54 protein-coding genes and 1 riboswitch are annotated in these 55,898 nt (G+C 64.9%); of the genes, 8 read left to right on the top strand and 46 right to left on the bottom strand.

Annotated features, from left to right (window positions below; genetic code table 11):
- Nucleotides 1-20 precede the first annotated feature (20 nt).
- The 24 genes from BG61_RS25810 to BG61_RS25695 form a co-directional block, all read right to left on the bottom strand.
- Nucleotides 21-389, bottom strand: coding sequence for a phosphoribosyl-ATP diphosphatase (locus BG61_RS25810; RefSeq protein WP_035930915.1), 369 nt, complete (start codon nt 387-389; stop codon nt 21-23).
- Nucleotides 386-790, bottom strand: a complete 405-nt coding sequence (gene hisI, locus BG61_RS25805) for a phosphoribosyl-AMP cyclohydrolase (RefSeq protein WP_035930916.1) — start codon at nt 788-790, stop codon at nt 386-388. The genes BG61_RS25810 and hisI overlap by 4 nt, the downstream gene beginning before the upstream one ends.
- A 3-nt stretch (nt 791-793) precedes the next feature.
- Entirely contained in the window at nt 794-1,567 is a 774-nt protein-coding gene (gene hisF / locus BG61_RS25800; protein WP_035930917.1) for an imidazole glycerol phosphate synthase subunit HisF, read from the bottom strand.
- Nucleotides 1,568-1,679: 112 nt separating this feature from the next.
- Nucleotides 1,680-2,432, bottom strand: a complete 753-nt coding sequence (gene hisA, locus BG61_RS25795) for a 1-(5-phosphoribosyl)-5-[(5-phosphoribosylamino)methylideneamino]imidazole-4-carboxamide isomerase (protein ID WP_035930918.1) — start codon at nt 2,430-2,432, stop codon at nt 1,680-1,682.
- Between the two features lie 158 nt (nt 2,433-2,590).
- Nucleotides 2,591-3,232, bottom strand: a complete 642-nt coding sequence (gene hisH / locus BG61_RS25790; protein WP_035930919.1) for an imidazole glycerol phosphate synthase subunit HisH — start codon at nt 3,230-3,232, stop codon at nt 2,591-2,593.
- Nucleotides 3,229-3,849: a YchE family NAAT transporter gene (locus BG61_RS25785; protein WP_035930920.1), complete on the bottom strand. Its 621-nt coding sequence runs from the start codon at nt 3,847-3,849 to the stop codon at nt 3,229-3,231. The genes hisH and BG61_RS25785 overlap by 4 nt, the downstream gene beginning before the upstream one ends.
- Nucleotides 3,850-3,926: 77 nt before the next feature.
- On the bottom strand, nt 3,927-4,514 hold the full coding sequence (hisB, locus tag BG61_RS25780) for an imidazoleglycerol-phosphate dehydratase HisB (protein WP_035930921.1): 588 nt from the start codon (nt 4,512-4,514) through the stop codon (nt 3,927-3,929).
- Between the two features lie 36 nt (nt 4,515-4,550).
- Nucleotides 4,551-5,621 carry a histidinol-phosphate transaminase gene (hisC, locus tag BG61_RS25775; RefSeq protein WP_035930922.1) on the bottom strand — a complete coding sequence of 357 codons (1,071 nt, stop codon included), beginning with the start codon at nt 5,619-5,621 and terminating at the stop codon, nt 4,551-4,553.
- Nucleotides 5,622-5,696: 75 nt separating this feature from the next.
- On the bottom strand, nt 5,697-7,022 hold the full coding sequence (hisD, locus tag BG61_RS25770; protein WP_035930923.1) for a histidinol dehydrogenase: 1,326 nt from the start codon (nt 7,020-7,022) through the stop codon (nt 5,697-5,699).
- A gap of 48 nt (nt 7,023-7,070) precedes the next feature.
- Nucleotides 7,071-7,763: an ATP phosphoribosyltransferase gene (gene hisG / locus BG61_RS25765; RefSeq protein ID WP_035930924.1), complete on the bottom strand. Its 693-nt coding sequence runs from the start codon at nt 7,761-7,763 to the stop codon at nt 7,071-7,073.
- Nucleotides 7,760-9,031 (bottom strand): UDP-N-acetylglucosamine 1-carboxyvinyltransferase, encoded by a 1,272-nt coding sequence (murA, locus tag BG61_RS25760; protein WP_035930963.1) that lies wholly within the window; start codon nt 9,029-9,031, stop codon nt 7,760-7,762. Before murA ends, hisG begins: the two co-directional genes overlap by 4 nt.
- A gap of 107 nt (nt 9,032-9,138) precedes the next feature.
- The gene (locus BG61_RS25755; RefSeq protein WP_035930925.1) at nt 9,139-9,378 is read right to left on the bottom strand and encodes a BolA family protein; all 240 of its coding nucleotides are present in this window, start codon (nt 9,376-9,378) and stop codon (nt 9,139-9,141) included.
- Nucleotides 9,379-9,396: 18 nt separating this feature from the next.
- Entirely contained in the window at nt 9,397-10,152 is a 756-nt protein-coding gene (locus BG61_RS25750) for an ABC transporter permease (protein ID WP_035930926.1), read from the bottom strand.
- Nucleotides 10,149-11,075 carry an ABC transporter ATP-binding protein gene (locus BG61_RS25745; RefSeq protein WP_035930927.1) on the bottom strand — a complete coding sequence of 309 codons (927 nt, stop codon included), beginning with the start codon at nt 11,073-11,075 and terminating at the stop codon, nt 10,149-10,151. The genes BG61_RS25750 and BG61_RS25745 overlap by 4 nt, the downstream gene beginning before the upstream one ends.
- A 278-nt stretch (nt 11,076-11,353) precedes the next feature.
- Complete coding sequence (locus tag BG61_RS25740; RefSeq protein WP_035930928.1) at nt 11,354-11,641, bottom strand: STAS domain-containing protein; 288 nt, start codon at nt 11,639-11,641, stop codon at nt 11,354-11,356.
- Nucleotides 11,638-12,270, bottom strand: coding sequence for an MlaC/ttg2D family ABC transporter substrate-binding protein (locus BG61_RS25735; RefSeq protein WP_035930929.1), 633 nt, complete (start codon nt 12,268-12,270; stop codon nt 11,638-11,640). Before BG61_RS25735 ends, BG61_RS25740 begins: the two co-directional genes overlap by 4 nt.
- A 123-nt stretch (nt 12,271-12,393) precedes the next feature.
- Nucleotides 12,394-13,368: an MlaA family lipoprotein gene (locus BG61_RS25730; protein WP_035930930.1), complete on the bottom strand. Its 975-nt coding sequence runs from the start codon at nt 13,366-13,368 to the stop codon at nt 12,394-12,396.
- Between the two features lie 20 nt (nt 13,369-13,388).
- A complete protein-coding gene (gene mlaD / locus BG61_RS25725; RefSeq protein WP_035930931.1) occupies nt 13,389-13,940 on the bottom strand; it encodes an outer membrane lipid asymmetry maintenance protein MlaD in 552 nt (183 codons plus the stop codon).
- Between the two features lie 95 nt (nt 13,941-14,035).
- A complete protein-coding gene (mlaE, locus tag BG61_RS25720; RefSeq protein ID WP_035930932.1) occupies nt 14,036-14,803 on the bottom strand; it encodes a lipid asymmetry maintenance ABC transporter permease subunit MlaE in 768 nt (255 codons plus the stop codon).
- Nucleotides 14,800-15,615, bottom strand: coding sequence for an ABC transporter ATP-binding protein (locus tag BG61_RS25715; RefSeq protein ID WP_035930933.1), 816 nt, complete (start codon nt 15,613-15,615; stop codon nt 14,800-14,802). Before BG61_RS25715 ends, mlaE begins: the two co-directional genes overlap by 4 nt.
- 103 nt (nt 15,616-15,718) lie before the next feature.
- Nucleotides 15,719-16,798 (bottom strand): thiamine phosphate synthase, encoded by a 1,080-nt coding sequence (gene thiE, locus BG61_RS40350; protein WP_075584225.1) that lies wholly within the window; start codon nt 16,796-16,798, stop codon nt 15,719-15,721.
- Complete coding sequence (locus tag BG61_RS25705) at nt 16,795-17,604, bottom strand: thiazole synthase (protein WP_035930934.1); 810 nt, start codon at nt 17,602-17,604, stop codon at nt 16,795-16,797. The genes thiE and BG61_RS25705 overlap by 4 nt, the downstream gene beginning before the upstream one ends.
- 20 nt (nt 17,605-17,624) lie before the next feature.
- Entirely contained in the window at nt 17,625-17,822 is a 198-nt protein-coding gene (gene thiS / locus BG61_RS25700; RefSeq protein WP_035930935.1) for a sulfur carrier protein ThiS, read from the bottom strand.
- A 10-nt stretch (nt 17,823-17,832) separates the two neighbouring features.
- Nucleotides 17,833-18,993 carry an FAD-dependent oxidoreductase gene (locus tag BG61_RS25695; RefSeq protein ID WP_370818066.1) on the bottom strand — a complete coding sequence of 387 codons (1,161 nt, stop codon included), beginning with the start codon at nt 18,991-18,993 and terminating at the stop codon, nt 17,833-17,835.
- A gap of 192 nt (nt 18,994-19,185) precedes the next feature.
- A riboswitch (TPP riboswitch) is annotated at nt 19,186-19,305 on the bottom strand.
- Between the two features lie 261 nt (nt 19,306-19,566).
- On the opposite strand from BG61_RS25695, the gene BG61_RS25690 reads away from it, so the two are divergent.
- Nucleotides 19,567-21,309 (top strand): ABC transporter ATP-binding protein/permease, encoded by a 1,743-nt coding sequence (locus BG61_RS25690; RefSeq protein ID WP_035930936.1) that lies wholly within the window; start codon nt 19,567-19,569, stop codon nt 21,307-21,309.
- 87 nt (nt 21,310-21,396) lie between these two features.
- Here the strand turns inward: BG61_RS25690 and BG61_RS25685 are convergent, their stop codons facing one another.
- The 3 genes from BG61_RS25685 to BG61_RS25675 form a co-directional block, all read right to left on the bottom strand.
- A complete protein-coding gene (locus BG61_RS25685; protein WP_035930937.1) occupies nt 21,397-22,863 on the bottom strand; it encodes a glutamate synthase subunit beta in 1,467 nt (488 codons plus the stop codon).
- Between the two features lie 94 nt (nt 22,864-22,957).
- On the bottom strand, nt 22,958-27,661 hold the full coding sequence (locus BG61_RS25680) for a glutamate synthase-related protein (protein WP_035930938.1): 4,704 nt from the start codon (nt 27,659-27,661) through the stop codon (nt 22,958-22,960).
- Nucleotides 27,662-27,981: 320 nt separating this feature from the next.
- Nucleotides 27,982-28,689, bottom strand: coding sequence for a transposase (locus BG61_RS25675; RefSeq protein ID WP_035930939.1), 708 nt, complete (start codon nt 28,687-28,689; stop codon nt 27,982-27,984).
- Between the two features lie 200 nt (nt 28,690-28,889).
- Here BG61_RS25675 and BG61_RS25670 point away from each other — a divergent pair, with 200 nt between their 5' ends.
- Both BG61_RS25670 and BG61_RS25665 read left to right on the top strand, forming a co-directional pair.
- Nucleotides 28,890-29,615 carry an OmpW/AlkL family protein gene (locus tag BG61_RS25670; protein ID WP_035930966.1) on the top strand — a complete coding sequence of 242 codons (726 nt, stop codon included), beginning with the start codon at nt 28,890-28,892 and terminating at the stop codon, nt 29,613-29,615.
- Between the two features lie 329 nt (nt 29,616-29,944).
- On the top strand, nt 29,945-30,325 hold the full coding sequence (locus BG61_RS25665; protein WP_035930940.1) for an ElaB/YgaM/YqjD family protein: 381 nt from the start codon (nt 29,945-29,947) through the stop codon (nt 30,323-30,325).
- A 77-nt stretch (nt 30,326-30,402) separates the two neighbouring features.
- Here the strand turns inward: BG61_RS25665 and ugpQ are convergent, their stop codons facing one another.
- The 13 genes from ugpQ to pilM all read right to left on the bottom strand — a co-directional run bounded on the left by ugpQ (nt 30,403) and on the right by pilM (nt 42,795).
- A complete protein-coding gene (gene ugpQ, locus BG61_RS25660) occupies nt 30,403-31,146 on the bottom strand; it encodes a glycerophosphodiester phosphodiesterase (RefSeq protein WP_035930941.1) in 744 nt (247 codons plus the stop codon).
- A 13-nt stretch (nt 31,147-31,159) separates the two neighbouring features.
- Nucleotides 31,160-32,245: a sn-glycerol-3-phosphate import ATP-binding protein UgpC gene (locus tag BG61_RS25655; RefSeq protein ID WP_035930942.1), complete on the bottom strand. Its 1,086-nt coding sequence runs from the start codon at nt 32,243-32,245 to the stop codon at nt 31,160-31,162.
- 3 nt (nt 32,246-32,248) lie between these two features.
- A complete protein-coding gene (locus tag BG61_RS25650; protein WP_035930943.1) occupies nt 32,249-32,560 on the bottom strand; it encodes an antibiotic biosynthesis monooxygenase family protein in 312 nt (103 codons plus the stop codon).
- Between the two features lie 18 nt (nt 32,561-32,578).
- Nucleotides 32,579-33,424 carry a sn-glycerol-3-phosphate ABC transporter permease UgpE gene (gene ugpE, locus BG61_RS25645; protein WP_035930944.1) on the bottom strand — a complete coding sequence of 282 codons (846 nt, stop codon included), beginning with the start codon at nt 33,422-33,424 and terminating at the stop codon, nt 32,579-32,581.
- Nucleotides 33,421-34,305, bottom strand: a complete 885-nt coding sequence (gene ugpA / locus BG61_RS25640) for a sn-glycerol-3-phosphate ABC transporter permease UgpA (protein WP_035930945.1) — start codon at nt 34,303-34,305, stop codon at nt 33,421-33,423. The genes ugpE and ugpA overlap by 4 nt, the downstream gene beginning before the upstream one ends.
- Before the next feature lie 77 nt (nt 34,306-34,382).
- Nucleotides 34,383-35,708 (bottom strand): sn-glycerol-3-phosphate ABC transporter substrate-binding protein UgpB, encoded by a 1,326-nt coding sequence (gene ugpB / locus BG61_RS25635; RefSeq protein ID WP_035930946.1) that lies wholly within the window; start codon nt 35,706-35,708, stop codon nt 34,383-34,385.
- A gap of 48 nt (nt 35,709-35,756) precedes the next feature.
- A complete protein-coding gene (locus BG61_RS25630) occupies nt 35,757-36,977 on the bottom strand; it encodes a deoxyguanosinetriphosphate triphosphohydrolase (RefSeq protein WP_035930947.1) in 1,221 nt (406 codons plus the stop codon).
- 43 nt (nt 36,978-37,020) lie between these two features.
- Nucleotides 37,021-38,106, bottom strand: coding sequence for a 3-dehydroquinate synthase (gene aroB, locus BG61_RS25625; protein WP_035930948.1), 1,086 nt, complete (start codon nt 38,104-38,106; stop codon nt 37,021-37,023).
- On the bottom strand, nt 38,106-38,657 hold the full coding sequence (locus BG61_RS25620; RefSeq protein ID WP_035930949.1) for a shikimate kinase: 552 nt from the start codon (nt 38,655-38,657) through the stop codon (nt 38,106-38,108). The genes aroB and BG61_RS25620 overlap by 1 nt, the downstream gene beginning before the upstream one ends.
- A 97-nt stretch (nt 38,658-38,754) precedes the next feature.
- Nucleotides 38,755-40,230, bottom strand: a complete 1,476-nt coding sequence (locus tag BG61_RS25615) for a type IV pilus secretin PilQ (RefSeq protein ID WP_232256137.1) — start codon at nt 40,228-40,230, stop codon at nt 38,755-38,757.
- Between the two features lie 74 nt (nt 40,231-40,304).
- Nucleotides 40,305-41,150 (bottom strand): type 4a pilus biogenesis protein PilO, encoded by an 846-nt coding sequence (gene pilO / locus BG61_RS25610; RefSeq protein WP_035930950.1) that lies wholly within the window; start codon nt 41,148-41,150, stop codon nt 40,305-40,307.
- Nucleotides 41,147-41,803 carry a PilN domain-containing protein gene (locus tag BG61_RS25605; protein ID WP_035930951.1) on the bottom strand — a complete coding sequence of 219 codons (657 nt, stop codon included), beginning with the start codon at nt 41,801-41,803 and terminating at the stop codon, nt 41,147-41,149. The genes pilO and BG61_RS25605 overlap by 4 nt, the downstream gene beginning before the upstream one ends.
- Nucleotides 41,800-42,795, bottom strand: coding sequence for a type IV pilus biogenesis protein PilM (gene pilM / locus BG61_RS25600; RefSeq protein WP_051672784.1), 996 nt, complete (start codon nt 42,793-42,795; stop codon nt 41,800-41,802). Before pilM ends, BG61_RS25605 begins: the two co-directional genes overlap by 4 nt.
- Before the next feature lie 205 nt (nt 42,796-43,000).
- On the opposite strand from pilM, the gene BG61_RS25595 reads away from it, so the two are divergent.
- Entirely contained in the window at nt 43,001-45,403 is a 2,403-nt protein-coding gene (locus BG61_RS25595; protein ID WP_035930952.1) for a penicillin-binding protein 1A, read from the top strand.
- Nucleotides 45,404-45,442: 39 nt separating this feature from the next.
- Here the strand turns inward: BG61_RS25595 and cyaY are convergent, their stop codons facing one another.
- Complete coding sequence (gene cyaY, locus BG61_RS25590) at nt 45,443-45,760, bottom strand: iron donor protein CyaY (RefSeq protein WP_035930953.1); 318 nt, start codon at nt 45,758-45,760, stop codon at nt 45,443-45,445.
- Between the two features lie 35 nt (nt 45,761-45,795).
- Between cyaY and lptM the strand changes: the two genes are divergently transcribed.
- The gene (gene lptM / locus BG61_RS25585) at nt 45,796-46,125 is read left to right on the top strand and encodes an LPS translocon maturation chaperone LptM (RefSeq protein WP_035930954.1); all 330 of its coding nucleotides are present in this window, start codon (nt 45,796-45,798) and stop codon (nt 46,123-46,125) included.
- Nucleotides 46,126-46,158: 33 nt separating this feature from the next.
- Entirely contained in the window at nt 46,159-47,421 is a 1,263-nt protein-coding gene (lysA, locus tag BG61_RS25580) for a diaminopimelate decarboxylase (RefSeq protein ID WP_035930955.1), read from the top strand.
- A 54-nt stretch (nt 47,422-47,475) separates the two neighbouring features.
- On the opposite strand, the gene msrQ is transcribed toward lysA, so the two are convergent.
- The 5 genes from msrQ to BG61_RS25555 all read right to left on the bottom strand — a co-directional run bounded on the left by msrQ (nt 47,476) and on the right by BG61_RS25555 (nt 53,566).
- Nucleotides 47,476-48,138, bottom strand: coding sequence for a protein-methionine-sulfoxide reductase heme-binding subunit MsrQ (gene msrQ, locus BG61_RS25575; RefSeq protein ID WP_035930956.1), 663 nt, complete (start codon nt 48,136-48,138; stop codon nt 47,476-47,478).
- 9 nt (nt 48,139-48,147) lie between these two features.
- Nucleotides 48,148-49,137, bottom strand: a complete 990-nt coding sequence (gene msrP / locus BG61_RS25570) for a protein-methionine-sulfoxide reductase catalytic subunit MsrP (RefSeq protein WP_035930957.1) — start codon at nt 49,135-49,137, stop codon at nt 48,148-48,150.
- 169 nt (nt 49,138-49,306) lie between these two features.
- Nucleotides 49,307-50,509: a c-type cytochrome biogenesis protein CcsB gene (ccsB, locus tag BG61_RS25565; protein ID WP_035930958.1), complete on the bottom strand. Its 1,203-nt coding sequence runs from the start codon at nt 50,507-50,509 to the stop codon at nt 49,307-49,309.
- Nucleotides 50,510-50,513: 4 nt separating this feature from the next.
- On the bottom strand, nt 50,514-52,730 hold the full coding sequence (locus BG61_RS25560) for a cytochrome c biogenesis protein ResB (RefSeq protein WP_035930959.1): 2,217 nt from the start codon (nt 52,728-52,730) through the stop codon (nt 50,514-50,516).
- Nucleotides 52,731-52,909: 179 nt separating this feature from the next.
- On the bottom strand, nt 52,910-53,566 hold the full coding sequence (locus tag BG61_RS25555) for a c-type cytochrome (protein WP_035930960.1): 657 nt from the start codon (nt 53,564-53,566) through the stop codon (nt 52,910-52,912).
- Nucleotides 53,567-53,883: 317 nt separating this feature from the next.
- Between BG61_RS25555 and yihA the strand changes: the two genes are divergently transcribed.
- Together yihA and hemB are read left to right on the top strand one after the other, a co-directional pair.
- Entirely contained in the window at nt 53,884-54,546 is a 663-nt protein-coding gene (yihA, locus tag BG61_RS25550) for a ribosome biogenesis GTP-binding protein YihA/YsxC (protein WP_035930961.1), read from the top strand.
- Between the two features lie 275 nt (nt 54,547-54,821).
- Nucleotides 54,822-55,820: a porphobilinogen synthase gene (gene hemB / locus BG61_RS25545; protein WP_035930962.1), complete on the top strand. Its 999-nt coding sequence runs from the start codon at nt 54,822-54,824 to the stop codon at nt 55,818-55,820.
- The last annotated feature ends 78 nt before the right edge of the window (nt 55,821-55,898 follow it).

The raw sequence follows: 55,898 nt of genomic DNA, 5'->3' as shown, positions 1-55,898 counted from the left end.
CTGTACGACGCAGGCGCTCGTCAGCCGCCGTTCTCTTCGCGCTCGCGCGACTTGCGCAATGCCTTCTCTTCGATGCCCGAGAGGCCTTCGCGCCGTTCGAGCTCGGCGATCACGTCGGCCGGGTTGAGGTCGAAGTGCGACAGCATGACGAGACAGTGAAACCACAAATCCGCGACTTCGCCGACGAGCGCCTTCGGCGCGCCGCCGTGACGCGCGTCTTTCGCCGCCAGGACGACTTCCGTCGCCTCTTCGCCGATTTTCTTCAGGACGGCGTCGTCGCCTTTATGAAAGAGTCGGGAAACGTAGGATTGTTCCGGGTCGCCGCCCTTGCGGCTGTCGATTACGGCGGCCAGGCGCAGCAGCGTGTCCTGCGTGTTGATTTGCGTCATTTGTAGATACTTTCGGGATCTTTCAGGACCGGTTCGACTGCGACCCAGTCGCCGCTCTCAACCGATCCCTCGAATTTCTGGAAAAAGCACGAATGCCGCCCGGTGTGGCACGCGATACCCGACACCTGCTCGACCTTCAGCAGCACGACGTCTTCGTCGCAGTCGAGCCGCACTTCGTGCACGTGCTGTACGTGCCCCGATTCCTCGCCCTTGAACCACAAGCGCTTGCGCGAGCGCGAGTAATAGACGGCGCGTTTCAGTTCGATGGTTTTCGCCAGCGCCTCGCGGTCCATCCACGCGAACATCAGGACATCGCCCGTCGATGCTTCCTGCGCGATCACCGGCACGAGGCCGTTCGCGTCCCACTTCACCTTGCCGATCCAGTCGTTTTGCGTGCTCACAGCCTACATCCTCACCGAAATGCCCTGGTCCGCCATGAAGCGTTTCGCTTCGCCGACGGTGTGTTCGCCGTAGTGAAAGATGCTCGCCGCCAGCACCGCGTCCGCGCGGCCTTCGACGATGCCGTCCGCCAGATGCTGCAGCGAACCGACGCCCCCCGAAGCGATCACCGGCACCGGCACCGCGTCCGAGACGGCACGGGTCAACGCGAGATCGAAGCCCGCCTTCGTGCCGTCGCGGTCCATGCTGGTCAGCAGGATTTCACCGGCGCCGAAATCGGCCATCTTGCGCGCCCATTCGATCACGTCGAGCCCGGTGCCCTTGCGCCCGCCGTGGGTGAACACTTCCCAGCGCGGCGCCTCGCCCTCGGCCGATACCCGCTTTGCATCGATCGCAACCACGATGCATTGCGATCCGTGCTTGTCCGACGCGTCGCGCACGAGCTGCGGATTCGCGACCGCCGACGAATTCATGCTGATCTTGTCCGCGCCGGCATTGAGAAGCCGCCGCACATCCTCGACCGCGCGCACGCCGCCACCGACCGTCAGCGGAATGAAGACCTGCGACGCCACCGACTCGATGATCGGAAGAATCAGGTCGCGCTGGTCGGAAGTGGCCGTGATGTCGAGAAAGGTGAGTTCGTCGGCGCCCTGGTCGTCGTAGCGGCGCGCGATTTCCACCGGATCGCCCGCATCGCGCAATTCCAGGAAGTTGACGCCTTTGACGACGCGGCCGGCGGTCACGTCGAGGCAGGGGATGATGCGTTTAGCGAGAGCCATGTTCTTGCAGATACCGTTTCGTGCGAGTGGAAGCGCCGTCGTGCCGACGAGCGGCCAGCGCCCTCACCGGGCGCCGGAAGTGCGTCACGCGATGAGCTGAAAGCCGCGGCGATCAGGCGTCGTCGGCTTCGCGCAGCATGTCGGCGCGCGTTTGCGCGGCGGCGAAGTCGAGATCGCCCGAATAGATCGCGCGGCCGCAGATCACGCCTTCGATGCCCTCGTCCTCGACTTCGCAGAGCGATTCGATGTCGGACAGGTTCGACAATCCGCCGCTCGCGATCACCGGAATCTTCACCGCCTGCGCGAGCCGCACCGTGGCTTCGATATTGATGCCCTGGAGCATGCCGTCGCGGCCGATGTCGGTGTAGATGATCGCCTCGCAGCCGTAGTCCTCGAACTTGCGGCCGAGATCCACGACCTCATGGCCCGTGAGCTTGCTCCAGCCGTCCGTTGCCACTTTGCCGTCCTTCGCATCCAGGCCGACGATGATGTGGCCCGCGAACGCCGTGCAGGCGTCCTTCAGGAAGCCCGGGTTCTTCACCGCGGCCGTGCCGATGATCACGTATTCGAGGCCGTCGTCGAGATAACGCTCGATGGTGTTCAGGTCGCGGATGCCGCCGCCCAGTTGCACCGGAATGTCGCTGCCGACTTCCTGGATGATCGCGCGAATCGCATCTTCGTTCTTCGGCCTGCCGGCGAAGGCGCCGTTCAGGTCGACGAGATGCAGCCGCCGCGCGCCCCGATCGACCCAGTGCCGGGCCATCGCCGCCGGATCTTCGGAAAAAATGGTCGCCTGGTCCATATCGCCTTGCTTGAGGCGTACGCACTGACCGTCTTTAAGATCGATGGCCGGAATGAGCAACATAGAAATCGCGTGTTATCTGGTGAAGGTTGGTCAAACGGGTTCGCCCGAGGCTGCAAGCCGGCGCGCGACCGTTTCGCTAGTGTAGTACAAGTATCGCGACGCCCGCGGATGCATTCGGCATAGGCAAAAACGTCGAAAACACGGAGTTTCCGCCCGAATCACGGATTCCAGTGCACGAAGTTCCGATACAGGCGCAGGCCCGCGTCGGCACTCTTCTCCGGGTGAAATTGGGTCGCGAAGATATTGTCGCGCGCCACCGCCGATGTGAACGGTGCGCCATATATCGTTTCGCCCGATGTATGCGCCGGATTCGCCGGCACGACGTAATAACTGTGCACGAAGTAGAAGAACGCGCTGTCGGCGATGCCGTCCCAGAGTGCATGGCGTTGCGCCTGACGCACGCGGTTCCAGCCCATCTGCGGCACCTTGAAGCGCGAGCCGTCGTCCTGCAGCTGGCCTTCCAGCTGAAAGCGCACCACCTTGCCCGGCAAAAGACCGAGGCCCTTCGTGTCGCCTTCCTCGGACCAGTCGAAGAGCATTTGCTCTCCGACGCACACGCCGAGCATCGGCTTCTCGCGCGCGGCCTCCATCACCGCCTCCTGCAGACCGGACGCGCCGAGGTGGCCCATGCAGTCGCGCATCGCGCCCTGTCCGGGCAGCACCACGCGATCGGCCGCGCGAATCGCCTCGGGCTGCTCGACGATCGCCACGTCCGCTTCCGGAGCCGCCTTTCTCAGCGCCTGGTACACCGAGCGCAGGTTGCCCATTCCGTAATCAACAATCGCTATCGAAGTTTTCATTTCAAGTTAGGCAGCAACGCCTTCAATCCATCGACGATGAATTCGACCGCCAGTGCGGCCAGCATCAAACCCATCAGTCGCGTACCGATATTGATGCCGGTGCGCCCGACCCAGCGCGCAATCGGCTCGGCGAGATTCAGCGCGCCGAAACACAGGGCGGCGATCACGGCGCCGATCACGATCAGCCCGAGCCGGTCGTACCAGTGATGCGAGTTTGCAGAATAGACGATCACCGTGCTGATCGACCCCGGCCCGGTCAGGAGCGGAATGGCGAGCGGCACGACCGCGACGTTGTTCTTTTCCTCGGCTTCCATGCGCTCTTCGGGCGTGGAGCGCGCGTTGCCGACCTGCGCGTTCAGCATGTTGAGCGCCATCAGCAGCATGATGATTCCGCCGCCCACTTCGAACGACGCCACCGAAATGCCGAAGAATTCGATGATCTGCTGCCCGAGCAGCGCCGTCACGGCGATCACGCAGAACACCGAAATCGACGCGACGCGGATCGTGTTGCGCTTTTCGATGCTCGACTGCTGCTGCGTCAGGCTCAGGAAAAACGGAATCGCGCCGACCGGGTTGATCAGCGCAAGCAGTGAAATGAATGATTTGAATAGATCCATCGCCAGCCGTCACGACACTTTTCGACACAGGCAGCCGAGAAAGCGCAGCCCGGCTCTTTCCGCTCATCCGACGCGGATCAAAGGCTGCCCTTGGTGGACGGAATCTGGCCCGCCGCGCGATCGTCGAATTCGACCGCCATGCGCAGCGCGCGCCCGAACGCCTTGAACACCGTCTCGACCTGGTGATGCGCGTTGATGCCGCGAAGATTATCGACATGCAGCGTCACGCCCGCATGGTTCACGAAGCCGCGAAAAAACTCGATGGTCAGGTCGACGTCGAACGTGCCGATGCGCGCGCGCGTGAACGGCACGTGGAATTCGAGGCCAGGACGGCCCGAAAAGTCGATCACCACGCGCGACAGCGCCTCGTCGAGCGGCACGTACGAATGGCCGTAGCGGCGGATGCCCTTGCGATCGCCGATCGCCTTCGCCACCGCCTGCCCGAGCGTGATGCCGGTGTCTTCCACGGTGTGGTGATCGTCGATATGGAGATCGCCATGCGCTTCGACTTCGAGGTCGAAAAGGCCGTGGCGCGCGATCTGGTCGAGCATATGGTCGAGGAACGGCACGCCGGTGGCGAGCTTCTGCTTGCCGGTGCCGTCCAGATCGAGCTTCACACGGATCTGCGTTTCGCTGGTGTTGCGAACGACTTCCGCAATACGCATGGTGTTTCCTTGAGACTTTTTTAAGAGAAAGTGGTTTTAGTGCAGCGCGAGCTTCAGAGCGGCGACCAGTTGCGCGTTCTCTTCGGCCGATCCGACCGTCAAACGCACGCAATTTGCGAGCAATGGATGCATTTTACTCACGTTTTTGATCAAAACCCGCGACGTCAGCAGGGTTTCGAACGTCACGGCCGCATCTGGCACGCGCACCAGCAGGAAGTTGCCGGCGCTTGGAAAAACCGTCGCGCCGGGCAGCGCGGCGACCGCGCGCGCGAGGCGCTCGCGTTCCGCGCGAAGCTCGGCGGCCTGCGCGTCGAGGATATCGAGGTGATCGAGCAGAAAATCCGCGGTCGCCTGCGTCAGCACGTTGATGTTGTAGGGCGGGCGCACCTTGTCGAATTCGGTGATCCAGCGCGCCGTGCCCGCCATGTAGCCGAGCCGGATGCCCGCGAGGCCGAGCTTCGACACCGTGCGCATCACGACGACGTTGTCGAATTCACCCGCGCGCGGCAGCCAGCTCTTTTCGGCAAAGGGCTGGTACGCCTCGTCGATCACGACGAGGCTCTTTTGCGCCGCCGCGATCACGCGCTCGATGTCGGCGTCGTCGAACAGCGTGCCGGTCGGATTGTTCGGGTACGCGAGGTACACGAGCGCGGGCGCGTGCTCTTCGATGGCCGCGACGAGCGCGTCGGCATCGAGCGTGAAATCCGCGTTCAGCGGCACGCCGATAAATTCGAGATGCGCGAAGATCGCCGACATCTGGTACATGACGAAGCCCGGCACCGGCGCGACGGCCTTTGCGCCCGGTTTCGAGCACGCCATCGACATCATGCTGATCAGTTCGTCCGAGCCGTTGCCGAGCAGCACTTCGCAGGCGGGCGGCACGCCCATCGCGCGCTTGATCTTCGCGAGCAGATCCGACGGGCGCGGCGCCGGATAGCGGTTCAGCGCGACGCCCGCGAGGTGCTCGCCCAGTTGCGCCGCGAGGCCGGCGGGGAGGCTGTACGGATTTTCCATCGCGTCGAGCTTGATCAGGCCCGTAGCGTCGGGCACCGGATAGCTCGTCATCGCGAGGACGTCGGGACGGATGATGTCTTGTGGTGTGGTCATGATCGTGCTGGCCGCTCTCGTCGGCCGCGGGCGGCTCTCGGGCCGCCTTGTTCGTTCGTCGGAGCGCCTGATGTCTTATTGCGCGGTGTTCTTCATCCGGTATTCGGCGCTGCGCGCGTGCGCCTGCAGGCCTTCGCCGTAGGCGAGTTCGGCGGCGATCTCGCCGAGCGTCTGCGCGCCTTCCGCGCTCACTTCGATCACGCTCGAGCGCTTCATGAAATCGTAGACGCCGAGCGGCGACGAAAAGCGCGCCGTGCGCGAAGTCGGCAGCACGTGGTTAGGGCCGGCGCAGTAGTCGCCGAGGCTCTCGCTCGTGTAGCGGCCGAGGAAGATCGCGCCGGCGTGGCGGATCTGCGCCGCCCAGTGGTGCGGGTCGAGCGCGGAAATTTCGAGATGCTCGGGCGCGATGTCGTTGGCGATCGCGCAGGCTTCGGCCATGTCCTTCACCTTGACGAGCGCCCCGCGGTCTTCGAGCGAGCGCTGGATGACCTCGCGGCGCGGCATCGCGGGAAGCAGTTCGATGATCGCCTCTTCCACCCGCGCGATGAACTCCGCGTCGGGGCACAGCAGGATGGATTGCGCGAGCTCGTCGTGCTCGGCCTGCGAGAACAGGTCCATCGCGACCCAGCGCGGATCGGTGGTGGCGTCGCAGATCACCAGAATCTCCGACGGCCCCGCGATCATGTCGATGCCGACGGTGCCGAACACGCGGCGCTTCGCCGACGCGACGTACGCATTGCCCGGGCCGCAGATCTTGTCGACGGCGGGCACGGTTTGCGTGCCGTACGCGAGCGCGCCCACCGCCTGCGCGCCGCCGATCGTGAACACGCGGTCCACGCCGCCGAGGAGCGCCGCCGCCAGCACGAGCGGGTTCTTCACGCCGTCCGGGGTCGGCACGACCATCACGATTTCCTTGACGCCCGCGACGCGCGCCGGAATCGCGTTCATCAGCACCGACGACGGATACGCCGCCTTGCCGCCCGGCACGTAGATGCCCGCGCGATCGAGCGGCGTGACTTTCTGGCCGAGCACGGTGCCGTCCGATTCGGTGTATTGCCAGCTATGGCTGCCGCATTCGATCCGCTGCTTCTCGTGATAGCCGCGCACGCGCGCCGCCGCGGCTTCGAGCGCGGCGCGGCGCTTGGGCTCGAGCCCTTCGAGCGCCGCTTCCAGTTCGGCCGCCGGCAGCTCCAGCGCCGCGACGCTCTCCGCCTTCAGCCGGTCGAACCGGTTGGTGTGCTCGAGCACGGCTTCGTCGCCGCGCGCCTTCACGTCGGCGAGAATCTGCGCGACCGAGCGCTCGATGGCTTCGTCCTCGCTCGCCTCGAACGCGAGCACCGCGTGCAGCGCCTCCCGAAAGCCGTTGGCACCGGAATCGAGTTTGCGAATCTTGATAGACATGCTGGTTTTCCGTTTCAGTATCGCGTGCGGCGTCTTCGCCCGGCACGCTCAGTTGCCGTTGCCCACCGATGCGCGTTCGAACGCGTCGAGAAACGGCTTCAGCGCCGCGCGCTTCAGCTTCAGCGCGGCCTGATTGACGACGAGACGCGACGAAATCTGCATGATTTCCTCCACCTCGACGAGATTGTTCGCCCGAAGCGTGCCGCCCGAGCTGACCAGGTCGACGATCGCATCGGCCAGGCCCACGAGCGGCGCGAGCTCCATCGAACCGTACAGCTTGATCAGATCGACGTGCACGCCCTTCGACGCGAAATGCTCCCGCGCCACTTCCACATACTTGGTCGCGACGCGCAGCCTCGCGCCCTGGCGCACTGCGCTCGCGTAGTCGAAACCCGCCTTCACCGCCACCGACATCCGGCAGCACGCAATGTTCAGATCGACCGGCTGATAGAGCCCGCCGCCGCCGTGCTCGATCAGCACGTCCTTGCCAGCCACGCCGAAGTCCGCCGCGCCGTATTCCACGTAGGTCGGCACATCGGTTGCGCGCACGATGATCACGCGCAGGTGCGGGTTCGTGGTCGGAAGAATCAGCTTGCGCGACGTCTCCGGGTCCTCGGCCACCTGTACGCCGGCAGCGGCGAGAAGCGGCAGCGTTTCCTCGAAGATACGCCCTTTCGAAAGCGCGAGCGTGAGCGGCGCGCTGGCCGCGACCGACGACGAAGTCTGCGGCACCGAACTCATTGCTCGCTCCCGCTGCCCTTGATGCGGCTCACCTTCGCGCCGACCGCCGTCAGCTTCGACTCCATCCGGTCGTAGCCGCGGTCGAGGTGATAGATGCGATCGATCAGCGTGTCGCCGTCCGCGCACATCGCCGCGATGACGAGGCTCGCCGACGCGCGCAGGTCGGTCGCCATCACCTTCGCGCCCGACAGTTTTTCGACCCCCGACACCAGTGCCGTGTTGCCGTCGATCGTGATGCTCGCGCCGAGCCGGTTCAGTTCCTGCACGTGCATGAAGCGGTTCTCGAAGATCGTCTCGACGACCTGCGACGTGCCCGTCGCCATCGAATTCAGCGCCATGAACTGCGCCTGCATGTCGGTCGGGAACGCCGGGTACTCGGACGTGCGAAAGCTCACCGCCGCCGGGCGCTTCGCCATCTTCACGCGCATCCAGCCCTGGCCTTCCTCGATCGTCACGCCCGCCTCGCGCAGCTTCGCCGTCACGGCGTCGAGCAGTGACGCGCTCACGTGGCGCAGCGTGACGTCGCCGCCGGCCGCCGCCACCGCGCACAGGAACGTGCCCGCCTCGATGCGGTCCGGCACCACCGAGTGGCGCGCACCGTGGAGCTTGTCGACGCCCTGGATCACGAGCCGGTCCGTGCCGATTCCCTCGATTTTCGCGCCCATCGCGACGAGCAGATGGGCGAGATCGCTCACCTCGGGCTCGCGCGCGGCGTTTTCGATCACCGTTTCGCCATCGGCGAGCACCGCCGCCATCAGCAGGTTTTCCGTGCCGGTGACGGTGATCATGTCGGTGATGATGCGCGCGCCCTTCAGGCGCTTCGCGCGCGCTTCGATGAAGCCGTGCTCGATGCTGATCTCGGCGCCCATCGCCTGCAGGCCCTTGATGTGCTGGTCGACCGGCCGCGCGCCGATCGCGCAGCCGCCCGGCAGCGATACCTTCGCCTCGCCGAAACGCGCGACGAGCGGCCCGAGCACGAGAATCGACGCGCGCATCGTCTTCACCATTTCGTACGGCGCGACGAGGTTGTCCACCTTCGACGCATTCAGCGTCATGCGAGCGTCGCCGCCCGTCTCGCACTGCACGCCCATCTGGCGCAGCAGCTTGACCATGGTGCGCACGTCCTGCAGATTGGGAACGTTTTCGAGATGCACGTCGTCGGCGGTGAGAAGGCTCGCGCAGAGAATCGGCAGCGCCGCGTTCTTCGCACCCGATACGACGATTTCGCCCGAGAGCTTCGCGCCCCCGGTGATGACCAGTTTGTCCATGCTTGCGTGTCCTTCGACCGTGCTTCCTGCTGCGGCGCCGCCATCGGCCCCGCGGTTGTCTTGAATAAAGCGCACTGATTTTCCAGCTGAGTGTGACGGGTGATGCCTTAAGCGGCTTTCCATTCTTCCGGTGTGAGCGTCTTCATGCTGAGCGCGTGGATTTCCGCGCGCATGCGCTCGCCGAGCACCGCGTAGACGAGCTGATGCCGCGCGATCAGGCGCTTGCCCTCGAATGCGTCGCTCACGATGGTCGCGAAGAAGTGCTGGCCGTCGCCTTCCACTTCGAGATGCTGGCACGCGAGGCCGCCAGCGATGTAATCCTTCACTTGTTCCGGGGTCGGCAACATGGAAGTCTCCTTGAATATTCAGTGACGCAGCTTGTAGCCGCTCGCCAGAAGGCGCACGGCGATCACCGCCAGCACGGCGAAAAAACCGCCGACAATCGCCAGGCTCGCGAGCGGACTCACGTCCGACATGCCGAAAAAGCCAAAGCGGAAGCCGTCGATCATGTAGAAAAACGGATTCAGACGCGACACTTCGCGCCATCCGGACGGCAGCGAATGCGTCGAGTAGAACACGCCCGAAAGAAACGTGAGCGGCATGATCAGGAAATTCTGGAACGCGGCGAGCTGGTCGAACTTTTCCGCCCAGATGCCGGCGATCAGGCCGAGCGTGCCGAGAATCGCGGAACCCAGCACCGCGAACGCAATGATGTAGAACGGCGACGCAAAAGTCATCGGGATGAACCATACCGTCACGATGAACACGCCGAAGCCCACCACGAGCCCGCGCACCACCGACGCGAGCACGTAGGCGAAATACATCTCCCAGTGCGCGAGCGGCGGCAGCAGCACGAACACGAGGTTGCCCGTGATCTTCGACTGGATCAGCGACGACGAACTGTTCGCGAACGCGTTCTGCAGCACGCTCATCATCACGAGGCCGGGCACGAGAAAGCTCGTGTACCCGACGCCCGGGTACACCTGCACATGTCCCGTGAGCGCGTGGCCGAAGATCATCAGGTACAGCAGCGCCGTCACCACGGGCGCGAGCACCGTCTGGAACGACACCTTCCAGAAGCGCAGCAGTTCCTTGTAGAACAGTGTCCTGAAGCCGTTCATGACAGACCCTCGACGACGTCCGGTTCGTTCATGATCTGCACGAACACGTCTTCGAGATCGGCCTTGCGCACCTCGATTTCATCGAATTTGCAGCCTGCCGCGCGGCATTTCGCGAGAATCGGCTCGACGTCGTCGTAGCTCGACAGGCGCAGCAGGTGCTGACTGCCGGACACCGCGTGCGGATCGACTTCCAGCGAGCGCAGCCCGGCAGGCAGCACGCCTTCCGAAAAGCGCAGCGACAGCTGCATGCCGGAAAAGCGCGCAAGCAGCGCGCTCGTGCGCTCCAGCGCGACGACTTCGCCCCGGCGCAGCATCGCGATGCGGTCGCACAGCGCCTCCGCCTCTTCCAGATAGTGGGTGGTCAGCACGATCGTGTGGCCTTCGCGGTTCAGCCGCGAGATGAATTTCCACAAGGTCTGACGCAACTCGACATCGACGCCCGCGGTCGGCTCGTCGAGTACGATGACGGGCGGCCGGTGCACCAGCGCCTGAGCCACCAGCACGCGCCGCTTCATGCCGCCGGAGAGCTTGCGCGTGTTGACGTCGGCCTTTTCGGTGAGGTCGAGGTTGGCCATGACCTCGTCGATCCAGTCGTCGTTGTGGCGCAGGCCGAAGTAGCCCGACTGGATGCGCAGCGACTCGCGCACGGTGAAGAACGGATCGAAGACGAGTTCCTGCGGCACGACGCCGAGCGCGCGGCGCGCGGCGCGGAAATCGCTGACGACGTCATGGCCGCGCACGGAGATGGTGCCGCTGTCCGCGCGGGCGAGACCCGCGAGAATGCTGATCAGCGTGGTTTTGCCTGCCCCATTGGGACCGAGCAGGCCGAAGAATTCGCCTTCTTCCACCGTAAGACTTACGCCTTTGAGCGCTTGCAGCTCTTTGTAGCGCTTCCTGACGTTTCGGATTTCTATGGCTGACATGAAAATGCGCGCGCCGCAACGGGCGGCGCTTCGGTTGTGCAGGGCGGAGCCAAAAACCGGCCTGGAGAGGCGGCCAAAAGGGGCCGGACTCGGGGCCGGACTCGATGCCGAAATGGAACCCGAAATGGAACCCGATTGAAGCCCAAAAAGGGGCCGGAAAGGGGCCGGAAAAAACGTTTGATTATAGGGCAAACGGACTTCACCGATTCGCGCGATCCTGCCGGAGGCGCCGGCGCGGATACCCGCGGGCGCCAGCGGCTTGCTGCACTAGAGCAGGATCAATGTCGGAAGGTGAGGAGCGTGTCGACGCCGTAGGCCTGCGCGAGACTGGCAAGCCCGGAAGGGAAATTCACGATGCCGAGCGCGGCGCCGCGCTCGGACGCCGCGCGCTGCCATGCAAGCAGCACGGCGAGCGCGGACGAGTCGAATTGCCTGAGTGGCGCGCAATCGACTTCGGTTGCACCCGCCGCGATCCGCGAAAGCCCCGCTTCGAGCGCGCTTTTCGCGCTCTCGTGCGTGAGCGTCGCGGCGGTTTCGAAGCGGCCCGCGTTGCTCGCGCTCGTCACGACGCAGCCTTGCCGCTCGCGAGTTGCTCGTTGCGCTGCGTGAGGAACTGCAGCAGCCCGTCGACGCCATGCTGCGAGATCTGCTCGTTGAACTGCTGCTGGTACGCCTGGATCAGCCACGCGCCGAGCACGTTGATGTCGTACACCTTCCAGCCCTGCGGCGTCTTGTACAGGCGATAGTCGAGCTGGATCGGCGAGCCGTTGTTGATCACGACCGAGCGCACCACCACGTCCGTGTCGTCAGGCGACGCGCGGAACGGCTTGTACTGGACCTGCTGGTCGCGAACCTGCGCGAGCGCGCCCGAATACGTGCGGATCAGGAGCATCTTGAACTGCTCGACGATTTGCTTCTGCTGCTGCGGCGTCGCGCTGTTCCAGTTGCGGCCCATGACGAGGCGCGTGGTGCGGGTGAAGTCCGTGTACGGCAGGATCTTCTCGTTCACGAGTTCGGTGATGCGCGTGATGTTGCCCGACTGGATCTGCTTGTCGGCCTTGATCTGGTCGAGGACCTGCTGGGTGACCGTCTTGATCATCGTGTCCGGGTTGCTCGTGTCGACGGCCTGCGCCGACGCGGTATTGCAGAACGCCATGAAAAGAGCGAAGAGGGGAAGCAAAAATAATTTTTTCATCACAGACCCTGCTTAAAAGTGGCTTGGGTTTGAACGCGGCGCCGGAGTCGAGTTCACGGGCCGCGGCCGCCAAACCGTCAAATTACCTGTCAAATATGTTACTGCTCGTAATACGTCTGCGGATCAGCGCAAGCGTATGGAAGGGAACGACGGAATACGCGGCGGCACGTATTGATTGCCCGGAACCGTGCCGTGAGCGCCGCTCGCGGGCGTCGCCGGCGCCGCCACGCCCGATGCCGCTTCCGGCGCCGAAGCCGCCTCCGACGGTGCGGCAGGGGTGGCCGGCGCCGCCGTAGCCGAAGCCGGCGCGCCCGGAACCGCCGTGGCCGCGGCCCCGGCCGCCGCGCCGGCGCCACCCGCGGCCGTGTCGTCGTATTGCGGCAGCGACTGGTCGCCGTAATCCGGCACCGCGCCTTCGCCACCGGAAATCAGGTACTGGCGGCGCTGCAGATAGGCATTGCGGACGAACGAATACTTGTCGAGCGCGGCATCGGCGAGCACGTCGCTCGCGCCGAGCAGGTTCGCGCGCACGTCGATGAGATTCAGGCCGTACAGCGCCCAGCTGACCGAATCCGGGTGCACGTAGGTGAGCGGATTACCGAAATAGTCGACGACCGTGCCGCCCGTGTCGCGCACCGTGCTTGGCCCGAGCAGCGGCAGCACCAGATACGGCCCCGACGGCACGCCGTAGTGGCCGAGCGTCAGGCCGAAGTCGGCGGTGTGCTTCGGCAGCTTCGCGAGCGTCGCGACGTCGAACAGGCCGCCGACGCCGAAGAGCGTATTGATCGCGACGCGCATGATGTCCGACACGCCGTCGGTGATCTTCAGTTGCAGCAGATTGTTCGCCGCGATGTACACGTCGCCGATATTCGAGAAGAAGTTCGTCACGCTGCCGCGCACCGGTTCCGGCACCGCCCACACGTACGCCTTCGCGACCGGCTTCAGCGCGACCTGGTCGATCTTGTCGTTGACCGTGAACATCGTCCGGTTATAGCTCTCGAACGGGTCGCCCTTGGTCGGCGTCTCGACGGTCGCGCAACCGGCCAGCGCCGCCACTGCAACTACGACAACGGCGCTTCTCACGCGCATCGCCTGCATGCTCTTCTCCTTATTGGCCCTTATTGGCTTGCGCTCGCGCCCATCGCGCTCGCGGCGCCCGGAAACGCCGGTGCGGGCGCTGGCGCCGCAGGCGCCGCGGGTGACTTCGAGGCGCCGGAGTCCGCCGCCTTGTTGTAGAGGAACTGTCCAATCAGGTTTTCGAGCACCACGGCCGATTGCGTCATGGAAATGGCGTCGCCGTTCTTGAGCATCTGGTCGTCGCCGCCCGGCTCCAGGCCGATGTACTGCTCGCCGAGCAGGCCCGACGTCAGGATCTTGGCCGACGAGTCCTTCGGAAACTCGTACTGTTTGTCGATATCGATCGTGACCACCGCCTGATAGGTGTTCTGGTCGAAGCTGATCGAACCGACGCGGCCCACCGTCACGCCCGCGCTCTTCACCGGCGCGCGCGCCTTCAGGCCGCCGATGTTGTCGAATTTCAGCTTGACCGCGTAGGTCGGCTGGAATGAGATCGAGCTCATGTTTCCGGCCTTCAGCGCGAGAAACAGCAGCGCCACGAAACCGAGCACCACGAAGAGGCCGACCCAAAAGTCGAGAGCAGTCTTTTTCATCGTCTTCCCAAAGAGAATCTTGTCGCAGAACGGATGCGAAGGACCGTGCCCTTCGCCACGCCCGCGATGCGCGGACGCCCGTCCAGTTGCGGACCCTAGCTGAACATCAGTGCCGTCAGCAGGAAATCGAGGCCGAGCACGGCGAGCGACGCGTACACGACCGTCCTGGTCGTCGCACGCGAGACGCCTTCCGGCGTCGGCTTGGCTTCGTAGCCCTGGAACAACGCGATGAACGTCACCGCGAAACCGAACACGATGCTCTTGATGACGCCGTTGCCGACGTCGCGCCACACGTCCACGCCGCCCTGCATCTGCGACCAGAACGCGCCCGCGTCCACGCCGATCATCAGCACGCCGACGACATAGCCGCCGATCACGCCGACCGCACTGAAAATCGCGGCGAGAATCGGCATGGCGATGATCCCGGCCCACATGCGCGGAGCGACGACGACCTTGATCGGGTCGACGGCCATCATTTCCATCGCGGTAAGCTGCTCACCGGCCTTCATCAGACCGATTTCGGCGGTGAGCGACGTGCCCGCGCGCCCCGCGAAGAGCAGCGCCGTGACCACCGGCCCGAGTTCGCGCACGAGCGAGAGCGCGACGAGCAGTCCGAGCGCCTGTTCCGAGCCGTAGCGGTTGAGCGTGTAATAGCCCTGCAAACCCAGCACGAAGCCGACGAAAAGCCCCGACACGGCAATGATCACGAGCGAATAATTGCCCACGAAGTGGATCTGCTTCGTGACAAGACGCGGCCGGCGCAGCAACGGAAAGAATTCGAGCACGAGACGCAGGAACATGCGCGTCGCGTAACCGGCGGTGCCGAAGCCGTCGAGCACCCAGCGTCCGAGCGCGCTGATCATGCCTTCCCTCCGATGCCAAAGTCCGCCGCGAGCGGCGTGCTCGCGTAGTGGAACTTGAAGGGACCGTCGGGCGCGCCGTCGATGAACTGGCGCACGGACGGGTCCGTCGATGCGCGCAGCTGATCCGGCGTGCCCTCGGCGAGAATGCCGCCGTTCGCGATGAAGTAGACGTAGTCTGCGATCGCGAACGATTCCGGCACGTCGTGCGTGACGAGGATGGACGTCGCGCCGAGCGCGCTGTTCAGCGTGCGGATCAGGTTCGCCGTGATGCCGAGCGAAATCGGGTCGAGGCCCGCGAAGGGCTCGTCGTACATCATCAGTTGGGGATCGAGCGCGATCGCGCGGGCGAGCGCCACGCGACGCGCCATGCCGCCCGAAATTTCCGACGGCGCGAGATCACGCGCGCCGCGCAGGCCCACCGCGTTGAGCTTCATCAGCACGAGGTCGCGCAACAGGTCTTCGGGCAGGTCGGTGTGTTCGCGCAGCGGGAAGGCCACGTTCTCGAATACGGACTGATCGGTGAAAAGCGCACCGAACTGGAACAGCATGCCCATTTTCCGGCGCAGCGCATACAGCCCTTCGCGCGTCTGGGCGCCGACATCCTGTCCGCCGAACAGCACCTGGCCGCGATTCGCCTTGACGAGCCCGCCGATCAGCCGCAGCACTGTGGTCTTGCCGCAGCCCGATCCGCCCATGACTGCGACCACCTGCCCACGCGTGAAACGCATGTTCAGGTTCGACAGGACGAGCCGGTCGCCGTAACCGAAGTCGACGTCGCGAAGCTCGAGGAGAGTCTCAGTGGATACAGGCACGGAGGCTGGGGGTCCTTTTACGCAAGAGGCCGAATTATAGGGCCTGTGCGCAACTGGTGCTTGCCCTAGCCTCCGACTGGCGAATTGTTCCGAATTTTTGGCATTATCGCGCGAATTCTTGTTGCAACGCAGAAACCGCCGCCGCGGTGTCCGGCGCTTCGGTCACGGCGCGCACCACGGCGGCGCTGCCGACACCCGTCGACAGCACGTCGCGCAGCACCTCGCCGCTCACCCCGCCGATCGCGACAAGCGGCACGCGCCCGTCAAGCAGACGCACGTATCGGGCCAGCCGCGCCAGCCCCTGCGGCCTGGTCGGCATCACTTTGGTGGTGGTCGGGAAAACGGCGCCGAGCGCGAGGTAGCTCGGGCGGAAATGCAGCGCCCGCAGCATCTCGTAGTAGCCGTGCGTCGAGAGGCCGAGCCGCAGGCCGGCCCGCGCAATCGCGCCGAGGTCGGCCGTCTCCACGTCTTCCTGTCCGAGATGCACGCCGTAGGCGCCCGCCGCGATGGCCTCGCGCCAGTGATCGTTGATGAAAAGCTGCGCCCCATGCTTGTGCCCCGCCGCGACGGAGCGCCCGATTTCGCGCTGAAGGTCGCCGGAATCGGTCGTCTTGCGCCGAAGCTGGGCGGTTTTCACGCCAAGGTCGAGCACGCGCTCGACCCATTCGGCGCTCGGCAGCACCGGATACAGGCCGAGCCGCTCCGGGCAGGCCGCAAACGTCACGTCCGGCGCAGCGGACAAATCGGCGGCCTTCGGGAAGGTGGCGAAATCCACCGGCCAGGCGTCCTCGCGGCTCTCGTCGCCGGAACGCCACGCGAGCGCGAGCACGAGCGCGTCGTGCGGCTCGAAATTGCAGTCGAGAAACGCCGCCAGCGCCGCCAGCCAGTCGTCCGAGCGCTCGCCCTCCAGCACGTAGCGCGCGCCCTTCAGACGCAGCACCGCCCGCGAGCCGCGCGTTTCCAGCACCGCGGCGTTGTCCGCGAGAAGACGCTCGACGTCGTCGCCATGATCTTCGGTGAAGACGATCAGGTCGTTCGCGCCGTGGTCGTCGGGCGTCATCAGACAGATGCGCCACGGCGAGGCCGCCGCGGGCCAGTCGCCCAGGCGCGTGCGGATGCGCTCGGCGACTTCGGTCAACTCGTCCGCCGGCGGCCAGAAAATCTCGCGATTCAGCAGGCTCATGCGGCGCTCCCGTCCTGATGCCAGAACGGCATGCCGACGACCGGCGTGCTCGCCTGCGCGCTGTCGCGCTCGGCCATCGGGCCAGCGAGGTAGGCCGTGCGCCCCGCTTCGACGCCGAGCGCGAACGCACGCGCCATCTGCGGCGGAAACGCCGCCTGCGAGACGGCCGTGTTGAGCAGCACACCGTCGAAACCCCATTCCATCACCTGGCACGCATGCGACGGCACGCCGAGCCCCGCGTCGACGATCAGCGGCACGTCCGGCAGCCGCTCGCGCAAGGTGCGCAGGCCGTACGGATTGGTCACGCCACGGCCCGTGCCGATCGGCGCGCCCCACGGCATCAGCGCCTCGCAGCCGGCGTCGAGCAGCCGCCGCCCGATCACGAGGTCCTCGGTGCAGTAAGGCAGCACCTTGAAACCGTCGCGAACCAGCTTCGACGCGGCCTCCACGAGGCCGATCGGATCGGGCTGGAGCGTGTAGTCGTCGCCGATCAGTTCGAGCTTGATCCAGGGCGTCTCGAATACTTCGCGCGCCATGTGCGCGGTGGTCAGCACCTCGTCGACGCTCTGGCAGCCCGCCGTGTTCGGCAGGAGCGCCACGCCGTGGCGCTTCAGGACGTCGAAAAAGCCGGCTTCGCCGGTGGCCGACTGGCGGCGCAGCGCGACCGTGACCATGCCGGGCTTCGCGGCGTCGATGGAATCGGAGAGCGACTGCAGCGACGGATAACGCGACGTGCCTAGCAGCATGCGGCTCGGAAACGCCTCGCCGTAGAGCGTGAGCGCGTCGGCGGTGGTGATTCTGGTCATGATTCGATCCTGTGTGAAATTCAGCCGCCCGCGACGGGCGACACCACGTCGAGCCGGTCGCCCGCGCTCAGCACCTTCGACCCATGCTCGCCGCGCGCGACGAACTGCCCGTTCACCGCGACGGCGAACGGCGGCTTCGCGCCGAAGGCGGCGAGCGCGTCGGTGACGGTGGCCGGTTCGGGCAATGTGAACGGCCGCTGATTGATATGGATGTTCATGGCGATGTCTCTAGATCACGGGCACGGCGTGTTCGCAGTGCAGCAGTTCGGGCCAGCGCGCGCGGTGGCGGAAGTCGTCGAAGGAATCGGGGCCGGATACGCTCCGCGCGGCGAGCGCCCTGGCGAGTTCGCAGGCGGTGTCGGCGACTTCCGGCGCGATCATGAAGCCGTGCCGGTACAGGCCGTTCACGCGCAAGGTCCGCGCACCGTCCCAGACGATGGCGGGCCGGTGATCGGGCAGCGTCGGCCGGCAATGCGCGTTGAGTTCGAGAATGCGCGCCTCGCCGAAGCCCGGATGCACCGCGAACGCCGCGCTCAGCAATTCGAGCGCCGAGCGCACGGTGACGGGCGACATGTCCTCGCCTTCCACCTCGGTTGCGCCGATCACATACAGGTCGTCCTGTTTCGGCGCGATATAGAGCGGATAGCGCGGGTGCAGCAGCCGCACCGGCCGCGTGAGCCCGATGCCCGGCGCATGAACGCGCGCCACTTCGCCGCGGATGCCGCGCAGCGCGGGCCACGCCGGCTTGCCGCCGAGGCCCCGGCAGTCGATCACGAAGCGCGCGTCGGGCATGTTGTCGACGGCTGTGTTCCAGTGGGTCTCCACGCCGCGCTCGGCAAGACCCGCCGCGAGCGCGGACAGCACCTGCCGGTTGTCGAGCTGACCTTCGTGCGGCAGCAAGAAGCCCTGCGCGAAGCGCGTTCCGAGCGACGCTTCAGCCGCCGTGACCTGCGCGCCGGAAAGCTTGACGAAGCCGTCGTCGAACAGGGCGGCCGGTGCGTTCGCGCGCAGGCGGCGCTCGAAGAGCGGCGCTTCGGCGCGGTCGCCCGCGTGCCAGACGACGAGCGTGCCGTTGCGCTGGAAAAAGACGGGGGCGGGAAGCTCGGCGATGAGCGTCGGCCAGCGTTCGAGCGAGGCCGCGCCCAGTCCGGTGATCAGCAGTTCCGCGCTCGACGCTTCCGCAAGCGGCGCGAGCATCGCGGCCGCGACCCACGCCGCCGACTGCGTGCCCATCGCGTCGCCGCGCTCGTAGAGCGCGACCCGATGCCCCGCGCCCGCGAGTTGCCACGCGACGAGCCGCCCGCACAGCCCTCCGCCGACGACGGCGAAATCGGGCACATGCGCCGGAAGATGCGCGAATCGACGCGCGGCCTGCTCAATAGTGTTCACGATGCGACGCCTCCTCAGCAACCGGCTGCGGCACGCGGGGAAGATCGATGGCGGGGGAACCCGGTTTCGAGCCTTTCCTTCAGGTGCGGCAGACGCACGATCCAAAGGACGAAACCAGCGGCGAGACCGCGCGGAGCATCGGGAACACTCGAGCCCGGCGGATTGAAAATACTGGAAGAAACTGGAAAAACGGTACGTTTTCCGGAAACTTCCCTCGCCGGTATTACCCGGATCGGGTGCAAAGGGTTTCTCTCAGCCTCGCCGCGCGTCGTTCCTGCAGACACCGCATGCGAAGCACCCCTGTTTCGTCGATAGCCATTAAAGCACAAAAGACAAAGCCGCCGCAAACGGGAGATTCCCGGGCTTTTATCGTCGGCTGCGGCACTCTGGCACAATGCCGCCAACACGGTTTGCGCCCGGTTCGCGCGAGCTTAAGCGGCAGTTAAGCGAACCCGGAAACAATCGGCGTGATTCGATCACGCGCGGATCAGCACTTTTTACTTCTGTTGCGCGCCGCCGGGGCGGCGTGCGGCGTTCCACCCGCCGTGGGGCCGGCTCATCCTCAGGAAGCTCATGACCAACACCAACTCCGACAGCACGCAACAAAACGCCGACAATGTCTCGGCATGGAGCCTGATCAAGCCTTACTGGGTTTCGGAAGAACGCGGTTTCGCGTGGGGCCTGCTGGTTGCGATCATCGCGATCAACATGACGGTCGTGTGGATCAACGTGCGGCTCAATCGCTGGAACGCGGATTTCTACAACGCCCTGCAAAGCAAGAACGTCCACGATTTTCCGCACCTTCTGCTGATCTTCACCGGGCTCGCGTTCGCTTACATCCTGCTTGCCGTGTACGGCCGGTATCTGCGGCAGATGCTGGGCTTTCGCTGGCGCCAGTGGCTCACGAACCGCTATCTGGAGCAATGGCTCGGCGACCGCGCGTTCTACCGCATCGAACGCGACCGGCTCGCCGACAACCCCGACCAGCGGATCAGCGACGACCTCCAGTCGTTCGCGACCACCACGCTCGCGCTCTCGCTCGACCTGCTCTCGACGCTCGTCACGCTCGTCACGTTCATCACGATCCTGTGGACCATCGCCGGCGCGCTCACGCTCACCGCGTTCGGCACGCCGCTCGTGATTCCGGGCTACATGGTCTGGGCCGCTGCGCTGTACGCGATCGCGGGGTCGCTCATCATCCAGAAGGTCGGCCATCCGCTCGTATCGATCAACTACCAGCAGCAGAAAGTGGAGGCGGACTTCCGCTTCGGCCTGATCCGCGTGCGCGAGAACGCCGAGCAGATCGCGTTCTACGACGGCATCGCGACGGAAACCGCCAACGCGAAGAGTATCTTCACGCGCATCCGCGACAACTGGTGGATGATCATGAAGTACACGAAGCGCATGACCTTCGTGCTGAGCTTCTACGGCCAGATCGCGATCATCTTCCCGATCATGGTCGCCGCGCCGCGCTATTTCGCGGGCGCGTTCTCGTTTGGCGTGCTGATGCAGATTTCGTCGGCATTCGGCACGGTCAGCGACTCGTTCTCGTGGTTCATCAACAGTTACTCGACGCTGGTCGAATGGCGCGCGACGGTGAATCGTCTGCGTGAATTCAAGCGCGTGATGCGCTCGACGCACCTTCGCGAATCCATCTCGCCCGCCACCGCGCACGGCGGCATCAACCTGCACTACACGAGCACGAACGCGCTCACGACAACCGGCCTCTCGCTCGCGCTGCCGAACGGCACGCCGCTCGCGCGGGTCGCGGATATTTCGGTGGAGCCGGGCTCGCGCTGGCTCGTACATGGACCGTCGGGGGCCGGCAAGAGCACGCTGATGCGCGCGCTCGCGGGTCTCTGGCCGTTCGGCGACGGCACGATCGACGCGCCCGTCGACGCGAAGATGATGTTCATCCCGCAGCAGAGTTATCTGCCTATCGGCACGCTCAAGGCGGCGCTGAGCTATCCGTCGCCCGGCGGCACGTTCAGTGACGAGGAATCGCGCGAAGTGCTGCGCGCGTGCAATCTGGATGACTACGCGGACCGGCTGGAAGAGACCGGCCACTGGGCGAAGATCCTTTCACCCGGCGAGCAGCAGCGGCTTGCCGCGGCGCGCGTCGTGCTGCACAAGCCGGACTTCGTGTTCCTCGACGAAGCGACGAGCGCACTCGACGCCGATAACGAGCTGCGCCTCTACAACACGCTCGTCGAGCGGCTGCCGAAGGCCGCGATTCTGAGCGTCGCGCATCGCGAGTCGGTCGCGATGTTCCATGATTACAAGATCGAGATCGAAAGGGCGCTGGAAGAGGTTTGAGCCGTTCGGCTCACGCCAAGTCGAACAAAAAAGCCGGATCGCTTGCGCGACCCGGCTTTTTTCGTTTTCCCACGAAGACGCCAACCCTTACCGCGGCAACTCGCTATGCCCCATCAGGTAGGCATCGACTGACCGCGCGCACTGGCGCCCTTCGCGGATCGCCCACACCACGAGCGACTGGCCGCGGCGCATGTCGCCGGCGGTGAACACGTTGTCGACAGACGTGTAGTAGGCCTTCTCTCCTTCCGTCGACGCACGCACGTTGCCGCGCGCATCCTTGTCGACGCCGAACGCTTCGAGCACCGCCGACATCGGCTGCGTGAAGCCCATCGCGAGCAGCACGAGGTCGGCCTTCATCTCGAATTCGGTGCCCGGCACTTCCTGCATCTTGCCGCCCTTCCACTCGACACGCACCGCGATCAGCTTCTCGACCTTGCCGTTCTTGCCTTCGAAGCGCTTCGTCGCCACCGACCAGTCGCGCTCGCAGCCCTCCTCGTGCGACGACGACGTGCGCAGCTTGATTGGCCAGTACGGCCAGACGAGCGGCTTGTTCTCTTCCTCGGGCGGCTGCGCGAGCAGTTCGAACTGCGTGACGCTCTTCGCGCCATGCCGGTTGGACGTGCCGACGCAGTCCGAGCCCGTGTCGCCGCCGCCGATCACAACCACGTGCTTGCCCTTCGCAAGCAGCTGGTCGACGACCTTGTCGCCGGCATTGACCTTGTTCTGCTGCGGCAGGAACTCCATCGCGTAATGGATGCCCGCGAGCTCGCGCCCCGGCACCGGCAGATCGCGCGGCATTTCGGAGCCGCCGGTGAGCACGACGGCGTCGAACTCGTCGCGCAACTGGTCCGGCGTCACTGTTTCCTTCGCCGTGTTGCCGATATGCGAAGGTAGCGGATCGCGCCCGACAAACACGTTCGTTCGGAACGTCACGCCTTCGGCTTCCATCTGGCGCATGCGGCGGTCGATCAGCCACTTCTCCAGCTTGAAGTCGGGGATGCCGTAACGCAGCAGCCCGCCGATCCGGTCGTTCTTCTCGAACACGGTCACGTCATGTCCGGCGCGCGCAAGCTGCTGCGCCACGGCGAGCCCCGCCGGCCCGGAGCCGACGACCGCCACCTTCTTGCCGGTCTTGTGCTTCGGCGGCTGCGAGGCGACCCACCCTTCGGCCCAGGCCTTGTCGATGATCGCGTGCTCGATCGACTTGATGCCGACCGGATCGTCGTTGATGCCGAGCGTGCAGGCCGCCTCGCACGGCGCGGGGCAGATCCGGCCGGTGAATTCGGGGAAATTGTTCGTGGAATGCAGGACGTCGATCGCGCTCTTCCAGTCCTGCTGGAAAACGAGGTCGTTGAAGTCCGGGATGATGTTGTTCACCGGACAGCCGTTGTTGCAAAACGGAATGCCGCAATCCATGCAGCGCGCGCCCTGGATCTTCGCGTCCTCGTCGGAGAGCGCGTGGACGAATTCCTTGTAGTGCTTGACGCGGGTCAGCGGTGCTTCGTACGCCTCGTGGCGGCGTTCGAACTCGAGAAAACCGGTTGCCTTGCCCATGTGGTTCTCTTCTATCTCTGTATTTGGTGAGGAACTTGCTCCCCGGCGCCGTGCACCGGAGAGCCCTTCTGTCGATCAGCCGATTGCCGCCGCTTTACGCCGCGAGCGCCTGCTTCGCCTTCTTCGCGCCGAGTTCGCCGAGCGCGCGCTTGTATTCGGTCGGGAACACCTTCACGAACTGACGGCGCGACGCGTCCCAGTTCTCGAGCAGCGCCTTCGCGCGCGGCGAACCGGTGAACTGGAAGTGACGCTCGATCAGGCCCTTGAGCACCGCCTCGTCGGTCTGGCCGGTGTGCCACAGTGCGCGGTCGACGGTGCGTTCCTGTTCGGCCTGCTGCAGCACCGGATCGAGCGCGACCATCGACTTGTTGCACTTGCCGGCGAACGAGCCGTCCGGGTCGTAGACGAATGCCACGCCTCCCGACATGCCCGCGGCGAAGTTGCGCCCCGTCTCGCCGAGCACGACGACCGTGCCGCCCGTCATGTATTCGCAGCCGTGGTCGCCCGTGCCTTCGACAACCGCCGTCGCGCCCGAATTGCGCACGCAGAAGCGCTCGCCCGCGACGCCGCGGAAATACGCTTCGCCTTCGATCGCGCCGTACATCACCGTGTTGCCGCAGATGATGTTCTCCTCGGACTTGCCGCGGAAGTCGTTGGTCGGCCGGATGATGATGCGTCCGCCCGACAGGCCCTTGCCGACGTAGTCGTTGCCGTCGCCGACGAGATCGAGCGTCACGCCCTTCGCGAGAAACGCGCCGAAGCTCTGGCCGGCCGTGCCCTTCAGCTGGATGTGGATGGCGTCATCCGACAGGCCGTCGTGGCCGTACTTCTTAGCGATCAGCCCGGACAGCATCGCGCCCACGGTGCGGTTGACGTTGCGCACCGGCTGGATGAACGAGACGTGCTCGCCCTTCTCGATCGCCGCCTTCGACTTCTCGATCAGCACATGGTCGAGCGCGCGGTCGAGGCCGTGATCCTGCACGTCGACATGGCGCGTCGCGATCTCGCCCTTCTGCGGCACCTGATAGAAGATGCGCGAGAAGTCGAGGCCCTTCGCCTTCCAGTGCTCGATGCCCTTCTTCATGTCGAGCAGTTCCGCGTGGCCGATCAGGTCGTCGAACTTGCGGATGCCCAGTTGCGCCATGATTTCACGCACTTCCTCGGCGATGAAGAAGAAGAAGTTCACGACGTGTTCCGGCTGGCCCGTGAACTTGGCGCGCAGCACCGGGTCCTGCGTCGCGACGCCGACCGGGCACGTGTTCAGGTGGCACTTGCGCATCATGATGCAGCCTTCGACGACGAGCGGCGCCGTCGCGAAGCCGAATTCGTCCGCGCCGAGAAGCGCGCCGATCACGACGTCGCGGCCGGTCTTCATCTGGCCGTCGGCCTGCACGCGGATACGGCCGCGCAGGCGGTTCAGCACGAGCGTCTGCTGCGTTTCGGCGAGGCCCAGCTCCCACGGCGTGCCGGCGTGCTTGAGCGACGACAGCGGAGACGCGCCCGTGCCGCCGTCGTGACCCGCGATCACGACGTGATCGGCCTTCGCCTTCGCGACGCCGGCGGCCACCGTGCCGACACCCACTTCCGACACCAGCTTCACCGAGATGCTCGCCGACGAATTGGCGTTCTTCAGATCGTGGATCAGTTGCGCGAGATCTTCGATCGAATAGATGTCATGGTGCGGCGGCGGCGAAATCAGGCCGACGCCCGGCACCGAGTAGCGCAGCTTGCCGATGTAGTCGGACACCTTGTGGCCCGGCAACTGGCCGCCTTCGCCGGGCTTCGCGCCCTGCGCCATCTTGATCTGGATCTGGTCCGCCGACGACAGGTACTCCGCCGTCACGCCGAAGCGGCCGGACGCGACCTGCTTGATCTTCGAGCGCAGCGAATCGCCATCCTTCAGCGGGATGTCGGTGACGACTTCGTCGCCGATCACGGACTTCATCGTGTCGCCGTTCTTGATCGGAATGCCGCGCAGTTCGTTGCGATAGCGCTTCTCGTCCTCGCCGCCTTCGCCCGTGTTCGACTTGCCGCCGATGCGGTTCATCGCGACCGCGAGCGTCGCGTGCGCTTCCGTGCTGATCGAGCCGAGCGACATCGCGCCCGTCGCGAAACGCTTCACGATTTCCTTGGCCGACTCCACTTCGTCGAGCGGGATCGCCTTGTGCGGATCGACCTTGAACTCGAACAGGCCCCGGAACGTCATGTGACGGCGCGTCTGGTCGTTGATCAGGTGCGCGTATTCCTTGTAGGTCTGGTACGAGTTGCTGCGCGCCGAGTGCTGGAGCTTCGCGATCGCGTCCGGCGTCCACATGTGTTCCTCGCCGCGCACGCGGTACGCGTATTCGCCACCGGCGTCGAGCATCGTCGCGAGGACGGGGTTGTCGCCGAATGCGTCGCGGTGCAGGCGGATCGCTTCTTCCGCCACTTCGAAGATGCCGATGCCGCCGACCTTCGATGCCGTGCCCTTGAAATACTGCTCGACGAGATCGCTCGACAACCCGACCGCCTCGAAAATCTGCGCGCCGGTGTAGGACATATACGTCGAAATGCCCATCTTCGACATGACCTTGTGCAGGCCCTTGCCGACAGCCTTCGTGTAGTTGTAGATCGCCTTCTCGGCCGACAGGTCGCCCTTCAGGCCTTCCGCCATCTGCGCGAGCGTTTCCAGCGCGAGGTACGGGTGCACGGCTTCCGCGCCGTAGCCCGCGAGCAGCGCGAAGTGGTGCGTCTCGCGCGCCGAGCCGGTTTCCACGACGAGACCCGTGCTCGTACGCAGGCCGTGCTGCACGAGGTGCGTGTGAATGGCGGAAGTGGCGAGCAGCGCCGGAATCGCGACGTTGTCGCGATCCATCTTGCGGTCCGACACGATCAGCATGTTGTAGCCGGACTTCACCGCATCGACGGCTTCAGCGCACAGCGACGCGAGGCGCGCTTCCACGCCTTCCTTGCCCCACGCGACCGGATAGCAGATGTTCAGCTCGTACGAGCTGAATTTGCCGCCGGTGTACTTGTCGATGGCGCGGATCTTCGCGATGTCCTTGAAGTCGAGCACCGGCTGCGATACTTCCAGACGCATCGTCGGGTTGATGTTGGTGGTGTCGAGCAGGTTCGGCTTCGGGCCGACGAACGACACGAGCGACATCACCAGGTTTTCGCGAATCGGATCGATCGGCGGGTTCGTCACCTGCGCGAAGAGCTGCTTGAAGTAGTGATAGAGCGTCTTGTTCTTGCTCGACATCACGGCGAGCGGCGAGTCGTTGCCCATCGAGCCGACGGCCTCTTCGCCCGACTGCGCCATCGGCGCCATCAGGAACTTCAGGTCTTCCTGCGTATAGCCGAACGCCTGCTGGCGGTCGAGCAGCGCGGCGGCTTCGCGGCGCTGCGTCTCGACTTCCTCGGCCTTCGGCTCGATTTCATCGAGCTTGATGCGCACGGCGTCGATCCAGCTCTTGTATGGTTTGCCGTTCGCGAGGTTGTCCTTCAGTTCCTTGTCCTCGATGATGCGGCCCTGCTCCATGTCGATCAGGAACATCTTGCCCGGCTGCAGGCGCCACTTCTTGACGATCTTCGATTCGGGGATCGGCAGCACGCCCGACTCCGACGCGAGGATCACGAGGTCGTCGTCGGTGACGAGGAAGCGCGCCGGACGCAGGCCGTTGCGATCGAGCGTCGCGCCGATCTGGCGGCCGTCCGTGAACGCGATCGCGGCGGGGCCGTCCCACGGCTCCATCATCGCGGCGTGGTATTCGTAGAACGCGCGGCGGTTGTCGTCCATCAGCGTGTGCTGCTCCCACGCCTCGGGAATCATCATCATCATCGCGTGGACGAGCGGGTAGCCGGCCATGACGAGCAGTTCGAGACAGTTGTCGAACGATGCCGTGTCCGACTGGCCCGGGTAGATCAGCGGCCAGAGCTTCGGCAGGTCGTCGCCGAGCACGTAGCTCGCGATCGCGCCGGTACGCGCGTTCAGCCAGTTGACGTTGCCCTTCACCGTGTTGATTTCGCCGTTGTGGGCGATCATCCGGTACGGGTGAGCCAGTTCCCACGCCGGGAACGTGTTGGTCGAGAAGCGCTGGTGCACGAGCGCGAGCGCCGAGACGGTCCGCTCGTCCTGCAGGTCGCGGTAATACACGCCGACCTGGCCCGCGAGCAGGAGGCCCTTGTAGACCACCGTGCGCGCCGACATCGACGGCACGAAGTATTCCTTGCCGTGCTTGAGCTTCAGCGCCTGGATGCGGTGGCTCGCGGTCTTGCGGATCACGTACAGCTTGCGCTCGAGCGCATCCGTCACGACGATGTCCTTGCCGCGCCCGATGAAGATCTGGCGGATCAGCGGCTCGCTCGCCTTGACGGTCGGCGAGATTGGCATCGTGGAATCGACGGGCACGTCGCGCCAGCCGAGCACGACCTGGCCTTCGGCCTTCACCGTGCGCTCCAGCTCCTGCTCGCACGCGAGACGCGACGCATGCTCCTTCGGCAGGAAGATCATGCCGACGCCGTACTCGCCGGCGGGCGGCAGCGTCACGCCCTGCTTCGCCATTTCCTCGCGATAGAAGCCGTCCGGTACCTGGATCAGGATGCCCGCGCCGTCGCCCATCAGCGGATCGGCGCCCACGGCGCCCCGGTGGTCGAGGTTTTCGAGAATCTTGAGACCCTGCTGAATGATCTCGTGGCTCTTCTTGCCCTTGATATGGGCGACGAAGCCGACGCCGCAGGCGTCGTGCTCGTTCGCCGGGTCGTACATGCCCTGCGCGGCGGGAAGCGAACCGATGAGCGGCTGCTGTTGATCGTTCATGGGGACACCGTCTTCTGTGAGGGGCCAATCGGCCGTTGAACCATTTTTTTGTCGCCCGCGCCTTCGTTTGAGACTCGATTCGAAGCCGCGAAGCCGGTCGTGCACCGGGCGCGCTGCGCCCCAAACCGCCGGAAATCGAAATATACGCGACGAATCAAAAGGATGGCAAATAAAACATGATGATCTGACACCTATTATCGGTATGGTGCAAAGATGCCCCATTTAATTGGTGCCATATCGTAAGCAAACAAATAAAAACGGCACCGCGATATTTCGAGACACCGTTTCATAAATCGCTACAGCTTTCCGTCACCGCGCCGTTATTGAGTCTGGGGAGTTTCACGCACCTTTCTCGGCCGGCCGCGCGGCAGAGGCGACACGCGCCGGTTCGCGGCACGCCCTGCCCATTCCCGGTACGAATCGCTGCCGAGCACCCATCCCTTGAGCGTTGCTTGCAGGAGACGATTCGCTTCGCGTTCGTCGAGCGGCTGCTCGCACAGTTCCTTGTAAGCATGCTGACGTTCGAACGGCGTATTGCCGAGCGACCAGTAGAGCGGATGGTCGGTGATGAGGCTGTCGAGCGTGAGGCCGATGTGATGCCGATAGCTGGACCACTTGTAGTCCTGCGGCGTCGCGGCGAGCTGCGCGCGCACCGGCGCCATCTCCACGACGCGGCTCGCAAGCAGGAAGTAACGCTCGCCCTCGATCACCGTTGCGCGATAGCGGCCTTCCCAAAGTGTGCCCCGCCGCGTGTAACGGCGATTGAAATGCGCGACGTAGCGACGGCCGACCGCCTGCATCGCCTTGGGCAGGCTCGATTCGTCGCGTGGCGTGACGAGCAGGTGCACGGCGCCGGGCATCAGTGCATAGGCGTGAATGGAAAGCTGGTGATCGCGAGACGCCGTTCTCAGGCAGTCGATGAAGAGCTCGTAGTCCTGGTCGTCGACGAAAGCGGGCTGCTGGTCGAGACCGCGCAGGATGACATGCTGCGGCTGTTCGGGAACATAGAGTCGTGCAAGCCGTGCCATGCTGGGTTATCCGTTGGTCGCGTTAGTGTTCACCCGTAGGGGTCCTCTTGGTCGCACCGACAGTCGAAAAAAGCAATGCCAAACGCCGCGCAACCTAGTCCTGAAGCCGCTTCCAGCCTAGGGAAAATGCTCTACGGCTTCGCTATGGTTACTTTGAAATGTTGTGTTCATAATGAGCGTGCTTTTTGGAGGAGCACAAATTGAAAATAAAACAAGCCATTACAGGAGCAGCGGCGTTTGCACTGGTATCGACTGCAGCGCATGCCCAATCAGCGGGATCTATCTACGTCACGACAGGCTGGTTTCACCTCGCACCGCAGGACAGCAGCACACCACTCAAAGAAACAAGTGTAGGCGGATCTCCGGTCAATATCACCGTGCCGAACACGGGAGCCGGTCTTTCCGATGCCGACACCATCGGCTTCACCGTCGGATACTTCGTCACCGACCATGTCGCAACCGAACTCGAAATGGGTGTGCCACCCAAGTTCGACTTGAACGGCACGGGCTCGTTCGCACGCTATGGCACGATCGGTACCGCGAAGCAGTGGAGCCCGACGCTTCTCTTCAAGTTCTTTTTCAATGCTCCGCAAGCGAAGTTCCGTCCGTATGTCGGAATGGGCGTCACGCGTACATGGTTCACCGACGCGAAGATCACGAACAGCGAGTTCCAGAACGGCGTGCTGCATGGTCCGACCGACGTCGACACGGATAGTTCTTGGGCACCGGTTTTTAATGCCGGCTTCACGTATGCATTCACGGAACATTGGTTCGCAGGGTTTTCTGTTTCATTCATTCCCATGAAGGCCACAGCAAAGCTCAACACGCAGGCGCAAACACCGGTCGGCACGCTCAACGTTAAATCAGAGGCGAAGATTACGCTCAATCCGATCGTTACTTATCTGCGTGTTGGCTATCGCTTCTGACGCCTGATAAGCGTACTTGCATCGCGTCCGCATCACAGATGTGGAATGATCGAACGCCGCCGTGCCTTTTGTTGCCTGGCGGCGTTTTGATTTTTGGGCTTGCCACGTGAGCACGTGTAAATGTGACTGACGCGCGAGCGCTGATTGCATTTCTTACGCACCCTTCGCGCAAAGCTTGCCCGGCATCGGGGCGGTCCGCACGGCCACGCGCCGCACGAGGCCGCCGAAGGGAACGCCGGCCGCGAATCGGCATCGAACTTGCTGCATTAGTCGTTTCCCCGCCGCAACGAGCGGCCCATCCACGACTCATCCATCGACGGAGCGATCCTATGAACGCACTTCCCAATACGCGAGACGCCATCGGAGATTCATGGAGCAGCACGAGCCGTCGCGCCCGTCGCATCGCGCGCCATGGCCGAGAAGCCGCAGAAGACATCGGCAGCGAACTGCGCACGCTGTTGTCGGAACTGGAAGAGACGCTCTCGGACGGCACGCAAGCCGATGTCGCGGCACTGCGCGCGCAACTGAGCAAGCGCCTCGATACCGCGAGGGCGCGTCTGAATGACACGCATCAGGCCGTGCGCGAGCGTGCCGGCGCCGCACTCTCTGACGCCGATGCCTACCTTCACGAAAAGCCATGGCAAACCATCGCCCTGGTGGGCGGCCTGGCTTTGGTCGCGGGCGTGTTGCTGGCGCGAGTCCGCTCCTGAAGCTGACTTGCATAAAGAAAACGCGCGGCGGAACCACGTTCCGGCGCGCGTTTTTGCATGATCGTTTCGAGGTTTCGCTAATCGGCGAAATCTGCCCCGATGAGATCGATGCGGTCCGTGCAGATCGCATCGACGCCCCACTGTGCGAGCAACCGCGCGCGCTCGGGATCGTTGACGGTATAGGCGAGTATGCGCAGCCCCGAATCCCGGATGTCGGCCACGAGGCGCTCGTTCAGCCGCCGATGATCGGCGTGCAGCGACACGCACGCGAGCGCCGCCGTCTGCGCGCGCCAGTCGTCGGGAATCTCTTCGTAGAGCATGCCGCGCGGCAGGTCGGGCGCGGCGTCGCGAGCCGCCGCGAGCGCCGCGAACGAGAACGACGACAAGAGCGGTGCGGGCTCCATGTCGGCCCACAGACGCGCCGCCTCGCGTGCCACGAGCCGCCCCGTTTCCTCGTCTCGCCCCGGGCACGGCTTGATCTCGACGTTCGCCGCGAGCCCGAGCGCCTTGCAGCGCGCGGCCACCTGTTCGAGCGTGGGCATGCGCGCGCCCGCGAACTTCCCGTCGAACCAGCTGCCGGCGTCGAGCGCGCTCAACTGCGCGTAGGTCATCATGCGCGCGGGGCCGCGTCCGTTCGACGTGCGGTCGACGACGTCGTCGTGCAGCAGGAAAACGACATTGTCAGCCGAGAGCTTCGCGTCGAATTCGATCATCTTCAGGCCGAGACGCGCGCCGGCATCGATGGCTTCGAGCGTGTTCTCGGGCGCGAGCTTGCCGCCGCCGCGATGCGCGACGATGCGCGGATAAGGCCAGGTTCTCATGATGAGCCCCCCTTCAGTTGGCGCGCAGGCCGGTCGCCGGGTCGAAGAAATGCAGGCGGTGCGCGGGCACTGCTACCTGCAGCGCGCAGCCGGGCTCCGGCCGGTGCGCGTGTGGCAGACGCACCGCCACATCGTGCTCTCCCCACTTGCCATGAGCCAGATTATCGGCGCCCAGCAACTCGCACGAGTCCACATTCAGCGTGACGTGCGCGATGCCCGGCTGCCCCGGCGTCATGTGCTCCGGCCGGATGCCGACGATCCACTCGCGCCCGTTCATCTCGCGGCCCATGCCCTGCACGCCGGCGAGAGGCAGTTTCGGCCCGTTGCCTGCCACTTCGAACACAGAACCGTCATCGGATGCGCGGCCTTCGAGCAGATTCATCGCTGGCGAGCCGATGAAGCTCGCGACGAACACCGTCGCCGGGCGCTCGTAGACCTCGGTCGGCGCGCCGATCTGCTCCGCGTGCCCGCGATTCATCACGATCACGCGCTGCGCGAGCGTCATCGCCTCGATCTGGTCGTGCGTGACGTAGAGGCTCGTCGTCGACAGGCGCGCGTGCAGGCGCTGGATCTCAAGGCGCATCTGCACGCGCAGTTTCGCGTCGAGATTCGACAGCGGCTCGTCGAACAGAAACACCGCCGGCTCGCGCACGATCGCGCGGCCCATCGCGACGCGCTGCCGCTGCCCGCCCGACAGCTCGCGCGGCTTGCGCCCGAGGAGCGGTTCCAGTTCGAGTATGCGCGCGGCGTTCGCCACGCGCCTGTCGATCGTCGCGCGGTCCACGCCGCCGATCTTCAGCGCGTACGCCATGTTCTGCGCGACGCTCATGTGCGGATAGAGCGCGTAGTTCTGGAACACCATTGCGATGTCGCGGTCCTTCGGCTCCAGCCGGTTCACCACCCTGTCGCCGATCGAAATCGTGCCCTCCGACACGCTTTCCAGCCCCGCGACCATGCGCAGCAATGTCGACTTGCCGCAGCCCGACGGCCCGACCATCACGACAAACTCGCCGTCCTCGACCGCCACGTCGATGCCGTGCAGCACGAACTGCTTGCCGTCGTAGGTCTTCTTGACGGCGTTGAGAGTCAGCGCGGCCATCGGCTAGCCTTTGAGCGCGCCAGCGGCCGTCGCGAAATGCGCGACCGCGATGCCGGGTTCGTAGAAGCGATGCAGCAGTGCGCGCCACTTCTGGTAGTCCGCCGAGCTGCGAAAGCCCGGGTCGTGCGCCTCGACGGAATCCCAGCGCACGAGCAGCACGTAGCGCGAGCCGTTGTCGGCATCGGCGCCGCGCACGAGTTCGTGCGAGCGGTAGCCGGGCTGCGCGGCGATGATTTTCTGCGCTTCATCGAACGCCGCTTCGAATGCGGCTTCCTCGCCGGATTTCACCGGCAGTTGTGCAATTTCGAGAATCATGTTCCAGAACGCTCCTTGTTATTTTTCCGAATCGACGAGACCGCGCACGAACCAGCGCTGCATCGCCAGCACGACGACGAGCGGCGGCAGCATCGCGAGCAGCGTGGCGCTCATCACGAGGTGCCATTCCGTTGCGGTATCGCCCGAGGCGATCATGCTCTTGATGCCGACCACCGCCGTCTGCAGCGACTGCTGGCTCGTGATCAGGATCGGCCACAGATACTGGTTCCAGCCATAGATGAACGTGATGACGAACAGTGCCGCGATATTCGTCTTCGATAGCGGCAGCACGACGTCCCAGAAAAAACGCAGCGGGCCCGCGCCGTCGATGCGCGCCGCTTCCATCAGTTCGTCGGGCAGCGTCATGAAGAACTGGCGGAACAGGAACGTCGCCGTGGCCGAGGCGATGAGCGGCAGCGTCAGGCCCGCGTACGTGTTCGAAAGATGCATCGAGGAGACGACTTCGACGGTCGGGAAGATCCGCACCTCGACGGGCAGCATCAGCGTGACGAAGATCAGCCAGAACGCGAGATTCTTGAACGGGAAGCGGAAGAACACGATCGCGTAGGCGGAGATCATCGACACGGCGATCTTGCCGACCGAGATCACGAGCGCCATCACGAGGCTGTTCGCCAGCATGCGCCCGAACGGCGCCGCCGCGTTGCCGCTGCCATGCGTCCAGATGTTCGCGATGTTCTCGAACAGATGCGTGCTCGGAATCAGCGAAAGCGGCACGCTGAACACTTCTTTCTCGCTCATCGTGGCCGCGCAGAACGCGACGTACACCGGAAACACGACGAGCGCGACGCCTGCGATCAGCACCGCATGGCAAAAGATGTCGAAACCGCGGCGATTCTCGATCATGAGTATTGCACCCTGCGCTCGATGAAGCGGAACTGCACGACCGTCAGCGCGACGACGATCACCATCAGCACCACCGACTGCGCGCCCGAACTGCCGATGTCGAGGCCCTGGAAACCTTCGGTGAAGATCTTGTAGATGAGCGTCTTCGTCGATTGCGCGGGACCGCCGCCCGTGGCGGCGTCGATCACCGGGAAGGTGTCGAAGAACGCATAGACGAGGTTGACGACGAGCAGGAAGAAGCTCGTCGGCGACAGCAGCGGCAGTGCGATGCCGAAGAAGCGGCGCACCGGACCGGCGCCGTCGATCGCGGCGGCTTCGATCAGCGAGCGCGGAATTGCCTGGAGCCCCGCGTAGAAGAACAGGAAGTTGTAGCTCACCTGCTTCCACACCGACGCGAGCACCACGAGGAACATCGCCTGCGAGCCGTTGAGCGCGTGATTCCACACGATGCCGAACTTCGCGAGCGCGAACGTCACGAGCCCGATGCTCGGATTGAAGAGGAACGACCACAGCACGGCGGCGATCGCGGGCGCGACGGCGTACGGCCAGATCAGGAGCGTCTGATACGCCTTCGCGCCGCGCGTCACGCGATCGGCGCAGGCGGCGAGCAACAGCGAAATCACGAGGCCCGACACGGTGACGAGCGCGCAGAAGATCAGCGTCGTATTGAACGACGCCAGATACAGCGGATCGTTGAAAAGCTGCCTGAAATTCGCGAGCCCGACGAACTCGCTCGACGTGCCGAACGCATCCTGGCTCTGCGTGGCTTGCCAGAGCGCCTCGCCAGCGGGCCACAGAAAGAACAATGCCGTGATCGCCAGTTGGGGCGCCACCAGCAGATACGGCAACACGCTCGTGTTGAAACGAGACCGCTTTTCCATCGGCGATTCCTGAAGCGGGAAAGAGAACGGCCGGGCGTGTCCGAAAACGGTGTTCCGGACGCCCGGCCGCGAGCCGGTCAGCTGCCGGACTTCTCGAAGCGGCGCAGCAGATCGTCGCCGCGCGAGACGGACGCGTCGAGCGCTTCCTTCGGCGACTTCTTCTGCGCCCAGACCTGCTCGAGCTCCTCGTCGACGACCGTGCGGATCTGCGGCATGTTGCCGAGGCGCAGGCCCTTCGTGTAAGCGAGCGGCGGCTTGTTCAACATCTGCCTGATCGCGATGTCCGCGCCGGGGTTCTTGTCATAGAAGCCCTGGCTCTTCGTCAGCTCGTAGGCCGCCGTCGTGACCGGCAGATAGCCGGTGTCCTGATGCCACTTTGCCGCGACGGGCGGCGAGGCCAGATACGCGAGGAATTTCGCGACGCCCTTGTAGACCGCCGGGTCCTTGCCGGAGAGCACCCACAGGCTCGCGCCCCCGATGATCGCGTTCTGCGGCGCACCCTTCACGCTCGCGTCGTAGGGCATCATGCCGACGCCGAAATCGAACTTGGCGTACTTCTTGATGGTCGCGCGCGAGCCCGACGAGTTCGTGATGATCCCGCAGTCGCCGCTATAGAACTTCGAGACCGGCTCGTCCTTGCGCCCGACATAGGTGAACGTGCCTTCCTTCGCCATGTTCTGCAGGAACTGGATGTGCGCGACCTGCAACTGCTTGTTGAATTCGAGCTTGGCGTCGGCGCCGTCGAAGCCGTTGTTCTCCGTGGCGAACGGCGCCGCATGCCACGCGCTGTAGTTCTCCAGCTGAATCCAGCTCTGCCAGCCCGACGAATAGCCGCACGAGACGCCCGCCGCTTTCAGCTTCTTCGCATCGGCTTCGACGTCGGCCCACGTCTTCGGCGCCTGGTTCGGATCGAGCCCGGCCTTCTTGAACGCTTCCTTGTTGTAGTAGAGAACGGGCGTCGAACTGTTGAACGGCATCGAGATCAGGTGGCCGGTCTTCGCGTCGCTGTAGTAGCCCGAGATCGTCGGCACGAATGCCTTTTCGTCGAGCGGCACGCCTGCCTGCTTGAATACGTCCGAGACCGGGATCACCGCTTTTTTCGCCTGCATCATCGTGGCCGTGCCGACCTCATACACCTGGAGGATGGCCGGCGCATTGCCGCTGCGATACGCCGCGATGCCCGCGGCGAGCGTCTGGTCGTAGGTGCCCTTGAACACCGGCACGATCTTGTAGTCGCTCTGGGACGCGTTGAAATCGTTCGCGATATCGTTCACGCGTTCGCCGAGCGCGGCTTCCATCGCGTGCCAGAACTGGATTTCCGTCGCGGCCTGCGCGGCCGTGCTGACGCCGAAAGCCAGGACGGCCGCGGCGGAAATCGAGCGAAACAACGGCTTGAAACTCATCGATACGTCTCCTTTTGACGGATGCTGGCGCATAAAAACGCGCCGATTCTAGTTGTTGTCGATGACAAACAGGCGTTGGTATTCCTTCAGTGCGTAGCGGTCGGTCATGCCCGCGATGTAATGCGCGATGAGGCGCGCCTGCGAGCCGTCGTAGGCGGGCGGAGCGGCGTCGTTCGCCGATTCCTCCGCCACCGGCCCGCGCGCCTGATAGGCCGGCGGCAGCAGCCGCGGGTCATCGGTGAACGCGTGAAAAAGCCCGGTCACCACGCGCCGCGCCTTGTTGGCCATGCGCATCACGCGGTAATGCCGGTACAGGTTCTTGAACAGGAAACGCTTGAGCGCGGCGGCCTGCGCGGCGACTTCATCGCTGTGCGCGACGAGCGGCGGCGACTCGCGCACGTCGTCGAGCGACGCCGGCCGCACACGCGCGAGATTCGCGCTCGTGGTTTCGATCAGATCGACGATCAGCGTATTGATGATGCGGCGGATGGTTTCATGAATCAGCCGCCGCCCGTCGATGCGCGGATACTCGCTGCGCGCCGCCTCGTGATGCGTATGCCAGAGGCACACTTCCGCAAGCTGGTCGAGCGTGATGAAGCCGGAGCGCAGGCCGTCGTCGACGTCGTGATTGTTGTAGGCGATCTCATCGGCGACGTTCGCGATCTGCGCTTCGAGCGACGGCTGCCGCCCCGCGAGAAACCGCTCGCCGACATCGCCCAGCCTGCGCGCGTTCTCGCGCGAGCAATGCTTGAGAATGCCTTCGCGCGTTTCGAAGCAGAGGTTGAGGCCGTTGAACGCGCCGTAGTGCTCCTCGAGCTGATCGACGACGGCGAGGCTCTGCAGATTGTGTTCAAAGCCGCCGTGATCGCGCATGCATTCGTGCAGCGCATCCTGCCCCGCATGGCCGAACGGCGTATGGCCGAGGTCGTGCGCGAGCGAAATCGCTTCGACGAGGTCCTCGTTCACGCGCAGATTGCGCGCCACCGACCGCGCGATCTGGGCGACTTCCAGACTGTGGGTAAGACGCGTGCGGAACAGGTCGCCTTCGTGATTGACGAAAACCTGCGTCTTGTATTCGAGGCGACGGAACGCCGTGGAATGCACGATGCGGTCGCGGTCGCGCTGGAACTCGGTGCGCGCGCTGGGCGCGGGCTCCGGGTAGCGGCGCCCGCGCGAACGCGCGGAATGCGCGGCGTACGGTGCGAGATGCGCTTCGAGCGCTAAGGCCGTGGGCGCGCCCACGAGGGACTGACGTTCTGTTTCGCTCACCGGCTGCTCCGCATCGTCGTGATTCCGGCTGCCGCTGTGCGCTTCAGACGCTTGCCGCGAGTGTCGCGCGCACTGCTTCGTCGGGTGCGCCCGTGATCTGCACGTCGCCGAAGCGCGTCAGCAGGATGAACTTGATCTCGCCCGCCTGCGCCTTCTTGTCGACCTTCATCAGATCGATGTAGCGGTCCGCGCCGAGCGCGGGCGCCCTGACCGGCAGCCGGGCCGCCGCGATCACGTCGACGAGACGCTTCTTCGACGCCTCGTCGAGCTTGCCGAGACGCGCCGACAGATCCGCCGCCATCACCATGCCGCAGCCGACCGCTTCGCCGTGCAGCCACTCGCCGTAGCCAAGCCCGGCTTCGATTGCGTGCCCGAACGTGTGACCGAAATTGAGGATGGCGCGCAGTCCGCCTTCGCGTTCGTCAGCGGCCACGACCGATGCCTTCACCTCGCACGAGCGCTTGACCGCGTGCGCGAGCGCCTGCGGGTCGCAGCGGTTCAGCGCGTCGATGTTCGCCTCGATCCACTGGAAGAATTCGGCATCGGCGATCGCGCCCGTCTTGATCACTTCCGCGAGGCCCGCCGCGAGTTCGCGTTCCGGCAGGCTGCGCAGCACGCCGATGTCGGCGATCACGGCTTGCGGCTGATAGAACGCGCCGATCATGTTCTTGCCAAGCGGATGATTGATCCCGGTCTTGCCGCCCACCGACGAATCCACCTGCGACAGTAGCGTGGTCGGCACCTGGATGAACGGCACGCCGCGCATGTAGCAGGCGGCGGCGAACCCCGTCATGTCGCCGACGACGCCGCCGCCGAGGGCGATCAGCGTCGTCTTGCGGTCGGCGCGTTCGGTGAGCAGCGCATCGAAGATGCGGTTGAGCGTTTCCCAGTTCTTGTGCGCCTCGCCGTCGGGCAGCACGACCGTGGTCACTTTCTTGCCGAGCGGCGCGAGCGCGCGGCGCAGCGCGTCGCCGTAGAGCGGATCGATGGTGGAGTTGGTGACGATCGCCACGGACGACCCCGCGATGTGGCCGGCAAAAAGCCCGGTCTGCGCGATCAGGTCGGCACCGATATGGATGGGGTAGGCGCGATCGCCCAGTTCGACGTTGACGGTAATCATGGCGGACATTATGACTCAGCCGGCTTCACGACGCCGGCCATCTCCAGTTGCATCAGGACCATGTTGACGAGCGCGTTGACGGTGGGCCGCCCCGTCTCGACGACGAAATGCGCGCACTCCGTATAGAGCGGATCGCGCACCGTATAAAGTGCTTCGAGCTTGCCGCGCGGGTCGTCGGTCTGAAGAAGCGGCCGGTTCTTGTCGCGGCGCGTGCGCTGCCAGAGATCGTGCGGATTTGCGCGCAAATAGACGACGATGCCGCGATTCCTCAGATGTTCACGATTCTCCGGCCGCAATATCGCACCGCCGCCGGTCGCGAGAACGATGCCGTCGCGCTGCGAAAGCTCGTCGATGATATGCGCCTCGCGCAGCCGGAACCCCTCTTCGCCCTCCAGTTCCCATATCACCGGGATGCGCGCGCCGGTGCGCGCCTCGATCTCGTGATCGGAATCGATGAACGAGCGCTGCAAACGGCGCGCAACCGCGCGGCCCACGGTGGTTTTTCCCGCCCCCATGAGTCCGACAAAAAAAATGTTCGCGTTTGCGTGCCCTGCTTGCAACTCGGTTCCTCTGCAGTCGATCTGATTTTGTTCGTGCGGCAGCTTAAGGGCAAACCGCCCGATTTGTCGAGTCTGGAAGGCTTGCGGGCGGGCTTCGTCAGCCTGACGGAACGATATGCGGCGTGATGAAGATCACCAGTTCGCTGCGCGCTGTCCGGCGCGCGTCGTGCCGGAAAAGCCAGCCGATGAGCGGCACTTTCGACAGCAGCGGAACACCCGTCACGTCGTTGCGCTCGTCGGCGGAATAGATCCCGCCGATCGCCACCGTTCCGCCGTCCTCCACCTCCACGCGCGTCTGCACGTGCTTGGTGTTGATCGCCGGGCCCGCCGCCGTCTGTTCGCCGACACTGTCCTTCGACACGTCCAGGTCAAGAATCACGCGGCCGTGCGGCGTGATCTGCGGCTCGACCTCCAGTTTGAGCGCAGCGCGCCGAAACTGCACCCCCGACACGCCATTTCCCACCTTCGCCTGATAAGGCAGCTCGGTGCCCTGCTCGACCAGCGCCTTGACGCGATCCGCCGTGACCACCCGCGGACTCGACACGATCTGCCCGCGCCCCTCGGCTTCCAGCGCGCTCAGTTCGACGTTCAGGAGCCGCGTGGCCTGCGCGGCGAAGAGGGTCAGACCGGCCGTCGCGGCGTCGAAGCCGGCAATCGGGCGTGCCGACAGGTCGTATACCGCGCCCTCCTTGCCGCCCACGATGCCGCGCGGCGAGTCGCCCGTCGCCGTGAGCGACACCTTGACGCCGAGATTGCGCGAAAAGCCCGCCTCGCCTTCGACGATCCGCGCCTCGATCATCACCTGCGGCGTCGGCTTGTCGATGCGCGCGATCAGGTCCGCGATCTGCGCGATGCGCGCCTCCAGATCGGTGACGAACAGCAGATTGGTGCGCGAATCGGCCATCACGGAGCCGCGCTTGGACAGCACGCGCTGGCTGCCCGAGCCGGTGAGCAGCTTGCGCACGTCGTCGGCGCGCGGGTAGCGCAGCAGGAACGTGCGGCTGCCGAGCGGTTCCAGGTCGGCGGCGCGGGCGTGCGCCTCGAACCGCAGCTTTTCGCGCGCCGCCAGTTCCGCGAGCGGTGCGACCCAGATGACGTCGCCGTGGCGCTCCATGGCGAGACCGTGGACTTCGAGCAGTGTGTCGAACGCGCGCCGCCACGGCACGTCGATCAGGTTCAATGAAACGAGGCCGCGAATCTTCTCGCTCGCGACGACGTTCAGGCCCGAAAATTTTGCGAACGTATTCAGCACGGCGCCGAGGTCCGCGTTTTTCAGATGCAGCGTGATGGGCTTGCCGTCATCGGTGGCGGGATTGCCGCCGCTTTCCGCCTTGCTCAGGCGCTCGACCGGCGGCAAAGGTACCGGCGGGCCTTCGAGCGCAGGCGTTTCAGGCGCCGCCGCAGTCTGAGACGGCTTGTCAGCCGGCGCGAGCCATGCGGAATCCGGCCCGGCCGGCGACTCGGCCCCGGACACGGCGGGCATCGGCGGCACGCTCGTATCGACGGCGAACTGGTCCGTTGGCAGCGTGTCCGGAATCGGAGGCAGCGGCGGCACGGCGTTCTGGGCGGCCACGGCACGGCACAGCAGCAGCGCGCAAAGCGCCAGCGCGCGCCTTCGATGACTACGACAGCGGGATGAACGCGGCTTCACGGGCGATCCTCCGCAAGTGCGAGCGTGCGCGCGGCGCCGTCGTCGCGTGCCAGGTCGATCGAACGGGGATGCACGCGACCCAGGCGCTCGCCGCCGATCTGCTGCCCGGGCTCGAAACCGTCGATGCCCTCCGCCGTCTCGACGAGCGCCATGGCGCGCCGCCGTCCTACGAGGGTCCCGACCAGCTGGATTTCCCCCGCCGCGCCGATCGCGGACGTATCCTTTTTACCGAACGGGTCGACGATGGCCCGGTCGCGGCGCACTTCATCCGCTCGTGCGAGCGCAGGCAGATGCTCGAAGACCCTCAGCGTCGAATCGACCGTCAGCGAATCCGCGCCGCGTTTCAACTGCACGCTGTCGGGAACGACGAGACGCGGCAGTCCCGCGAGCGCGTCGAGAAAGCGGCGAATCTCTCCGAACGAGCCCTCCGCGCGGAATTTCAGTCCCCGCCCGGCGTCCATCCCGGCGCCTTTTGCCACGACCGGCTCGATCCCGCCGACCCGCAGGCCGCTCTGCGCGGCGAGCGCCGTGATCGCCTGCAACGCGTCGGCGCTGGTCCAGCGGTCGCTCATTTCCTTGCCGGACACCGAGCGCGCGCGCAACGCCGGCAGCGCCGCCGCGGTGGCGCGCGCCCGGTCTGCGCGATGCTGCGCGTCGGCGAGCGCCGACCGGCTGGCGTCGAGCCCGCTCACGCCCGACGCCCGCCAGACCTGCGCGCCGAGCGCACACACCAGCGCGCCGAACGCGAGCGCTGTCAGCAAGGTGCGCCGGCGGCTCCAGGCGTCGACGGGCTGTGTCGCCAGCCGTTTCAAACTTCGATGATTCAATGCGAGCGCATTCATTTGATGCTCCGTCTGTTGGCGGCGACAACCGCCCTGGCTGGATGCACCGCTGGCGCGCCGGCGGCGCTCCAGCGCACGAGCGCGGTGAACTCGTAGCCGACGGGCGTCTCCGGCGCCTTGTCCCGCTTCGCGGATGCCGCCCCGCCCGTGCGCCGTTTCATCTCGACGACTTCGACGGCCTGTACGTCGCGCACCTTTTCTAGATGTTTGAGCCAGCGCGAAGCCGCCTGCGAATCGGGCGCGAACGCGGCAATCTCGACTTCCTCGCTTTTCTGCGACACGCGCCGCAACGCGACGCCGCCTTGCGCGGGCGCGTCGGCGAGCGCGTCGAGCAACGCGAGAAAGCGCGTGCGAGGCACAGCGAGCGGCTCGGCGGCCTGCCGGGCGCGACGCCGCTCGGCCTCGGCATCGGTCAGGCGTCCGTGTTCCGCCACGTCCGCCGCCGACGCACGCAACGCAGCCTCCAGGACAGCCCGCCGGTCGTCGAGCCGCGCGCGTTCGAACGCATCCCATCCAGCGACGGCACCCACGGCCGCGCACCCCGCGAGACCCGCCGATGCCAGCAGCGCGAGGCGCCGGTTGCGCGCTTCCCGCCGTTTTCTCGAGCGGTACGGCAGGAGATTGAAACCATCGAGAAAGGCGAGGCTCGTCATTGCATCACCTCGCGCAGCGCCAGCCCGAACGCCACGGCGAACAGCGGCGAATGCCGCAACGCCCCGTCGGCCTGCGACGCTCCGTTGCAAAACGGCGCGCATTCGAAGGGCATCACCGGGCAGCGCAACAGCGCCGGCAGCGCGTCGACAGGCAGCCCCGCGCGTTCGAGCAGGTCGAGGTCGCCGCCGAGGAGGATCCAGTCCGGCGGCGCGATCTCGCCGGCGAGATCGCGCAGCGCATCGGTGAGATTCGCGTACTCGGGCGCCGGATAGCGCAGTTCGTTCTCGACGCCCTCCTCGCCCACGAGCCAGCCGTGCAGCCCCGCACGCTCCAGCCAGCAAGCGATATAGCGCTCGCGCGAGCCGAGTTCGATGGTTCCGGCATGACGCATGGCGCGCAGCGCGGCGGCGGGCTCGCCGTCGATGGCGGACAGCGAAATGCCCGCCGCGGCCGCCGTCTCGACGCGCGATTCCACGTGCTGGCGCGCCGTCGCCGCGATCGACACCTGCGCGAGGCCGTCGTCGCGCGCTTCGACCGACCAGTCGACCGCCAGCGCGCCGCGCTCGATGCCGGCCGCCCGCTCGGCTTCGGCGAGCACCGCGGGTTCGAGCAGGCCGCGCGGATCGCGCGGACCCGGCTCGCCGCGCCTCGCCTGTATCAATCCGGCGAGCGGCACCTGCGTGGTGAGCGTCGCCGAGGCCGGCAGGCCCATCGCACAGCGCAGCGCGCGCCACGCGGGGCGCATCGGCAGACGCCCGAACGCTTCGCGCAACGCCGCCGCGATCGCCGCCCGGTCGATGAAATCCCCGCCGATCACCGCGCCCGCCTCGAGCGGCACGCATTCGAGGTGCTCCACGCACACCGGCCCGTTCGCCCTCAGCCGCCGGCTGACAACCGCAAGCCGCACGGCCTCTTCGCTCACATCGATCCCCGCCGCATACCGGCGCGTGACCGTCAACACCGATCCGCGCAACGCTCGTTCGCCGCTCATTTCCGCCTCCTTTCCAGTCACGTCCCGAACCGTTCGGACGCTTGCAGTAGGAGAATTGTGAGTAGCCGGGGGCCGCGCGAACATTCGTCCGATCGGCCAACGCGAGCAAGCGGCGCGGCGGACCCGCGCGCCGCCGCCGGACGCACCCGGCGAAGGGCCGTCAAGCGAGGCAGCTATAATCGCGGGACCGTTTTTTGGTGGTGCTATGCAATCTTCTTCCCCGAATTCCCCGCCGTCCCAGCCGCCCGTGCGGCCGAAGCGCTCGATCTGGGTGCGGCTCCTGCTCGGATTTTTCGTATGTATTTTCGGGCTGATCGTCTGCGCGGGGCTCGTGCTCGGCTATGCGCTCGTCGTCGCGCAGCCGAACCTGCCGTCGCTCGACGCCCTCACCGACTATCGTCCGAAGGTTCCGCTGCGCATTTACACGGCGGATCACGTGCTGATCGGCGAATTCGGCGAGGAACGGCGCAGCGTCGTGCGGATCCAGGACGTGCCGGACAGTCTGAAGAAAGCGGTGCTCGCCATCGAGGACGCGCGCTTCTACGATCACGGCGGCGTCGATCTGACCGGCATTCTGCGCGCCGGCACGGTCGCGCTGACGAACGGCCACGCGTCACAGGGCGCGAGCACGATCACGATGCAAGTCGCACGCAATTTTTTCCTGTCGAGCGAGAAGACCTACACCCGCAAGATTTACGAGATGCTGCTCGCGTACAAGATCGAGCGCGCGCTGACGAAGGATCAGATTCTGGAGGTCTACATGAACCAGATCTATCTCGGCCAGCGCGCGTATGGCTTCGCGAGCGCGGCGCGCGTCTATTTCGGCAAGGAGCTGAAGGACATCACGCTCGCCGAGGCGGCAATGCTCGCCGGGCTGCCGAAGGCGCCCTCCGCGTATAACCCGGTCGTCAATCCGAAGCGCGCGAAGGTGCGGCAGGAATACATCCTCGAACGCATGCTGGAGCTGCGCTACATCACGCCCGGGCAGTACGAGGAGGCGTCGAAGCAGCCGCTCGTCGTGAAGGGCGCGGGACGCGAGTTCAGCGTGCACGCGGAGTACGTCGCGGAAATGGTGCGCCAGATGATGTACGCCCAGTACCGCGAGGAAGCGTATACGCGCGGCCTGAACGTCGTGACGACCATCGATTCCGCCGACCAGGACGCCGCCTACCGCGCCGTGCGCAAGGGCATCATGGATTACGAGCGCCGGCACGGCTATCGCGGGCCGGAAGGCTTCATCGACCTGCCGTCGGACGCCGAGGAGCGCGAGCAGGCCATCGACGACGCCCTCGTCGAGCATCCGGACAACGGTGAAATCGTCGCGGCCGTGGTGACGTCGGCGAGCCCGAAGCAGGTGAAGGCAAGCTTCATCGACGGCAATGTGGCGACGATCGACGGCAACGACCTGCGTTTCGTCGCCAACGCGCTCTCCAGCCGCGCGCAGCCGAACCAGCGCATCCGCCCCGGCGCGATCGTGCGGCTCGTGAAGGACGACGACGGCAAGTGGAGCATCACGCAACTGCCTCAGGTGGAAGGCGCGCTGATCTCGGTCGTGCCGCAGGACGGCGCAATCCGGGCGCTCGTCGGCGGCTTCGACTTCAACAAGAACAAGTTCAACCACGTGACGCAGGCGTGGCGCCAGCCGGGGTCGAGCTTCAAGCCCTTCGTCTATTCGGCTTCGCTGGAAAAGGGCCTGTCGCCGGCGACGATCATCAACGACGCCCCGCTCTTCTTCAGCGCCGCCGAGACGGGCGGGCAGGCGTGGGAGCCGAAGAATTACGGCGGCGGCTTCGACGGCCCGATGTCGATGCGCCAGGCGTTGCAGAAGTCGCGCAACCTGGTGTCGATCCGGATCCTGAGCCACATCGGCACGAAGTACACGCAGCAATACATCACCAAGTTCGGCTTCGACGCGGACCGTCACCCGGCCTATCTGCCGATGGCGCTCGGCGCCGGTCTCGTCACGCCGCTGCAGATGGCGACCGCGTATTCGGTGTTCGCGAACGGCGGATATCGCGTGAATCCGTACCTGATCGCCGATATCACGGACCCGCGCGGCGCCGTGGTGTCGCATCCGCAGCCGCTCGTCGCGCAGGAGACCGCGCCGCTCGCGATCACGCCGCGCAACGCATACGTGATGAACAGCCTGCTGCAAAGCGTCGCGCAGCGCGGCACGGGTGCGAAGACGAATCAGCTGAAGCGCAGCGACCTCGCCGGCAAGACGGGTACGACGAACGATTCGCGCGACGCGTGGTTCGCGGGGTATCAGCATTCGCTCGTCGCGATTGCATGGATCGGCTACGACAATCCGCGCAGCCTCGGCGACAAGGAAACGGGCGGCGGCCTCGCGCTCCCGGTGTGGATGGACTACATGTCGCGCGCGTTGCGCGGGGTGCCGGAATACAAGCCTCTGCAGCCGCCCGACGTGGCCTCGCTAGGCGGCGAGCTGTACTACGACGACATGACGCCGGGCCACGGCTTCGTGGCGACGATCGGCGTCAGTCAGGCGCCGCCGCAGGAGGAAGGCGTCTCGGGCGTGACGGCGCCCGCGCCCGAAGTCGGCGAGCAGGAAAAGCAGGACATCATGAATCTGTTCAAGGGCCACTGAACGCGCCATGCGTTCAGCAGCGCCGTAAAACCGGGCCGGTCACGCTGAAAAGCGGACCGGCTCTCCTGCCTGTTCGGTCGCGTATTTCGTGAGCGTCGAGAAAAATTCGCTGTTGTCGCGCGTGTCACGCCACTGGCCGTCGACGTATTTGTAGTGAAATCCGCCCGCCTTCGCCGCCAGCCAGATTTCGTGCTTCGGCGGCTGCAAATTGACGATCAGCTTCGTGCGATTCTCGAATTCCAGCGTGAGCACATTGCCGCTGCGCTCGAACTCGATGTCCGCCTCCGCGTTGTCCACCGCGCGTTCGATGGCCGTCAGCGCGGCCTCGGCGAGGGTCAGGTATTCGTGGTCCGTCATGCTAAACTCCTGCGATCAATTTTTCAGGGACAGTCATGCGAGTCGTTTTCAGGATGAGCGCGATTGTAGCGGCTTTGGCCGTTTCCGCCGTCACGGCGGGCGCGCTCGGCGGTTGTGGGCAGCGCGGTCCGCTCTATCTTCCGACCACGCCGCCCCTGCCGCAGCGTCCAGGCGATCTCAAGGACACGCCGCCGTCCGACGTCAAGCCGGACAATGGAACGGCGTCGCGGCCGGGCACGACGCGCGACACATCGGCCGATCAGGGCAGCGTGCCCGACACCTCGGGCGAGCCGCTCGTGCTTTCGCCCGAAACCGATCTGAAATCCGGCGCGGCGGTGCCCAAGGCCGCGTCATCCGCCGAATGATCTGCCCGCTTCACTGTTTCCTTCAGGTCTCGCATGAGTCAATCCGCATTTTCCTACGCTGACGGCATCCTGCACGTCGAGGGCGTTTCCGCCGTCTCGCTCGCCGAACAGTTCGGCACGCCGCTCTACGTCTACTCGCGCGGCGCGCTGACCGAGGCCTATCACGCCTACGCCGACGCCTGCGACGGCCGCCGCGCGACGATCCACGTCGCGGTCAAGGCGAACAGCAACCTCGCGGTCCTCAACGTGTTCGCGCGGCTCGGCGCGGGCTTCGACATCGTGTCGTCAGGGGAACTCGCGCGCATTCTCGCCGCAGGCGGCAAGGCGGAGAACACGGTGTTCTCGGGCGTCGGCAAGACGTCGGCCGAGATGCGCGAGGCGCTCGACGCGGGCGTGAAGTGCTTCAACGTCGAATCGATTCCGGAACTGCACGCCCTGAACGAAGTGGCGAAGGCCGCGGGCAAGCGGGCGCCGGTGTCGCTGCGCGTGAACCCGGACGTCGACGCGAAAACGCATCCGTACATTTCCACCGGCCTCAAGTCGAACAAGTTCGGCGTCGCCTTCGACGACGCCCGCGCGACCTACGCGCAGGCGGCCGCGATGTCGAACCTGGAGGTGGTTGGAATCGACTGCCACATCGGTTCGCAGATCACCGAGATCAGCCCGTACCTCGACGCGGTCGACAGGCTCCTGGATCTCGTCGAGCAGATCGAAACGGACGGCGCGACCATTCGCCATGTCGACGTCGGCGGCGGCCTCGGCATCACCTACGACGACGAAACGCCACCCGATATCGGCGAATTCGTGCGCGCGGTGCTCGGGCATATCGAGAAGCGCGGGCACGCTCATCGCGAAGTGTATTTCGAGCCGGGGCGCTCGCTCGTCGGCAATGCGGGCGTACTGCTCACGCGGGTCGAATACCTGAAACCCGGCGAGGAAAAGAACTTCGCCATCGTCGATGCCGCGATGAACGACCTCGCCCGCCCCGCGATGTACGAAGCGTTCCACCGCATCGTGCCGGTCGTGAAAAGCGACGCAAAAGCGCAGACCTACGACGTCGTCGGCCCGGTCTGCGAAAGCGGCGACTGGCTCGGCCGCGATCGCGAACTCGCCGTCGAGCCGGGCGACCTGCTCGGGATCTGTTCGGCCGGCGCCTACGGCTTCGTGATGAGCTCCAACTACAACACGCGCCCGCGCGCCGCCGAAGTGATGGTCGATCGCGAGCGCGCGCGCCTCGTGCGCGAGCGCGAGGAAGTGAGACAACTATTCGCCGGGGAATCGATCTTGCCCGACTGAGGCGAGACGTTTCAGCCGAAAAAAAGCGATGCCGCGGCATCGCTTTTTTATTGCTCACGCGCGCGGCCGCGCGTAGCGGCCCTTGAGCCACACCAGCAATCGCCATCCCAGCAGCACGACCACGATCGCGCCGTAGATCTTCGGCAGAATCAGGTCGTGCTTGCCCGCCTTCATCCACCAGAAATGCAGGATCGCGAGCGTGGCGATCAGATAGATGGCCTTGTGCAGCGTCTGCCAGCGGCGCCCGAGCTTCTTCACCATCGCCTTGGGCGAGGTCACGGCGAGCGGAATCAGCAGCAGGAATGCCGCGAACCCCACCGTGATGAACGGCCGCTTGCCGATGTCCTTCAGAATCTCGGTGACGCTGAACCACTTGTCGAACCACAGGTACGTCGTGAAGTGCAGCGCGGCGAAGAAAAACGCGTACAGCCCGAGCATCCGGCGAAACCGCAGCAGCGCGTTGACACCGGTCAGCCGCCGCGCGGGCGTGATCGCGAGCGTGATGCAGAGGTAGACGAGCGTCCAGAGGCCCGTCGAGCGCGTGATGAACTCGATCGGGTTCGCGCCCAGCCCGTTGGTAACGCCGAGCAACACGATCCGCGCGAGCGGATAAAGCGCGGCGATGAACACGATCACCTTTGCGGGCGCCACCCAGCCCATGCTCGCGCCGCTGCTGCTGCGCGAAGCTGGACGTTTGATGTCGGATACCGTTTGCATAGTGTCCACTCAGAAATTCTTCTTCAGGTCCATGCCCTGATACAGCGACGCCACCTGGTCGGCGTAGCCGTTGAACATCAGCGTCTTGCGCTTCGGCGTGAAAAAGCCGTCCTCGCCGATGCGCCGCTCGGTCGCCTGGCTCCAGCGCGGGTGATCGACGTTCGGGTTCACGTTCGAATAGAAGCCGTATTCGGTCGGCGCGTAGGTGTTCCAACTGGTCGGCGGCTCTTTTTCGACGAAGCGGATCTTCACCAGCGACTTCGCGCTCTTGAAGCCGTATTTCCACGGCACGATGATGCGCACCGGCGCGCCGTTCTGATTCGGCAGCACTTCCCCGTACAGGCCGACCGTGAGCAGCGTGAGCGGGTGCATCGCCTCGTCCATCCGGAGACCTTCGGAATAGGGCCATTCGAGGATCGGCGTCGACAGGCCCGGCATCTGCGACGGATCGGCGAGCGTGATGAACTGCACGTATTTCGCGTTGCCGGTCGGCTCGGCGCGCTTGATGAGCTCGGAGAGCGACACGCCGACCCACGGAATCACCATCGACCACCCTTCCACGCAACGCAGCCGGTAGACGCGTTCCTCGAGCGGTGCGATTTTCAGGAGCTCGTCGATGTCGTACACCTTCGGATTCTTGATCGCGCCCTCAACCGAAAGCTTCCACGGCCTCGGGCGCAGCGAGTGCGCGTTCTGGGCCGGATCGCTCTTGTCGGTGCCGAACTCGTAGTAGTTGTTGTACGTCGTGATGTCCTTGAATGACGTGACCTTGTCGGTCACGACGTACTTCGGATTCGTCTTCGCCGCCAGCTTCTGGCCCTTCGCGTCGGGCGAGGTCATCGTCGCGAGCGCCTCGCCGTTCACGCCGACGAGACCGGTCGCAGCTGCGGCGCCCAAGGCCCGCAACACGCGGCGGCGGTTCTCGAACACCTCGCGGGGCGTGATTTCGCTACGCGCGATATCGTCGCCGGAAAGATGGCCGTTTCGTTTGATCCACATTTGCTGCTCCTGACCGATTGCACCGGCGCGCCCGGGAAAATCAGGCGCACCTCCTTAGGTTATATAGTTGTCAAACACGATTTTGGATGCAGGTATTCCTGCGCGCGACGAAAAAAAACCGTCAGCAAAATCTGCATGACGGTTCTTAGTCGCTGGGCAACCCGCGAAATTACAGTTTGCCGTAGCTGTGCAGTCCGGAGAGGAACATGTTGACGCCGAGGAACGCGAACGTGGTGACCAGCAGGCCGGTCAGTGCCCACCACGCGGCAGCGGCGCCGCGCAAGCCTTTCATCAGACGCATGTGCAGCCAGGCCGCGTAGTTCAGCCAGACGATCAGCGCCCAGGTTTCCTTCGGGTCCCAGCTCCAGTAGCCGCCCCAGGCTTCGGCGGCCCACAGAGCGCCGAGAATCGTCGCGATGGTGAAGAACGCGAAGCCGACCGCGATCGACTTGTACATGACGTCGTCGAGCACCTCGAGCGACGGCAGGCGGTCGGCGAGCACGCCGCGCTGCTTCGCGAGATACGCGACGGACACCATCGCCGACAGCGCGAAACTGCCGTAGCCGATGAAGTTCGCCGGCACGTGGATCTTCATCCACCAGCTTTGCAGTGCGGGCACGAGCGGCTGGATCTGCTGGGCGTCGCGGGCGATCGAATACCACATCAGGAAGCCGACCGCCGCGCTGATCACGAGCAGCACGAACGCGCCCAGCGCACGGGTGCCGTAGTGCTGCTCGTAGTACAGATAGAACAGCGACGTGATCAGGCAGAACAGCACGAATACTTCATACAGGTTCGAGATGGGGATATGCCCGACATCGGTGCCGATCAGGTACGACTCGTACCAGCGCACCATCAGCCCGGTGAAACCCATCAGCACCGCGACCCACGTCATGCGCGAACCGATCGCGCCGCCCGTCTGCGAGCGCGAGAGGAGGCCGATCCAGTAGAACAGCGTGGCGAGCACGAAGAGCGCGCTCATCCACAGAATCGCGGACTGGCTCGACAGGAAATACTTCAGGAAGAAGTTGGTGTCGGCGCGGGCGAGGTCGGCGTGATAGAGCTGTATCGACGAAAGCGCGAGCAGCGCGATCAGCGCGATCAACAGGCGCACCGGTTTCCAGCGCCACCCGAGCACGACGAACGTCGGCACGGCGCAGATCAGCACGGCCTTGTCGTAGTAATCCATGAACGGGTGGTAGCGAAAGAGCGCGAAACCCGCGCCCGCCACCATCGCCAGCGCGAACAGCCAGTCGAATGCGCCGAGTCTCCTGAGAAACGGACGGTCGTCGAACAGCGCGGGGTCGGCCGCGTCTTGAACGGGGCGTCTCGCGGCCGCCGTCGAACGGGAAGAAGCTTGTGTGAGGTCCATGATCTTACCGAGTTGAATCCTGCGAACCGGGGGACGTGTCTTGCGCTGTCGGGCCGGACAAGGGGGCCTGAACCACCGGCCTGCCTTTGAGCGTGGCGGCGACGGTGTCGCGTGTTTTTTCGAACTCTTTTTCGTAATCGAACGTTCTGCGCGCCGTCGACATCGCCATCAGCACCGTCGCGCCACCCTGCCCTTCATCTTTGAGCCAGAACCAGAGCCGCCGTTCGCGAACGTAGAACATCGCGAAAATGCCGAGCACGAGCAGGAGGCTGCCAAGATACACCAGTTTTTTGCCCGGCGCCCGCGTAAGCTGGAACACCGACGCCTGGATCTGCTTGAACGAGTCAAGTTGCAGGAAGACCGGAGATCCGTACAGAAAGCTGTCCGAAAGCGCGTTGATCGACGATTGCACGAACGCCGTGTTCTTCTCGTCTACCTTGGCTTCCGGCAGGCCGTTCTGCGCGCGGGACACCTGCCAGAGGTCCCAGGTCGCGCCTTCGAGCATGCGCAGCAGGAGGCCCGCGGCCTTTTCCTGCTCACCCTTCGGCACCGACCGGTCGATGAATCCCGCCACCGCCTGGAAGCCGCCAATAGTCTGAGGATTCTGCGGCGCCGCGCCGGATTCGTCGGCGCCCGCGAACAGGTTGAGCACGCGCACGGCGCTTTCTTCCAGATGCTTCTGCAATTCGGCGTTCGCCTGCGGCACCGAGCGCTGCGCGAAGCGGTGCGCGGCTTCGGCGCGCATCGACGGCGTTTCCAGTGCGGCGCGCAGGTTCATCCATTGCCTGACCGAATCCTGCTCGTCGGCGGGGATGCGCAGATAGCGGAACGGGTCATTCGGACTCACTCGCATGCCGGCGAGGAACATCCGCTGGCCGGATACGTCGAGCGGCAGCATGTAGTTGTTGTACTCGCGCGCCTGGCCATCCGTGCCGCGCACCTTGTATTGCACCGACGGCCCGACGTTGCGCAGGTCGGTCGGCTTCGACGTCTTCGCGCCCGAGCCGAGCCGCTCGTCGAATGCCTGCTTGAGCGTCTGGGTCTGGCCGACGCCGCGTGCATCGATCGCGCCACGGCCGTCGGTGATGTTCTCGACGTTGATCGCCCGGAAATCGGTGAATTCGACGGTTTCGCCCTTGGTGCCCGCGATCCGCGCGTCGATCGGCGCGGTGCCACCGATCGCGCCGCCGAACGGCACCGTCTTCGCACTGCCGCCGGACATCGGCCATGCGGTCATTTCGAGCTTCGAGCCGCCGTCCTGGAAGCTCGACTGGTAGATCGAGATGCCGTCATAGGTGAACGGCTTGTTCACCTCGATGCGCGCCGGAATGCGCTTGCCGGTCTCGTGATCGATCACGACGATGTCGCTCGCGAACAGCTTCGGCATGCCCGTTGAGTAGTAATCGACGATGAACTTGTCGAGCTGGATGGAAAACGGCAGGTCCTGGATGAGCGAGCCGTCCTGCTGGTTCAGGATCGCCGTGCCGACGTGCTGGCCTTCGGGCACCCACGCGTAGCCGCGAAACGTCAGGTTCGACGACGATAGCCGATGTTCGGGCGGGATATCGTTGATGACGGCGTTCGTGGCGATCGGCGTCTTGTTGAAGAGCCACATTTGCAGCTTGATCGGCAGGTTGCTGTCGAGCAGCCCGCCGAGACAGATCACGACGATCGCGAGGTGCGCCGAGATGTAGCCGAGCTTGGTCAGTGCGCCGCGCTTGGCGGCGATCAGCGTGGCGCCGCTGTCGGTTTCGCGCGTGACGTACTTGTAGCCGAGCTTCGCCGCGAGGCGCTCGAGCGCGGCGGCCGTATCGGCGCGGCTCGTGGCGACCTCGAACTCGCCCTTGTGGTGAAACGCGCGCAGGCTGCCTTCGCGCACGCGGTCCTTCCAGCTTTTCATGTCGGCGATCATTTTCGGGCCGTTGCGAATGACGCACAGCGACACGGAGATCACCAGAAAGATCAGGATCAGCATGAACCACCACGCGCTGTACACGCTGTAGAGGCTCAGCCCGCGAAAGATGTCGGCCCAGAAGGGACCGAACTGATTGACGTAGTTGGGATACGGATCTTCCTGCGTGAGGACCGTGCCGATGATGCTCGCGATGGCGAGAATAACGAGCAGCGCGATGGCGAAGCGCATCGAACTCACGAGCTCGATGATGTGCCTGATGGTCCGACTGCTCGACTTCGACTGCAATCCCGAGGTGCTAACGCTCATTCAAACTCCGACTGGACAGCAAAAAAGGGTGGAGACGCTGGCGGTCATCGACCGGCGTCCCACCCTTTTCTTGTTTTCGTGCCGGTCTCGCCGGACCGGCTTCGTAATACGGGCGACTGCAGGGTAACGGATGTTGCTCTTCGACGCTTGAGGCTACCCGGCCAATCGCTGGACGCTGCTCAATGCAGACCTGCGATGTAATCGGAAACCGCCTTGATCTCCGCGTCGCTCATACGCAGCGAGATGGTATGCATCGGCTCGCTGTTGTTGCGCGTGCCCTGCGCGAACGCGGTCAGCTGCGCGGCCGTGTAGTCGCTCCACTGAAACGACAGACGCGGATACTGCACCGGCATGCCCAGCCCCGTTGCGCCGTGACACGACGCGCACGCCGGCAAGCCCTTGTCCGAGATGCCGCCACGATAAATCTTCTGGCCCAGTGCAACGGTGGCCTTGTCGCGGGCGTAACCGGGCTTGGTTTTTTGCGCCGCGAAGTACGCCGAGACGTTGATCATGTCCTGATCCGACAGCGCCCCCGCGATGCCGGCCATGATCGGGTTGTTGCGCGCCGGCGCCTTCGCGCCCGGCTGGGTCTTGTAATCCTTCAACTGCTTGACGAGGTATTCCGCATGCTGCCCCGCGAGCTTCGGAAATGCCGCGCCAGCGCTGTTGCCATCCGCCGCATGACACGCGGCACACACCTGGGTTGCGATTGCCTGCCCCCGATTCAGATCCGGCTTTGCCGGCTGTGCGGACTCGGCCGCTTGTCCTGACCCTGCCAATCCACCGAACGTTGCTGCTGCTTGAAGCACCATCAGAGACTTGTACAGTCGGTTCATTCGCGTACCCTGTTTTTCGTCTTGTGAGAATGTGAGGTTCTGCAAAAAACGACGGCGACTGTTTCTGCCACCCGGTTCTTCCACCCCGGTTCTTCCACGGATCGCCACAAGATACCCGAACGAAGGGCTCAAAAAAAAGCCCGAAATCCCGTCTCGCTCCTTATCTGGCTTGGGTCTTGCGCGCCCGTGCTGGTCTTCAGTAAACCGCCGTATTGTACAATAACTCGCTAATCGCAAAGACGCCAGTCGGGGCATGCCCAGTATTTACCGGGTTCTCAAGGCTTGGGTTTTCACCGCTTTTTCTTATCGGCCCGCCAATGTCATTCCTGCTCCACCAAGCCCGATTCTTCACGACCGTCAATCATTTGCGCGATCTGCCTCCCACGCCGCAACCGGAAATCGCGTTCGCCGGGCGTTCGAATGCGGGCAAATCGACGGCAATCAACATCCTGTGCAATCAGAAACGGCTGGCTTTCGCGAGCAAGACGCCAGGACGCACGCAGCATATCAATTACTTTTCCGTCGGTCCGGCCGATGAGCCCGTCGCACACCTCGTCGACCTGCCGGGCTACGGCTACGCCGAAGTGCCGGGCGCCGCGAAGGCGCACTGGCAGCAGTTGCTCTCCACGTACCTGCAAAGCCGCGCGCAGCTGTGCGGCATGATCCTGATGATGGATTCGCGCCGGCCGCTGACGGAACTGGATCAGATCATGATCGACTGGTTCGCGCCCACCGGTAAGCCGATTCACGCGCTGCTCACCAAATGCGACAAATTGACGCGACAGGAGATGACCAACGCCCTGCGCGCGACGAAGAAATCGTTCGCGGAGTACAAGGCGGCGGGATATCGCGGGGAACTGACCGTGCAACTCTTTTCGGCGCTCAAGCGCACGGGTATCGAGGAAGCGCACGAACTCATCGAAAGCTGGCTCATCCCCGAAGCGGCGGGCGAGAACGAATCTCAAGACACAGCGCAGTGACCTGTTCGACGCCGTCGGGTCAAGCAAAAGCATCGGTCCATAAAAAAACCCGCCGCATGACGGCGGGTCAAACAGCCTAATCGAATAACGACAGGCACCCGCTCAGGGAGGAGAAGCGGGGAGCGCAGCGCAAGCGCGTTGCTCGATCGGTATGATATACCATTGTCTCGAAAAGTTTCTGGACGGGTCCGGGCGGCCCCGCCGGCAAGCATCGAGCGCCTCGGCGCTTCGGACCGCCGCCCTCGTCACCCCGGTCACTTCACGTCGATAAAGCCATGAGTTTCTATCCGCATCATCGTCCGCGCCGCATGCGCCGTGACGACTTCTCGCGCCGCCTGATGCGCGAAAACATTCTCACCACGGACGACCTGATCTATCCCGTATTTATCGTCGAAGGGACGAACGTGCGGCAGGCCGTGCCGTCGATGCCGGGAGTGGAACGCACGTCCGTCGATTTGCTGATGAAGGTCGCGGAGCAATGCCTCGAGTCAGGCGTGCCGGTGCTGTCGCTCTTTCCCGCCATCGAGCCTTCGCTGAAGACGCCCGATGGCCGCGAGGCGACCAATTCCGAAGGCCTCGTCCCGCGCGCGGTGCGCGAGCTGAAAAAGCATTTCCCCGAACTCGGCGTGCTCACGGACGTCGCCCTCGACCCGTACACGAGCCACGGCCAGGACGGCGTGCTCGACGAGGAAGGCTACGTGATCAACGACGAAACGAGCGAGATCCTCGTCGAGCAGGCGCGTACGCAGGCGGAAGCGGGGGTGGATATCGTCGCGCCGTCGGACATGATGGACGGGCGAATCGGGGCGATCCGCGAGATGCTGGAAAGCGACGGCCACATTCACACGCGCATCATGGCGTATGCGGCCAAATTCGCGTCGGCGTTCTACGGGCCGTTCCGCGACGCGGTCGGCTCGGCGGCGAATCTCGGCAAGGGCAACAAGATGACTTATCAGATGGACCCGTCGAACTCCGATGAGGCTCTGCGCGAAGTGCGCATGGACATCGAGGAAGGCGCCGACATGGTGATGGTGAAGCCTGGCATGCCCTATCTCGATATCCTGTATCGCGTGAAGGAGGAGTTCCGCTTCCCCACCTACGCGTATCAGGTGAGCGGCGAGTACGCGATGATCAAGGCCGCCACGCAAAACGGCTGGCTCGATCACGACAAGGCGATGATGGAGTCGTTGCTCGCGTTCAAGCGCGCGGGCGCGGACGGCGTGCTGACGTATTTCGCGCTGGATGCCGCGAGGATTCTGCGGGCGTCGAAGTAGGCTCCTCGCCGAACCTCGCCGGGACAAAGAAAAGGGCGATGCCGCATTCGGCATCGTAAGCGCCCGGTGATCCCAGGG

The organism is Caballeronia glathei (assembly GCF_000698595.1).
GTDB classification, from domain to species: domain Bacteria; phylum Pseudomonadota; class Gammaproteobacteria; order Burkholderiales; family Burkholderiaceae; genus Caballeronia; species Caballeronia glathei.
This window is presented reverse-complemented; position numbering and strand designations above follow the sequence as displayed.

Excerpts from the sequence above, each read along its gene's own strand:
- BG61_RS25810 (WP_035930915.1), bottom strand. The coding sequence starts at position 389 with ATGACGCAAATCAACACGCAGGACACGCTGCTGCGCCTGGCCGCCGTA.
- hisF (WP_035930917.1), bottom strand. The coding sequence starts at position 1,567 with ATGGCTCTCGCTAAACGCATCATCCCCTGCCTCGACGTGACCGCCGGC.
- hisA (WP_035930918.1), bottom strand. The coding sequence starts at position 2,432 with ATGTTGCTCATTCCGGCCATCGATCTTAAAGACGGTCAGTGCGTACGC.
- hisH (WP_035930919.1), bottom strand. The coding sequence starts at position 3,232 with ATGAAAACTTCGATAGCGATTGTTGATTACGGAATGGGCAACCTGCGC.
- BG61_RS25785 (WP_035930920.1), bottom strand. The coding sequence starts at position 3,849 with ATGGATCTATTCAAATCATTCATTTCACTGCTTGCGCTGATCAACCCG.
- hisB (WP_035930921.1), bottom strand. The coding sequence starts at position 4,514 with ATGCGTATTGCGGAAGTCGTTCGCAACACCAGCGAAACGCAGATCCGT.
- hisC (WP_035930922.1), bottom strand. The coding sequence starts at position 5,621 with ATGACCACACCACAAGACATCATCCGTCCCGACGTCCTCGCGATGACG.
- hisD (WP_035930923.1), bottom strand. The coding sequence starts at position 7,022 with ATGTCTATCAAGATTCGCAAACTCGATTCCGGTGCCAACGGCTTTCGG.
- hisG (WP_035930924.1), bottom strand. The coding sequence starts at position 7,763 with ATGAGTTCGGTGCCGCAGACTTCGTCGTCGGTCGCGGCCAGCGCGCCG.
- murA (WP_035930963.1), bottom strand. The coding sequence starts at position 9,031 with ATGGACAAACTGGTCATCACCGGGGGCGCGAAGCTCTCGGGCGAAATC.
- BG61_RS25755 (WP_035930925.1), bottom strand. The coding sequence starts at position 9,378 with ATGTTGCCGACCCCGGAACAAGTGAAGGATTACATCGCTGGCGGCCTC.
- BG61_RS25750 (WP_035930926.1), bottom strand. The coding sequence starts at position 10,152 with ATGAACGGCTTCAGGACACTGTTCTACAAGGAACTGCTGCGCTTCTGG.
- BG61_RS25745 (WP_035930927.1), bottom strand. The coding sequence starts at position 11,075 with ATGTCAGCCATAGAAATCCGAAACGTCAGGAAGCGCTACAAAGAGCTG.
- BG61_RS25735 (WP_035930929.1), bottom strand. The coding sequence starts at position 12,270 with ATGAAAAAATTATTTTTGCTTCCCCTCTTCGCTCTTTTCATGGCGTTC.
- BG61_RS25730 (WP_035930930.1), bottom strand. The coding sequence starts at position 13,368 with ATGCAGGCGATGCGCGTGAGAAGCGCCGTTGTCGTAGTTGCAGTGGCG.
- mlaD (WP_035930931.1), bottom strand. The coding sequence starts at position 13,940 with ATGAAAAAGACTGCTCTCGACTTTTGGGTCGGCCTCTTCGTGGTGCTC.
- mlaE (WP_035930932.1), bottom strand. The coding sequence starts at position 14,803 with ATGATCAGCGCGCTCGGACGCTGGGTGCTCGACGGCTTCGGCACCGCC.
- thiE (WP_075584225.1), bottom strand. The coding sequence starts at position 16,798 with ATGAGCCTGCTGAATCGCGAGATTTTCTGGCCGCCGGCGGACGAGTTG.
- BG61_RS25705 (WP_035930934.1), bottom strand. The coding sequence starts at position 17,604 with ATGACCAGAATCACCACCGCCGACGCGCTCACGCTCTACGGCGAGGCG.
- thiS (WP_035930935.1), bottom strand. The coding sequence starts at position 17,822 with ATGAACATCCATATCAATCAGCGGCCGTTCACATTGCCCGAACCGGCC.
- BG61_RS25690 (WP_035930936.1), top strand. The coding sequence starts at position 19,567 with ATGACCAACACCAACTCCGACAGCACGCAACAAAACGCCGACAATGTC.
- BG61_RS25685 (WP_035930937.1), bottom strand. The coding sequence starts at position 22,863 with ATGGGCAAGGCAACCGGTTTTCTCGAGTTCGAACGCCGCCACGAGGCG.
- BG61_RS25680 (WP_035930938.1), bottom strand. The coding sequence starts at position 27,661 with ATGAACGATCAACAGCAGCCGCTCATCGGTTCGCTTCCCGCCGCGCAG.
- BG61_RS25675 (WP_035930939.1), bottom strand. The coding sequence starts at position 28,689 with ATGGCACGGCTTGCACGACTCTATGTTCCCGAACAGCCGCAGCATGTC.
- BG61_RS25665 (WP_035930940.1), top strand. The coding sequence starts at position 29,945 with ATGAACGCACTTCCCAATACGCGAGACGCCATCGGAGATTCATGGAGC.
- ugpQ (WP_035930941.1), bottom strand. The coding sequence starts at position 31,146 with ATGAGAACCTGGCCTTATCCGCGCATCGTCGCGCATCGCGGCGGCGGC.
- BG61_RS25655 (WP_035930942.1), bottom strand. The coding sequence starts at position 32,245 with ATGGCCGCGCTGACTCTCAACGCCGTCAAGAAGACCTACGACGGCAAG.
- BG61_RS25650 (WP_035930943.1), bottom strand. The coding sequence starts at position 32,560 with ATGATTCTCGAAATTGCACAACTGCCGGTGAAATCCGGCGAGGAAGCC.
- ugpE (WP_035930944.1), bottom strand. The coding sequence starts at position 33,424 with ATGATCGAGAATCGCCGCGGTTTCGACATCTTTTGCCATGCGGTGCTG.
- ugpA (WP_035930945.1), bottom strand. The coding sequence starts at position 34,305 with ATGGAAAAGCGGTCTCGTTTCAACACGAGCGTGTTGCCGTATCTGCTG.
- ugpB (WP_035930946.1), bottom strand. The coding sequence starts at position 35,708 with ATGAGTTTCAAGCCGTTGTTTCGCTCGATTTCCGCCGCGGCCGTCCTG.
- aroB (WP_035930948.1), bottom strand. The coding sequence starts at position 38,106 with ATGTCCGCCATGATTACCGTCAACGTCGAACTGGGCGATCGCGCCTAC.
- pilO (WP_035930950.1), bottom strand. The coding sequence starts at position 41,150 with ATGAATGCGCTCGCATTGAATCATCGAAGTTTGAAACGGCTGGCGACA.
- BG61_RS25605 (WP_035930951.1), bottom strand. The coding sequence starts at position 41,803 with ATGACGAGCCTCGCCTTTCTCGATGGTTTCAATCTCCTGCCGTACCGC.
- pilM (WP_051672784.1), bottom strand. The coding sequence starts at position 42,795 with ATGAGCGGCGAACGAGCGTTGCGCGGATCGGTGTTGACGGTCACGCGC.
- BG61_RS25595 (WP_035930952.1), top strand. The coding sequence starts at position 43,001 with ATGCAATCTTCTTCCCCGAATTCCCCGCCGTCCCAGCCGCCCGTGCGG.
- cyaY (WP_035930953.1), bottom strand. The coding sequence starts at position 45,760 with ATGACGGACCACGAATACCTGACCCTCGCCGAGGCCGCGCTGACGGCC.
- lptM (WP_035930954.1), top strand. The coding sequence starts at position 45,796 with ATGCGAGTCGTTTTCAGGATGAGCGCGATTGTAGCGGCTTTGGCCGTT.
- lysA (WP_035930955.1), top strand. The coding sequence starts at position 46,159 with ATGAGTCAATCCGCATTTTCCTACGCTGACGGCATCCTGCACGTCGAG.
- msrQ (WP_035930956.1), bottom strand. The coding sequence starts at position 48,138 with ATGCAAACGGTATCCGACATCAAACGTCCAGCTTCGCGCAGCAGCAGC.
- msrP (WP_035930957.1), bottom strand. The coding sequence starts at position 49,137 with ATGTGGATCAAACGAAACGGCCATCTTTCCGGCGACGATATCGCGCGT.
- ccsB (WP_035930958.1), bottom strand. The coding sequence starts at position 50,509 with ATGGACCTCACACAAGCTTCTTCCCGTTCGACGGCGGCCGCGAGACGC.
- BG61_RS25560 (WP_035930959.1), bottom strand. The coding sequence starts at position 52,730 with ATGAGCGTTAGCACCTCGGGATTGCAGTCGAAGTCGAGCAGTCGGACC.
- BG61_RS25555 (WP_035930960.1), bottom strand. The coding sequence starts at position 53,566 with ATGAACCGACTGTACAAGTCTCTGATGGTGCTTCAAGCAGCAGCAACG.
- yihA (WP_035930961.1), top strand. The coding sequence starts at position 53,884 with ATGTCATTCCTGCTCCACCAAGCCCGATTCTTCACGACCGTCAATCAT.
- hemB (WP_035930962.1), top strand. The coding sequence starts at position 54,822 with ATGAGTTTCTATCCGCATCATCGTCCGCGCCGCATGCGCCGTGACGAC.